General features: G+C 71.6%; 43 protein-coding genes and 4 pseudogenes (2 of these 47 cut by a window edge). 29 read left to right on the top strand and 18 right to left on the bottom strand.

Annotated elements, in window-relative coordinates:
• Both Phou_RS25365 and Phou_RS25360 read left to right on the top strand, forming a co-directional pair.
• A protein-coding gene (locus tag Phou_RS25365; protein ID WP_173059715.1) for a hypothetical protein crosses the window boundary here: on the top strand, positions 1–198 show its final stretch. It extends 291 nt beyond the left edge of the window; 198 of the gene's 489 nt are visible here — the last part of the coding sequence; its start codon lies off the left edge, out of view; the stop codon is at positions 196–198.
• Positions 93–1,388 (top strand): radical SAM protein, encoded by a 1,296-nt coding sequence (locus Phou_RS25360; RefSeq protein ID WP_173059712.1) that lies wholly within the window; start codon positions 93–95, stop codon positions 1,386–1,388. The genes Phou_RS25365 and Phou_RS25360 overlap by 106 nt, the downstream gene beginning before the upstream one ends.
• Here Phou_RS25360 and Phou_RS25355 read toward each other — a convergent pair.
• The 4 genes from Phou_RS25355 to Phou_RS25340 form a co-directional block, all read right to left on the bottom strand.
• Entirely contained in the window at positions 1,385–4,699 is a 3,315-nt protein-coding gene (locus Phou_RS25355) for a condensation domain-containing protein (protein ID WP_173059709.1), read from the bottom strand. The genes Phou_RS25360 and Phou_RS25355 overlap by 4 nt on opposite strands.
• On the bottom strand, positions 4,692–6,512 hold the full coding sequence (locus Phou_RS25350; RefSeq protein WP_173059706.1) for a non-ribosomal peptide synthetase: 1,821 nt from the start codon (positions 6,510–6,512) through the stop codon (positions 4,692–4,694). The genes Phou_RS25355 and Phou_RS25350 overlap by 8 nt, the downstream gene beginning before the upstream one ends.
• The gene (locus Phou_RS25345; RefSeq protein ID WP_173059703.1) at positions 6,509–6,733 is read right to left on the bottom strand and encodes an MbtH family protein; all 225 of its coding nucleotides are present in this window, start codon (positions 6,731–6,733) and stop codon (positions 6,509–6,511) included. Before Phou_RS25345 ends, Phou_RS25350 begins: the two co-directional genes overlap by 4 nt.
• A 79-nt stretch (positions 6,734–6,812) precedes the next feature.
• The gene (locus tag Phou_RS25340; RefSeq protein ID WP_173059700.1) at positions 6,813–7,496 is read right to left on the bottom strand and encodes an HAD family hydrolase; all 684 of its coding nucleotides are present in this window, start codon (positions 7,494–7,496) and stop codon (positions 6,813–6,815) included.
• Between the two features lie 155 nt (positions 7,497–7,651).
• Between Phou_RS25340 and Phou_RS25335 the strand changes: the two genes are divergently transcribed.
• The 9 genes from Phou_RS25335 to Phou_RS25295 all read left to right on the top strand — a co-directional run bounded on the left by Phou_RS25335 (position 7,652) and on the right by Phou_RS25295 (position 17,343).
• Entirely contained in the window at positions 7,652–8,902 is a 1,251-nt protein-coding gene (locus tag Phou_RS25335; protein WP_173059697.1) for a DegT/DnrJ/EryC1/StrS aminotransferase family protein, read from the top strand.
• A gap of 35 nt (positions 8,903–8,937) precedes the next feature.
• On the top strand, positions 8,938–10,023 hold the full coding sequence (locus tag Phou_RS25330; RefSeq protein WP_173059694.1) for an ATP-grasp domain-containing protein: 1,086 nt from the start codon (positions 8,938–8,940) through the stop codon (positions 10,021–10,023).
• Positions 10,020–10,865 (top strand): orotidine-5'-phosphate decarboxylase, encoded by an 846-nt coding sequence (pyrF, locus tag Phou_RS25325; protein WP_173059691.1) that lies wholly within the window; start codon positions 10,020–10,022, stop codon positions 10,863–10,865. The genes Phou_RS25330 and pyrF overlap by 4 nt, the downstream gene beginning before the upstream one ends.
• On the top strand, positions 10,862–11,590 hold the full coding sequence (locus Phou_RS25320) for a dienelactone hydrolase family protein (RefSeq protein WP_173059688.1): 729 nt from the start codon (positions 10,862–10,864) through the stop codon (positions 11,588–11,590). Before pyrF ends, Phou_RS25320 begins: the two co-directional genes overlap by 4 nt.
• Positions 11,587–12,369 carry a thioesterase domain-containing protein gene (locus Phou_RS25315; RefSeq protein ID WP_173059685.1) on the top strand — a complete coding sequence of 261 codons (783 nt, stop codon included), beginning with the start codon at positions 11,587–11,589 and terminating at the stop codon, positions 12,367–12,369. The genes Phou_RS25320 and Phou_RS25315 overlap by 4 nt, the downstream gene beginning before the upstream one ends.
• On the top strand, positions 12,366–14,135 hold the full coding sequence (locus tag Phou_RS25310; protein ID WP_173059682.1) for a non-ribosomal peptide synthetase: 1,770 nt from the start codon (positions 12,366–12,368) through the stop codon (positions 14,133–14,135). Before Phou_RS25315 ends, Phou_RS25310 begins: the two co-directional genes overlap by 4 nt.
• Positions 14,132–15,397 carry a cytochrome P450 gene (locus Phou_RS25305; protein ID WP_173059679.1) on the top strand — a complete coding sequence of 422 codons (1,266 nt, stop codon included), beginning with the start codon at positions 14,132–14,134 and terminating at the stop codon, positions 15,395–15,397. The genes Phou_RS25310 and Phou_RS25305 overlap by 4 nt, the downstream gene beginning before the upstream one ends.
• Positions 15,372–16,622 carry a cytochrome P450 gene (locus tag Phou_RS25300; protein ID WP_173059676.1) on the top strand — a complete coding sequence of 417 codons (1,251 nt, stop codon included), beginning with the start codon at positions 15,372–15,374 and terminating at the stop codon, positions 16,620–16,622. Before Phou_RS25305 ends, Phou_RS25300 begins: the two co-directional genes overlap by 26 nt.
• Positions 16,623–16,788: 166 nt before the next feature.
• A complete protein-coding gene (locus Phou_RS25295) occupies positions 16,789–17,343 on the top strand; it encodes a thioesterase II family protein (RefSeq protein WP_218579195.1) in 555 nt (184 codons plus the stop codon).
• A gap of 9 nt (positions 17,344–17,352) precedes the next feature.
• On the opposite strand, the gene Phou_RS25290 is transcribed toward Phou_RS25295, so the two are convergent.
• Complete coding sequence (locus tag Phou_RS25290; RefSeq protein ID WP_173059673.1) at positions 17,353–17,739, bottom strand: DUF5655 domain-containing protein; 387 nt, start codon at positions 17,737–17,739, stop codon at positions 17,353–17,355.
• Between the two features lie 40 nt (positions 17,740–17,779).
• On the opposite strand from Phou_RS25290, the gene Phou_RS25285 reads away from it, so the two are divergent.
• Both Phou_RS25285 and Phou_RS52990 read left to right on the top strand, forming a co-directional pair.
• The gene (locus Phou_RS25285; RefSeq protein ID WP_173059670.1) at positions 17,780–18,397 is read left to right on the top strand and encodes a methyltransferase domain-containing protein; all 618 of its coding nucleotides are present in this window, start codon (positions 17,780–17,782) and stop codon (positions 18,395–18,397) included.
• 3,463 nt (positions 18,398–21,860) lie between these two features.
• A pseudogene (locus tag Phou_RS52990) lies at positions 21,861–22,916 on the top strand (Hsp70 family protein); the annotation flags it as partial.
• Between the two features lie 469 nt (positions 22,917–23,385).
• Here the strand turns inward: Phou_RS52990 and Phou_RS25275 are convergent.
• Together Phou_RS25275 and Phou_RS25270 are read right to left on the bottom strand one after the other, a co-directional pair.
• Positions 23,386–23,832: a hypothetical protein gene (locus tag Phou_RS25275; protein ID WP_173059664.1), complete on the bottom strand. Its 447-nt coding sequence runs from the start codon at positions 23,830–23,832 to the stop codon at positions 23,386–23,388.
• Between the two features lie 31 nt (positions 23,833–23,863).
• Positions 23,864–25,489 carry a DUF885 domain-containing protein gene (locus tag Phou_RS25270; RefSeq protein WP_173059661.1) on the bottom strand — a complete coding sequence of 542 codons (1,626 nt, stop codon included), beginning with the start codon at positions 25,487–25,489 and terminating at the stop codon, positions 23,864–23,866.
• A gap of 178 nt (positions 25,490–25,667) precedes the next feature.
• Between Phou_RS25270 and Phou_RS25265 the strand changes: the two genes are divergently transcribed.
• From Phou_RS25265 to Phou_RS25245, 6 genes and pseudogenes are all read left to right on the top strand, one after another.
• Complete coding sequence (locus tag Phou_RS25265; RefSeq protein WP_173059658.1) at positions 25,668–27,146, top strand: S8 family peptidase; 1,479 nt, start codon at positions 25,668–25,670, stop codon at positions 27,144–27,146.
• A 202-nt stretch (positions 27,147–27,348) separates the two neighbouring features.
• Positions 27,349–27,747 (top strand): annotated as a pseudogene (locus Phou_RS56195) (molybdopterin-dependent oxidoreductase); the annotation flags it as partial.
• A gap of 95 nt (positions 27,748–27,842) precedes the next feature.
• Positions 27,843–29,441, top strand: coding sequence for a molybdopterin oxidoreductase family protein (locus Phou_RS25260; RefSeq protein ID WP_503827008.1), 1,599 nt, complete (start codon positions 27,843–27,845; stop codon positions 29,439–29,441).
• Position 29,442: 1 nt separating this feature from the next.
• On the top strand, positions 29,443–29,790 hold the full coding sequence (locus Phou_RS25255) for a molybdopterin oxidoreductase (RefSeq protein ID WP_173059655.1): 348 nt from the start codon (positions 29,443–29,445) through the stop codon (positions 29,788–29,790).
• The gene (gene nirB / locus Phou_RS25250; RefSeq protein WP_246273857.1) at positions 29,791–32,262 is read left to right on the top strand and encodes a nitrite reductase large subunit NirB; all 2,472 of its coding nucleotides are present in this window, start codon (positions 29,791–29,793) and stop codon (positions 32,260–32,262) included.
• Positions 32,259–32,582: a Rieske (2Fe-2S) protein gene (locus tag Phou_RS25245; protein ID WP_173059652.1), complete on the top strand. Its 324-nt coding sequence runs from the start codon at positions 32,259–32,261 to the stop codon at positions 32,580–32,582. Before nirB ends, Phou_RS25245 begins: the two co-directional genes overlap by 4 nt.
• 27 nt (positions 32,583–32,609) lie before the next feature.
• Here the strand turns inward: Phou_RS25245 and Phou_RS25240 are convergent, their stop codons facing one another.
• Together Phou_RS25240 and Phou_RS25235 are read right to left on the bottom strand one after the other, a co-directional pair.
• Complete coding sequence (locus tag Phou_RS25240) at positions 32,610–33,716, bottom strand: SGNH/GDSL hydrolase family protein (protein ID WP_173059649.1); 1,107 nt, start codon at positions 33,714–33,716, stop codon at positions 32,610–32,612.
• 16 nt (positions 33,717–33,732) lie between these two features.
• Positions 33,733–34,662: an NADP-dependent oxidoreductase gene (locus Phou_RS25235; RefSeq protein ID WP_218579358.1), complete on the bottom strand. Its 930-nt coding sequence runs from the start codon at positions 34,660–34,662 to the stop codon at positions 33,733–33,735.
• 190 nt (positions 34,663–34,852) lie between these two features.
• On the opposite strand from Phou_RS25235, the pseudogene Phou_RS52985 reads away from it, so the two are divergent.
• Positions 34,853–35,029, top strand: a pseudogene (locus Phou_RS52985) (MarR family winged helix-turn-helix transcriptional regulator); the annotation flags it as partial.
• Positions 35,030–35,302: 273 nt separating this feature from the next.
• Here Phou_RS52985 and Phou_RS25225 read toward each other — a convergent pair.
• The gene (locus tag Phou_RS25225) at positions 35,303–39,841 is read right to left on the bottom strand and encodes a serine protease (protein WP_173059643.1); all 4,539 of its coding nucleotides are present in this window, start codon (positions 39,839–39,841) and stop codon (positions 35,303–35,305) included.
• A 119-nt stretch (positions 39,842–39,960) separates the two neighbouring features.
• On the opposite strand from Phou_RS25225, the gene Phou_RS25220 reads away from it, so the two are divergent.
• Both Phou_RS25220 and Phou_RS25215 read left to right on the top strand, forming a co-directional pair.
• Positions 39,961–40,275: a CU044_2847 family protein gene (locus tag Phou_RS25220; RefSeq protein WP_173059641.1), complete on the top strand. Its 315-nt coding sequence runs from the start codon at positions 39,961–39,963 to the stop codon at positions 40,273–40,275.
• Positions 40,276–40,547: 272 nt separating this feature from the next.
• Entirely contained in the window at positions 40,548–41,918 is a 1,371-nt protein-coding gene (locus tag Phou_RS25215) for a glycoside hydrolase family 10 protein (RefSeq protein ID WP_173059638.1), read from the top strand.
• A 111-nt stretch (positions 41,919–42,029) separates the two neighbouring features.
• Here the strand turns inward: Phou_RS25215 and Phou_RS25210 are convergent, their stop codons facing one another.
• The 6 genes from Phou_RS25210 to Phou_RS25190 form a co-directional block, all read right to left on the bottom strand.
• A complete protein-coding gene (locus Phou_RS25210; protein WP_173059635.1) occupies positions 42,030–42,788 on the bottom strand; it encodes a winged helix-turn-helix transcriptional regulator in 759 nt (252 codons plus the stop codon).
• 104 nt (positions 42,789–42,892) lie between these two features.
• Positions 42,893–43,972: an ABC transporter permease gene (locus tag Phou_RS25205; protein ID WP_173059632.1), complete on the bottom strand. Its 1,080-nt coding sequence runs from the start codon at positions 43,970–43,972 to the stop codon at positions 42,893–42,895.
• On the bottom strand, positions 43,969–44,862 hold the full coding sequence (locus Phou_RS25200; RefSeq protein ID WP_173059629.1) for an ABC transporter ATP-binding protein: 894 nt from the start codon (positions 44,860–44,862) through the stop codon (positions 43,969–43,971). Before Phou_RS25200 ends, Phou_RS25205 begins: the two co-directional genes overlap by 4 nt.
• A gap of 81 nt (positions 44,863–44,943) precedes the next feature.
• The gene (locus Phou_RS50650; RefSeq protein WP_178134979.1) at positions 44,944–45,600 is read right to left on the bottom strand and encodes a response regulator; all 657 of its coding nucleotides are present in this window, start codon (positions 45,598–45,600) and stop codon (positions 44,944–44,946) included.
• Entirely contained in the window at positions 45,597–46,865 is a 1,269-nt protein-coding gene (locus Phou_RS50645) for a sensor histidine kinase (protein WP_178134991.1), read from the bottom strand. The genes Phou_RS50650 and Phou_RS50645 overlap by 4 nt, the downstream gene beginning before the upstream one ends.
• Before the next feature lie 58 nt (positions 46,866–46,923).
• A complete protein-coding gene (locus Phou_RS25190) occupies positions 46,924–48,471 on the bottom strand; it encodes a sensor histidine kinase (RefSeq protein ID WP_218579194.1) in 1,548 nt (515 codons plus the stop codon).
• A 109-nt stretch (positions 48,472–48,580) separates the two neighbouring features.
• On the opposite strand from Phou_RS25190, the gene Phou_RS25185 reads away from it, so the two are divergent.
• Positions 48,581–51,076: an ABC transporter permease gene (locus tag Phou_RS25185; RefSeq protein WP_173059626.1), complete on the top strand. Its 2,496-nt coding sequence runs from the start codon at positions 48,581–48,583 to the stop codon at positions 51,074–51,076.
• Between the two features lie 3 nt (positions 51,077–51,079).
• Here Phou_RS25185 and Phou_RS25180 read toward each other — a convergent pair.
• Positions 51,080–51,732: pseudogene (locus Phou_RS25180) on the bottom strand (response regulator).
• A gap of 310 nt (positions 51,733–52,042) precedes the next feature.
• On the opposite strand from Phou_RS25180, the gene Phou_RS25175 reads away from it, so the two are divergent.
• The 4 genes from Phou_RS25175 to Phou_RS25160 all read left to right on the top strand — a co-directional run bounded on the left by Phou_RS25175 (position 52,043) and on the right by Phou_RS25160 (position 54,503).
• Positions 52,043–52,423: a hypothetical protein gene (locus tag Phou_RS25175; RefSeq protein WP_173059622.1), complete on the top strand. Its 381-nt coding sequence runs from the start codon at positions 52,043–52,045 to the stop codon at positions 52,421–52,423.
• A 279-nt stretch (positions 52,424–52,702) separates the two neighbouring features.
• A complete protein-coding gene (locus Phou_RS25170; RefSeq protein WP_173059619.1) occupies positions 52,703–53,227 on the top strand; it encodes a DUF8581 family protein in 525 nt (174 codons plus the stop codon).
• Between the two features lie 80 nt (positions 53,228–53,307).
• Positions 53,308–53,880 carry a hypothetical protein gene (locus Phou_RS25165; RefSeq protein ID WP_173059617.1) on the top strand — a complete coding sequence of 191 codons (573 nt, stop codon included), beginning with the start codon at positions 53,308–53,310 and terminating at the stop codon, positions 53,878–53,880.
• Positions 53,881–53,942: 62 nt separating this feature from the next.
• Complete coding sequence (locus Phou_RS25160) at positions 53,943–54,503, top strand: carboxymuconolactone decarboxylase family protein (RefSeq protein ID WP_173059614.1); 561 nt, start codon at positions 53,943–53,945, stop codon at positions 54,501–54,503.
• Between the two features lie 60 nt (positions 54,504–54,563).
• Here Phou_RS25160 and Phou_RS25155 read toward each other — a convergent pair whose 3' ends face one another.
• Entirely contained in the window at positions 54,564–56,072 is a 1,509-nt protein-coding gene (locus Phou_RS25155; protein WP_173059611.1) for a COG1361 family protein, read from the bottom strand.
• A gap of 192 nt (positions 56,073–56,264) precedes the next feature.
• On the opposite strand from Phou_RS25155, the gene Phou_RS25150 reads away from it, so the two are divergent.
• Both Phou_RS25150 and Phou_RS25145 read left to right on the top strand, forming a co-directional pair.
• Positions 56,265–56,627: an effector-associated constant component EACC1 gene (locus Phou_RS25150; protein WP_173059608.1), complete on the top strand. Its 363-nt coding sequence runs from the start codon at positions 56,265–56,267 to the stop codon at positions 56,625–56,627.
• On the top strand, positions 56,620–57,671 hold the start of the coding sequence (locus Phou_RS25145; RefSeq protein WP_173059605.1) for a caspase, EACC1-associated type. It continues 3,070 nt past the right edge of the window; 1,052 of the gene's 4,122 nt are visible here — the first part of the coding sequence; the start codon lies at positions 56,620–56,622; its stop codon lies beyond the right edge, outside the window. The genes Phou_RS25150 and Phou_RS25145 overlap by 8 nt, the downstream gene beginning before the upstream one ends.

The following is a 57,671-nucleotide window of genomic DNA, read 5'->3' as shown; positions in this document are numbered from 1 at the left end:
GTGAGCCTGTTCCGGCCGGAGCGGGCGCGGCTGGAGGAGCTTCTGGAGCGGCGCCGCCCCGGGTCGTCGCGGTCACCACGACGTTCTATCTCATGCCGTGGCCGGTCCAGGAGATCTGCCAGTTCGTGCGCGAGCGCAGCCCGGACACGCACATCGTGGTCGGCGGCCCGCTTGTCGACAATCTCACCGTGGACCTGACCGCCGAGGTGCTGTTCGACATCTTCGCGTGGGTCGGCGCCGACTCCTACGTCAAGGAGTCGCAGGGCGAGGCGACCCTCGAACGGCTCGTCGGCGCGCTGCGCGAAGGCAAGGACGTCGCGCGGGTGCCCAACCTGTACCTGCCCTCCGCGGACGGCTTCCAGTTCACCGGCGCCCGGCCGGAGGCGAACAGCCTGGACGAGTGCGCCATCGACTGGAGCCTCTACGACGGAGGGCTGCTGGGACCGACCGTCCAGACCCGGACGGCCCGCAGCTGCGCGTTCAAATGCAGCTTCTGCGACTTTCCGATCCGCGCCGGCGCGCTGAGCGTGGCCAGCGTCGAGGCGGTCGAACGGGAGCTGCGCCAGCTGCACGCGCACGGCGTGCGCAACCTGGTGTTCGTCGATGACACGTTCAACGTCCCGATCGGCCGGTTCAAAGAGCTGTGCCGCATGATGATCCGCAACGACTTCGACTTCGAGTGGTACTCCTTCTTCCGCTGTTCCGCCGCCCGAGACGTGGAGATCTACGACCTGATGCGCGACAGCGGCTGCCGTGCGGTCTTCCTCGGCATCGAAAGCGGCGACGATGTGGTGCTGCGAAACATGGTGAAGTCCAGTCACGGCGACCAGTACCGCTTCGGCATCGAGCAGATGCACGCGCGGGGCATCGCCACGTTCGCCTCGTTCATCTGTGGCTTCCCGGGCGAGACCGAGCAGTCGGTACGAAACACTGTCCGGTTCATCAACGAGGTGCAGCCGACGTTCTACCGCGCGGAGCTATGGTTCTACAACCACCGCTCGCCGGTACACGCACAGGCGCAGACGTACCGCCTCACCGGCCGCGGCTACGAGTGGGCCCACGCGACGATGAACTCCCACCAGGCGGCGCAGGCGGCGGACGAGCTCTTCCGCGACGTCACCGGGTCGGTCTGGATGCCCGGCTACAACTACGACTTCTGGGCAGTGCCGTACCTGATCGGCAAGGGACTGACGATGGCGCAGGTCGTCGAGTTCCACCAGATCATCAGCGATCTGATCCCCTTCAACGCGGCCGCGCCCGCGACACCGGCCGACGCGGCACTGCGGGACAGACGCGTCGCGGCCCTGGCGGACTGGTTCGGTGGGGTGCGGCTGGCACCGCCGGCGTACCAGATGCCGCTCGACGACGGCGTGCCGGCGCGTTCCTAAGCCGTCCGGGCCGCGCCGGTGAGCAGCTGCACCAGCTCGTCGAGGCGGGCGTCGACGGTGTCCCGGTCCCACAGGTCCGTCGCGTACTCCAGGTCCAGGACGAGCTCGCGGTCCCCCTCGGTCACGAAGAGGGTCAACTCGTACCGGCTGACGTCCGCCGTCACCCGCCACGGCTCGGTCGCGCAGCCGGCCAGCTCCAGCGCCTGCTGCGTGGGATGCACCCACTGGACCGTCGTCTGGAAGACCGGCATGCGGGTGTAGCTGCGCCGGGCTCGGGACACCCGCACGATGTCGCTGAAGGGCAGGTGCTGGTGCTCGTACGCGCCCAGCAGCACGTCGCGCACGTGCCGGACGAGCTCGGGGAAGGTCCCGCCGTCGCCGGCGTCGATCCGCAGCGGCACGAAGTTGGCGAAGCATCCGATCGTGGCCCGCAGCGCCTCGGAAGGGCGGTTGTCCACGAGCGTGCCGAGCACGACGTCCCGCTGCCCGCTCCACCGGCCGAGCACCCGCGACCAGGCGGCCGTGACCGTCATGAACGTCGTCGCGCGGCAGTCGCGGGACAGCTCGACCAGGCCCCGGGTGACCTCGGCCGGCACCGACCGGCGGCAGGAGGCCACCGCGAGGTTCGCCCGGTCCGCGCCCTTCGTGGGCGGCACGCGCAGCTCCGCCATGCCGTCCAGCCGCCGCCGCCAGTACTCACGGGCGGCACCGGCCGCGGCGCTGTCCAGCCACTCGCGCTCCCACGACACGTACTCCGCGTACAGCCCTCCGGCCGGCTCGGCTGTCGGGTGCCGGCCGGCGACGGCCGCCGCGTACCGCGCGCTCAGCTCGCGGTGGAACACGCCCATCGAGACGCCGTCGGTGACGAGGTGGTGCAGGGTGTACGCCAGCACGTGGTCGTCGGCCCCGATGCGGATGAGCAGTGCTCGCAGCAGCGGCGGGGTCGCGATGTCGAAGCGCCGGGCCGCCGCCTCGCGGGCCAGTCGCAGGGCCTCGGCGGGACGGCGCGGCGGCGGGACGTGGTCGAGCGCGACGAGCGGCAGCTCCACCTCCGCCTCGGCGGCCACCCGCTGCTCGGGAAGGTCGTCCACCACCTCGAATCCGGTGCGCAGGCTGGGGTGCCGGGCGACGGTGTCACGCAGGGCCGTGTGCAGCGCGGCGACGTCGAGCGGTCCCCGCACGCGGTGGGCGAACGCGCTGTTGAAGTCGTCGGCCGCGCCCAGGGTCCACTGCTCGTTGAGCCAGATCTGCAGCTGTGCCATGGATGCCGGTGCCCGCTCGGCCGACGGGATCGCGGCCGGGACCTCGCGGGCCGACCGGACGGTCGGTGACGCGGCGGCGAGCGTCGCGGCCAGGTCGCGCACGGTCGGGTTGACGAAGATGTCCCGGACGCCCACGGCCACGCCGAGCTGTTCGCTCAGCTGCTGGGCGGCGTGTGCCGCGACCATCGACCGGCCGCCGATGGCGAAGAAGTCGTCATCCGCGGCGATGCCGGGGCGGGACAGCAGCTTTTCCCATACGCCGGCGATCAATCGCTCCAGTGTGGACAGCGGCGGCGGTACCGGACGGGCCCCGTCGAGCGGCGCGGCGGTGGCGATCGCGGGGATCTGCGCGCGGGGCAGGCGGGACTCCAGGAACGAGCGCACGCCGGCCGCGCTCGCCGGCCGCGCCGGGTCCTCGGGCGTCACGTACAGCACGGGCCGACCCCCGCCGAGGTCGACCGTCGCCTCCCGGACCGCGGGATGCTCCCGGGCGAGGGCTTCGAGCTCTTCCAGCTGGGTGTCGAGCTGGCCCAGCCGGATCCGGCGGCTCAGCAGCCCGAGGTCTTCGACGCCGCCGCCGGCGCACCGGCGAGCCGCGCGGCCTGTGGCGACCGGGACGCCGCCCGGCACCCGCTCGTGCAGCTCGCCTACGGCACCGACCGGCGTCACGTTGCCGTCGCGGTCCAGCACCAGCCGGCTCGCGTCGCGGACGGCGTCCACTTCGGACCGCTCCAGCATCCGCAGGGAGGCGACCGTCGCGCCGGGATCAGCGGCGGCCTCCCGGACCAGGCGCGCGTAGTGGCGCATCATCCGGTCGACGGTGGCGGGCTCGAACAGGCCGGTGTCGTACTCGGCCCACATGGTCCATCCGTCGCCGTCGAAGACGTGCTCGACCATCAGGTCGAAGCGCGCGCGGGTGCGCGGGATCTCGATGACGGTGGCCTCCACGTCACCGAAGTCGACCCGCGCGTAGTCGCGGTCCCACACGGTGCAGACGAGCTGGACCAGCGGAGGGTGGCTGGGGTCACGGCTGGGCGCGGCGACCTCGACGACCTTCTCGAAGGGTACGAAGGCGTGGTCGAGCGCGTCGAAGACGGCGTCGCAGGCGCCGTCCAGCAGCGCGCGCACGGTGAGCGCGCCGCCGGTCCGCAGCCGCAGCGGCACCAGGTTGGCGAAGAGCCCGACCGTTTCGCTGTGCCGGACCGGCCGCGGGTCGGTGCCGGTGCCGACGAGCACGTCGGTGCGGCCGGCGTACCGGTACACCAGGGCGGCGAACAGGGAGGTCAGTACGGCGAGCCGGCTGCCGCCGGCCGAGGCGGTCAGCGTGGCCAGCGCGCCGCGTGTGCGGTCGTCGACCCGGTGCTCGTCCCGCCGTCCGGCGTGGCCGCGTCGCGGCGGCCGGGGGTGGTCGGGCGGCAACTCGGCCACGGTTGGCGCACCGGCGAGGTTTTCGCGCCAGTAGGCCAGCTCCGCGTCCCACGCGTCGGCCTGCTCGGTGGCGCGCTGGGCGCGGGCGAAGTCGAGATAGCGGGCCGGGAGCGCGCGTTCGGTGGTCGGCCCCTCGCTGTAGCTTTCGGCCAGGTGGCGCAGGACCAGTCGCAGCGACGGGCCGTCGCAGACGATGTGGTGCATGGCCAGCAGCAGCACGTGGTCGTCCGGGCCGAGCCGGAGCAGCCAGAAGCGGGTCAGGGGCCCGTCCGCCACGTCGAACGGCGCCTCCGCGCGCCGCTTCGCCAGTGCTGACAGCTCGCTGTGCCGGGCAGGCTCCGGCAGGTGGGACAGGTCGATCAGGTCGCTGGCGAGGGATATCCGGTACGGGTTGGAGACCGCCTGAACGGGCTCGCCGTCGCGCAGGGGGAAGGTGGTCCGCAACGCGTCGTTGCGCTCGACCACCGCCTCCAGAGCCCGCTCGAGGCGCGCGATCACCAGCGGGCCGCGCATGCGCAGCGCGCACACCTCGTTGTACAGCCCGGTGCCTGCCGCGCCTTGCTCGGCCAGCCAGATCTGCCGCTGCTGGAACGAAAGGGGTCCTTGCCGCTCGCTAGGCATTCGCCGGCTGGGCGTCGATCGCCGTGGCGATACCGGCGATGGTCGGGTTTTCGAAGAACTCCTGCGGGGTCAGCACGACGCCGAAGGAGGAACGAACCCGCGACAGCACGCGCAGCACCTGCAGGCTGTTTCCGCCCAGCGCGAACAGGTCTTCGTCGACCCGCGCTCCCGCGACGCCCAGGATCTCCTCGACGATCTCCGCGACGGCTTGCTGCGTCGGTGTGCGGTCGCCGGCGGCCGCGGGCGGCGCGCTCGGGGCGGGAGCGACCGCGGCGGTCAGCGCCACGATGTCGACCTTGCCGCTGGCCGTGGTGGGGATGGCCGGCACCAGGACGATCTCGCTCGGCACCATGTACGCCGGCAGCCAGGCCGCGGTGAAGCTGCGGACGTCGTCGGGTGTCGCGCCGTTGTCGGCCACGATGTAGCCGGTCAGTCGCGCGTCACCCGTGCCGTCGGGTGTGCACACCGCCACCGCTCGCGACACGTCGGGGTGCCGGGCGATGACCTGCTCGACCTCGCCGAGCTCGACGCGCATGCCGCGGACCTTGACCTGGCGGTCCACCCGCCCGACGTAGCGCAGGTCGCCGGATTCGAGCCACTGCACCAGGTCGCCCGTGCGGTACAGGCGGTCGCCGGGGGTGCGGCCCATCGGGTCGGGCAGGAAAAGGCTCGCGGTGAGCGCTGGCTGGGCCAGGTAGCCACGGGCCACGCCGGGACCGCCCACGTACAGCTCGCCGGTCACGCCGACGGGTACCGGCCGCATCCGCTCGTCCAGTGCGTACGCGCGGTGGTTGGCCAGCGGCAGCCCGATCGGCGGGGACGTTTCCCACTGTCCGGTGCAGACCTTCGCCACAACCTCCACCGTGGCCTCGGCCGGCCCGTACCCGTTGATGAAACGCCGGCCCGGCGACCACCTGTTGGTCAGCTCGCCGGAGAAGGGCTCGCCGCCGATGGACATCACGCGCAGGTCCGGCAGCGCGTCCGGGTCCAGCACCTCCAGCAGGCTCGGCGTGGTCATGATGGTCGTCACGCCGTTTTCCCGCATGAGGTGTTGCAGCGCCCCCGGCGTCATCTTCGTCTGGTCGCCGGCGATGTGGACGCTGGCGCCGACGAGCAGCGCCCCGAAGACCTCGAAGACCGATACGTCGAACCACAGGGCGGCGGCGTGCAAGATGCGGTCCTGCTCCGACAGCTCGAAGAACTCGCGGACCATCTCGACGAAGTGGACCAGCGAGCCGTGCTCGACCAGCACGCCCTTGGGGGTGCCGGTGCTCCCCGAGGTGTAGATGACGTACGCCAGGTGCCGCGGGGACAGGCGCACCTCGGGCAGCCGCACCGGCTCCCCGGCGCCGGCAAGCTCGTCCAGCGCGACCGTGTGCCGGCCCTCGCCGGGCAGACCGGCGACCAGGTGCGAGCTTGTCAGCACCACGTCGACGCCGGCGTCGTCCAGTACGACGGCCATCCGCTTCACCGGAAGGCTCGGGTCGACGCACACGTAGGCACCGCCGGCCTTCAGCGTGCCGAGCATGGCGACGACCACGTCGATGGAGCGCTCGTGCACGACGGCGCACCGGTCTTCCGGGCGCACCCCGAGAGCGAGCAGGTGCGCGGCGATCGCGTCGCTGCGCCGGTCCAGGTCGGCGTAGGTCAGCGTGCGGCCCTGGTCGTCAGCGACCGCGAGCCGGTCGGGGTGCCGTCTGGCCTGCTCGCCGAACACCTCCGGCACGGTGCGAGCGGCGATCGGACGGACCGGGCCGTCGCTGGGCAGGTCACCGGCGATTCTCGTGTTCTGCTCGGTGCTGTGCATCATCATGCCGTCCCGTGGTCGGGGTGCTCGTCCATCCAACGCCGAAGGCTGAGCGGGCGCATGTCGGTCCACACCTCGTCGATGTACGAGAGGCACTCCTCACGGCTGCCCGCCTTGCCGGCCGCGCGCCAGCCCGCCGGCAGATCGCGGTCGGACCACCAGATCGAGTACTGCTCCTCGTCGTTGCACACCACGAGCCATTCCTCGGTGGATGTCACATCGGACATGAAGCACCCCCACAGGTCGGTGTGAGTCTGCGGAATCGCAAAGACCATCGTCGTTGCGTGACCTGGGTTGGTCAATGCGTCACGAAGTGACGACGCCACCGAGGACGAGCGCCTCGCGCAGGGTCCCGGCCACCAGCGGCCACGCGGCGGCCAGGTCGGCGCGATGGTGGGTGCCGCCGTCGTAAAGGACGCAGGCGGCGCCGACGGCACGGGCCGCGGCGAGGTCGTCGAGCGCGTCGCCGATCACCAGCACGTGGGCCGACGCGACGCCGAGCGAACGGAGGTGCGCGGCGAGAAACCCCGCCTTCGGACCGCCGCCGGGGCGGACTCGTCCCTCCACCTTGGATAGATACGGCTCGAGGTCATGCCGGCGGACCGCGCCGAGCAGGAGGTCGTGCCGCCACATGGACAGGATCGACTGGGTCAGACCCGCTTCACGTGCCAGCCGCAGCGCCTCGACGCCGTCGCGGGCCAAGCCGATGTCGTCAAGCTGCGCATTGTAGCGCTCGTGGTAACAGGCTTCCAGCGTGTGCCACTCCGCCTCGGTGAGCGGGCGGCCAACCAGCCGTTCATAGAAGACCTTCCATGGCCGCGTGTAGTGGTCGCGGAACGTCGCGGCCCGCACCGGGGTCAGCCCGAGCTGTGCCAGCGCGGCGTTTACCGAAGCCAGGACCGCCGCGGCGTCGTCCCAGAGTGTGCTATTCCAGTCCCACACGAGATGGCGTATCCTCGCGTGGTTTCCGCGTGCCGAACGCCCGGCCATGCCGCGAATTGTATGGGCTCCGGGCCGTGCCGCGGCTCCTCAGTTGACGCATTGACCGGCGCAAGTGCGACTTCTATAGTCCGCTCACATACGCCTTCGCGGCAGGATTCCCGCGCAGGCGCCACATCGCCGCGAGCCTGTGGAGGAGGCGCAAAATGACCCTGCCTGTCACGCGCCTCGCGGCGGCGGACGGTCCGCACTTGCACCATCCGCCGGAGTGGCCGGTGTACCAGGACGCCACCATCGCGGCGGTCGGCCGGCTGCTGCGGCAGGGCCGCTCGTTCGACTACGGGTACGGTGACGAGCTCGCCGCGCTCGAGTCGGAGTTCGCCCGCTACCACGGCCGTGCGCACGCGCTGGCGCTCAACTCCGGCACCGCGGCGTTGCTGGCGGCCTACTTCGCGCTCGGCGTCGAGGAAGGCGACGAGGTCGTCGGCCCGGTGTTCACGTTCTTCGCCACGGTGACCCCGCTGTTCCTGCTCGGCGCGGTGCCGGTGCTCGTGGACTCGGCGCCCGGCACCGGAAACGTCGACGTCGAGCAACTCTTCGCCGCGCGCACCGAGCGCACCAAGGCCCTCGTGGTGACCCACCTCTGGGGAAACCCCTGCCCGATGGACGACATCGTGGCCCGCGCCCGCGCGCACGGGCTCCCGCTCGTGGAGGACTGCTCGCACGCGCACGGCGCGACGTACCAGGGGCGCAAGGTCGGCTCGCACGCGGACATCGCGGTCTTCAGCATCGGCGGCCACAAGGCCATTTCCGGCGGCCTCGGCGGCGTACTGCTCACCGACGACGCCGACCTCTACGCGCGCGCCTGCCTGTTCGCCAACTTCCGGCACCGGACCGATCTCACCATCGCCGACCCGGCCTACGCGCCGTTTCTCGACACCGGCCTGGGCGGCAACTTCCGGATCAGCCCGATCGCCGCGCTCCTCGCGCTGGAGCACCTTCGCGGCCTGGACACCATGGTGGCCAGGCGCCAGGCCAACATGGGCGCGCTGATCGGCGCGATCGCCGCGCTGCCGGGAGTGCGCGCGGTGCCGGTGGCGGCGGGCTCCAGCACCGGAGCGTGGTACGACGGCGTGGTCGAGATCGGCGAGGAGGCAGCCGTCGACCGCGACCGGCTCGTCCGCCTGCTGCGCGAGCGCGGCCTGAACGTGCGCGCACCCGCGACCCGCCCGCTGCACCACTACCCGCCCTTCCGCGGCGCGGCACCGGACTGGGCGCCGCGGTTGGCGCGCGCCGCACGCCGGGCGGCGCAGGTCAACAGCCGCGCCTTTCCGAGGGCACAGCACCTGTTCGAGCACTGGATGCGACTACCGGTCAACTTTCTTTACGAGGAGGGCAGCACGTTGCCGGAGCGGTACGCCGACGCGTTCGTCGACGCACTCGGCGGCCCGCGGTAGACCACCACAAGGCCGACACGGAAGGGCACCGGCCCATGACGGACGCCGTCGACGAGCGCGCGCTGCACGTGGTGTCGCCCGCCTCGCTGCGGACCTGGTTCCGCTTCTTCGTCCACGACCCGGGCGGCCTGGACCGCATCCAGCACGTCGGCGACGATCCGCGGCTGTCCCCGGACCGCCTGCTGCGCCGCCTGGAGACGACCGGAGCGCGGGTCGCGGTCTTCCACTCCAGCCACGAGACGCTGCTGCGCGACCGCGCGCTGGCCGACCGGCTGCGCGACCGCGGGTACCCGGCGTTCGCGCAGTCGCCCGAGGCGGCTCGGCTCGGCGTCGACAAGTTCGTGATGCGACGGTTCTTCCAGGAGTACGGGCTCAGTGCCCTGCCCTGGTGGCGACCGGATTCGCCGGAGGGGACGGCGGACAACCCGCTGGTGGTCGTCAAGGCCCGCTCCGGCACCCAGAGCCTCGGCACGCGTCTGGCCCGGCTGCGCGGCGCCGCGCTGGCCGGCGACGAGTTCTGCGAGCTGTACGCCGACGGCACCGAGTACTCGGTTCTGGTGTACCGCGACGCCGCCGGCGATGCCGTGCTCCCGCCGGTCTGGAAGGGTCCGACCAGCCCGGATCTCGTGCCGCCCTGGCGGCGCCTGCGCCTGTGCCCGAACCCGCTCGGCGGGGCGGAGCTGGACCGGCGGCTGCGCGAGTGGGGCCTGCGCACGGCCGTCGCCGCCCGGGTGTGCGGCTGGGTCGAGGTCGAGCTGCTGGTGACCGGCGACGGCACGGTACACGTGTTGGAGATCAACCCGCGCGTGTCCGGGACGATGCGCATCGCCGCGCTCGCGACCGGGATACCGCCGTTCAGCCTGCACCGCGAGCCGGCGCTGCGGGGAGACCTGGCGGCCGTCCGGCGCGCGGCCGAGGTGCCCTACAGCGGGCCGCCGATCGCCGATCCGGCACGGGCGACGTTCGGCACGTCCCGCCTGACAGTCGCCGCGGACAGCTACGCGGAGCTGGTCCGGATGCTCGGCGCCGCGGCCGAAGGGCAGGCCGGCGTGGTGCTGGCGTCGCTGGTGTCCACAGAGGAGAGCGGTCGGTCCGTGGCGGTGGCGGGTGGGCGGCGGTGAAGCACACGTTCGCCACCTGGCACGAGCTGGCCGCGGAGCGCACCGGCTTGGCGGTCGGCGTGGCACCTTCGCCCAAGTGGCTGTCGGCGTGGGGACTGCCCGACACGGTGGGCGGCGCCGGGACGTTCTGCGACATCGTGCTGGCGTCCCTCGCCGGTGTCGCCGCCGTCAAGGTGCAGACCCCGTTCTTCGAACGCTTCGGCGCGGAAGGGCTCGCGCTGCTGTCGTCGTTCTTCGCGGGCTGCGCCCAGCGCGGGACACTCACCGTCGCGGACGCGAAGCGGTGCGACACCGAGGACACGATGGCCTCGTACGCGGATCTCTACCTGGGTGAGCAGAGCGTGCTCGGGGCCGACGCGGTGACCGTCGCGCCGTACATCGGAGTCGACGCCACCGCACCGCTGTTCGAGGTCGCCCGGCAGCGGGGCTGCGCGGTCTTCGTGCTCGTCCGGACCAGCAACCACGAGTCGGCCGTCCAGCTCTCCCGCGACGAGGGCGGGCGCACCGTCAGCGAACAGGTCGCCGACCGGATCGCCGCGCACAACCGCACGCTCGCCACCGGCGGGCGGGCCGGCCCGGTCGCCGCGGTGGTGGGCGCGCCGCCGGAGGCCGCCGCCGCACTGCTGCGCCGAATGCCGGACACGGTGGTGTCGCTGCCCGGCCTCGGGCGGCCGGGCCGCACCGTCGACCAGTTCCGCACGGTGGTCGGCGACGAAGGCGGCCGGGTCGTGCTGCCCATCTCGTCCGGCGTGCTCGAAGCGGGACCGCACGGCCTCGCCGACCGCATCCGCCAGTGGCAGACCGTGCTGCGTCCCATGTGCCCACCGGGGAGAAGCCGATGAACGGTTCCGCCGTCCCGTTCGCCGGCACCGGGTACCACCCGTCCGGCCGCTTCCTGGCAGCCGGCGCACCACTGTGGACATTTGCGCCGTCGGTGGCGCCCCGCGGCACCGTGCTGGTGCTGCACCACCGGACCGGCCTGGACGGCTTCATGGCCGACGTGGTCGACCGCCTGACCGCCGGCGGCTTCGTCGCCGCCGTGCCCGACCTCTTCGCCGGCCAGCCCGCCGGCCTGGCACCGGAGGAGCGAAAGCGGCTGCTGCGCGACGACGCCGTTCTCGCGGTGCTGGCCGAGAGTGTCCGGCTGGCGGCGGTGGACGGCCTCCCCGTGGCGGCGCTCGGGTTCTGCATGGGCGGGCGGCTCGCCTTCCTCGCCGGCTCCGCCGGGATCGGCGTCGACCGGGCGTGCTGCTTCTACCCGGGCGAGATCGACCAGGCGTGGCACGCCGGCGTCACCCCGCTGGAACGCGTCGGCGCTGCTGCGGCCGCCACACAGCTGCACCGCGGCGCGCGGGACAGCAACGCGACGGCGGCCCAGTTCGACGCCGCGGTGACCGCGTTCGACAAGGCCGGCGCGTACCTGGAGGCGTGCACGTACGCCGGCGCCCGGCACGCCTTCGCCAACCCGTACGCGCCCGAGCGGCACCATCCCGTCGCCGCGTCGCGGGCCTGGGCGGGTGCGATGGCTTTCCTGCACGCGGGCGCGCCGGTGGTGATCGGGGCATGAGCGTACGAGAGCCGACACTGGTGCTCGTCAGCATCCTGGGCGCCGGCTTCAGCTACGGCCCCTGGCTCGCCGCGATCGGCCAGCGGTACCCGCGCCTGCTGCTCGATGTGGACGGTGTGCGCGGTCGCACCCTCGGCGACCTCGCGATCGAGCAGGTGGAGCTGCTGCGCGCCACCCGCGCGGGCGCGCCGCTCGTCTTCGCCGGCTGGTCCGCGGGCGGGGTGCTGGCGCACGAGATGGCGCGCGCCTGGTACGAGCGGCTCGGCGCCCTGCCGCCGGTGCTGATGATCGACTCAACCGCGCTGACGCCCCCGGACCCGGTGCCCGCCCACGAGCTGCTCAACGACTTCCTGCGCGATCTGGCCCTCAGCACCGGAATCCAGGCACCGGTCCTTGCCCCGGACGACGCCCGCGGCGCCCCGCGCGAGGTGTTCGCCGACGTGGTGGCCCGGCTGCGCCAGCAGGGCCGCGGGTACCAGCTCGACCTCGCCGACCTGATGGCGCGGTACGAGGCGTTCGACGAGGTCACCCGGCTGGTCCGCGAGCACGACCCGACCCCGTACCCCGGCCAGGTCTGCCTCGTCCAAGCCGCGCAGACCGACACCGAGGCGGCCGACTGGACGCCGCTGTGCGGCTCGCTGCGGGTGAGCGTCCTACCGGGAAACCACTACACAGTGCTTCGCGCGCAGCCTGAGCGGCTCGTCCTCCTCGGAGCCCGCCTCCTGGACGCGAGCGCGGCGGCGGCGAGGCCAACGCCCAGGGATGAGGTGGTGAGGTGACCGAGCAGTGCATCCACGACCGGGTACGCCAATGGGCGGCGCGGCGGCCGGACGCGGTCGCCCTTGTCGCCCATGACTACGAGCTGACGTACGGGCAGCTGGACGCGGCGGCCGACGCGCTGGCCGCCCAGCTTCGGCGGCACGGCGCCGGGCCGGAGCGTGCGGTCGGGCTGTCCGTGCCGCGCTCGCCGGGCTTCGTCGTCGCGGCGCTCGCCGTGCTGAAGACAGGCGGCTACCTCGTCCCGGTCGATCCGGCCTACCCCGAACACCGCCAGGACCTGATCGCGGCGGACGCGGCCGTACGGCTGATGGTGTGCGCACCGCAGTCGACGCTGCGCTGGCAGGAGGCCGGACTGCGGACGGTCGCGCTGCCGGAGGCGCACGAGCCGCAGCCGTCTCATGGGCCGGTCGGCGTCGCGCATCCGGACAGCCTGGCGTACGTCGTCTACACGTCCGGCTCCACCGGCGCGCCGAAGGGCGTGGCCGTCAGCCACCGCAGCGTGCTCAATCTCGCCGACGCGGATTCGCGGCTCCGCATCGGGCCGGCGGACACCGTCGCGCAGCTCGCCCCGACGGCCTTCGACGCCTCGGTCTTCGAGATCTGGTGCGCGCTGGGCAACGGGGCGCGGGTCGCCCTCATCGCGTGCGACGAGGTCTCGGTCGCCGCCATCGAACGCGACCTCGACGCGCACCGCCCCGACTGGCTGTTTCTCACCACCGGGCTGTTTCACACGCTGATGGAGCGCCGCCCGGCCGCGCTCGACAAGGTCGGTCACGTCATCACCGGCGGCGACGTGCTGTCACCCAAGCACATCCACGCCGCGGCGGACCGCTCGGCCGGCGACGTCTACGCGGCGTACGGCCCCACCGAGGCGACCGTGTTCAGCTCGCTGCACCACATCGAACGCCTCGCGCCCGAGGAGCGGGTGCCGCTCGGCACCTCCCTCAGTGGACGGACGATGACCGTGGTCGGCGAAGACCTGCGTCCGGTCCCGGCCGGAGAGACCGGCGAGATCTGCCTGGGTGGCGCCGGGCTCGCCCGCGGTTACCTCGGCCGGCCAGGCGCGTCCGCCGAACGCTTCGTGCCCGACCCGCTGTCGCCGGTACCCGGCCAGCGCCTCTACCGCACCGGCGACCTGGGGCGGTGCCGGCCGGACGGGACGTTCGAGTTCCTCGGGCGGATGGACCGCCAGGTGAAGATCCGGGGGTTCCGGGTGGAGCCCGGGGAGGTCGAGGCCTTCCTGGAGACGTGCGAGGGCGTGGCAACCGCGCTGGTGACGCCGGTGGAGATCCCGGGGGCGGACAAGCGCCTGGTGGCGTACGTGGTGCCGAGCCCCGAGACGGCCATCGGCGTCGCGGACCTGCGCGCGATGGCGGGCGAGCACCTGCCGGCCTACGCGCTGCCGTCGTACTACGTCATCGTCGAGGCACTCCCCCTCGACCCGAACGGCAAGGTCGACCGGCGGTCGCTGCCCAGCCCGTGGCGCTCGCGCGAACTGTTGGGGCTGGCAGCGTACGAAGCGCCGGCCAGCGGCGTCGAGGAGGCGGTCGCCACGGTGGTCGCGGAGTCGCTCGGGCTGGACCGGGTGGGGCGCGACGACGACTTCTTCGCGCTCGGCGGCACCTCGCTGCAGAGCGTGCAGGTGCTGGAGCGGCTGCGCGCCGTCCGGTACCCGGTGACCTCCCGCGAGTTCTTCGCGAACCCCACCGTCGCGAGCCTCGCCGGCCTCATCGCCGGCAAGCTGGCGAAGGCGTCGCGACCATGAAGATCACCTCGCCCGCACCCGACACGCCGGTGGACCTCGCCACCGTCGACCTGTTCGACCCCGACCGCTACCGGGACGGCTGCCAGCACGCCGTCTGGCGGTCGCTGCGCCGGCAGGCCCCGGTGTGGCGGCAACGCGCCGCGAACGGGTCCGACTTCTGGTCGGTCACCCGCCATGCGGACTGTGTACGGGTGCTGCGCGACACGGAGACGTTCAGCTCCGAGGACGGCACGATCCTGGCCTCGGTGGGCATCGGCGACAGCGCGGGCGGGCTCACCATCACGCTGATGGACCCGCCGCGGCACACGGACGTGCGCCGGCCCGCCATGCGCCTGCTCGGCAGGTCCGGCGTGCAGCGGCGGATGCAGCTGGTGAGCGACCGCGTGGCGCAGCTCGTGGCGCCCTTCGTCGCCGACGCCGGCGGCGACTTCGCGCTCATGGCCCGGCGCCTGCCCATGGCGATGTTCGGCGACCTGATGGGCGTGCCGGAAGAGCTGTGGGACGGCATCGCCTACTGGTCGACGGTGAGCATCGCGCCGGAAGACGCCGAGTACCGCGCGGGCCGCAGCGTCGAGGAGACCATGCGCAGCGCCCACCACGAGCTGTTCACGCTGCTGACCGAGGCGCTGCGCTACCGGCGCCGGCATCCCGGCGACGACCTGCTCACTGTGCTGCCGAGGCTGCGCCTGGACGGCCGGCCGATGAGTGACCGGCAGGTGATGCTGAACTGCTACAGCTACCTGCTCGGTGCCCACTCCACCTCGCCGCACGTCGCCGGGCACACCCTGATGGTTCTCATGCGACGGCCCGACCTGTGGGCCGCGGTGGCCGCCGACCCGGAGCTGATCGGTCCGCTCGTCGAGGAAGGCGTGCGGTGGGCCTCGCCGACACATCACCTGGTCCGCCGGGTCGCGCGGGACACTCAGCTCGGCGACGTGCCGATGGCCGAGGGCGACTGGGTGTGCGCGTGGGTCGCCTCGGCCAACCGCGACGAGGCGGTGTTCGACCGGCCGTACGAGTTTCTCCTCGACCGGCGCCCCAACCCGCATCTTGGTTTCGGCGCCGGGCCGCACTTCTGCATCGGTACCCCGCTCTCGCGCGTCGCGCTGACCCTCCTCTTCGGCCACCTGATCCGGCCCGGCGTCGAAGTCACCGCCGCGGGCGAGCCGGCACACCTCCGCTCCAACTGGATAAACGGCCTGACTCACATGCCGATCGCCTACCGAGAGCTGAACCATGCGAATCACACCGACTCTCGCTGACGACAGAGTCCCGCTGGACACCATCGACCTGTTCGACCCCGCCCGCTACGCCGCGGGCAGCCAGCACGCGGCGTGGCGCACCTTGCGCGAACAGGCGCCGGTGTGGCGGCAGGCTGGGCCGGACGGCCGTCCATTCTGGTCGGTGACCCGCTACGACGACGTGCTACGGGTCATCAAGGACCACCGGACCTTCAGCTCCGAGCACGGCACGATCCTCGCCGTGCTCGGCGGAGACCCGGCCGGCGGCCGCACGATCAACCTCATGGACCCGCCGCGGCACGGCGCGGTGCGGGTGCCGACGATGACCCTGCTCTCCACCGGCGCCATGCTTCGCCGCGAGCACGTCATCCGGGCACGCGTACGCGCGATGGTGCAGCCGCTCCTGGCCGGCGGCGAGCTCGACCTGGCCCGGCTGCTGCTGCCGCTGCCCCTGCTCGCCGTCGGCGACATCATCGGCATCCCGACCGAGTACTGGCAGGACATTCCACGGTGGACGATGGCGGGGGTGGCGCCCGCCGATCCGGCCTTCGCCGACGGCACGGTCGAGGAGACGCTGCAGTCGGCGCACCACGAGCTGTTCGCCATGTTTCACGCGCTCGTGCGGGAGCGGCGGGTGCGCCCGCAGCCCGATGTCATCACGAGCCTGCTCGGTGTCCAGATCGACGGCGCCCGGCTCCGCACCGAGGACGTCGTGCTCAACTGCTACAGCTTCGTGATGGGTGCCAACACGACCACGCCGCACGTGGCGAGCCAGCTGCTGCTCGCCTTCGCCGAGCGGCCTGACCTGTGGCGGGAGCTGCGGGCCGCGCCGGAGCTGGCGGACGACGCGGTCGAGGAAGGATTGCGCTGGAGCACACCGACCAACCATCTGGTCCGGCGGACGAACAAGGCGGTGACGATCGCCGGTACCGACATCGACGAGGGCGAGCTGATCTGCGCCTGGGTCGCGTCGGCCAACCGTGACGAGAGCCGCTTCGCCGACCCTTACCGCTTCGACCCGCGGCGTGCGCCGAACCCGCACCTGGCGCTGGGCAACGGCATCCACTTCTGCAACGGCGGCCCGGCCGCGCGCCTGGTGCTGCGCATCCTGCTGGAGGAGCTGCTGCCGCACGTCGCCGAGTTCGAGGTCAGCGGAGACGTCCGGCACCTGCGGTCGAACTTCATCAACGGGCTGACCAGCCTGCCGCTCCGCGTGCATCCGGACCGGACCGGGAGTGGACGATGAGCGGCTGGTTCATCCGGGCGTTGCCCGGCGGCGACGATCCGCTCCTGTTCGGGTTGCCGTACACGGGCATGGGTGCCTCGTCGTACCACGACTGGCCCGCGCAGGTCGGCGGCTTCCACCTGGTGCCGCTGCAACCGCCGGGGCGGGAAGGCCGGTTCCGGGAGGGGTGCACCAGTCGCACGCCGCGTTCGCCGAGGACCTCGTCGCGGCGATCGGGCCGTACACCGACCGGCGCTACGCCATCACGGCCCACTGTGGAGCGGTCCCCTACGCGCTGGAGACGGTCTGGCGCGTCCACTCGCTGGGTCTGGCACCGCCGGTGCGCCTGCTCGCCTCATCCTGGGGTGCACCGCAGCGCGGCCTCTACGGCAGGCTCAACCACATCGACCTGTCCACTCTGGACGGCATCGCCGAGGTGAAGGCGATGGGTGCGCGGCTGGGCCGGCCGGTGCCGGACGACCTGGCCGACCTGCTCGCCGACGTGCTGGAGGAGGAGCTGCGGATCCAGCGCGGCTACCACTACCGGGCCGAGAAACCGCTGCCATGCCCCGTCACGGTCGTCGGCTGGAGCGAAGACGACGTGGTGCCCGACCGCGAGGTGCACCAAGGGTGGGAGGAAGTCGCCAAGGTGCGGCACGAGACGCTCGACGGCCGGCACCGCGACTACCTGTCCTGTCCGCCCGCACTGCGCGAGGTGTTGCTGCGCGACCTGGAGGCCTGAGCGGTGCCGCTACGGCGTGCCGGGGCTGGTGATGTGCTCGCCCTGGCCCACCTTGTAAGACTCGGCCAGCCAGCCGCCGAACTCGTCGTCGAGCTCGTCGAGCGACACGACGCGGAAGCGGTTGACGAAAAGGCGCTTCGTATACGGCGTGGAGCGGCGGATCCGCGGATCCTGCACCTGCCGCTGCAGATCGATGTATCCGTCCAGCCACCTGGTGCCGGGGCTCGCGCCGGTAAACCCGCGCCGGCTGCCCTTCAGGGTGATCGCGGTCTTCGCCACGGCGTAGGTGAACGGCCCGCACGCCTCGGCAAGCTCGATGAATCGGTTGTACAGCGCGACAATCTCGGCGGGCTTGCCCTTCAGATGACGCTCCACAGTCCACTCATCGTCGTCCATGCGGCGATGGTACCGACCACTCTCGGCGAGAGGAATGGCTATGGACGGCGGATCCGACCACGCGTACGCCGCGAGCACCTGCGTCTGGGGAACGGCGCCTGAACCGCTGCTGGAGGAGATCGCGGGCGGGGAAAGCGTCGACGCGTGGCGGGTGCTGGACGCCGGCGCCGGCGAGGGGCGCAACACTGCCTATCTGGCTCGTCACGGCGCCACCGTAGACGCCATCGAGGTGTCCCGGCTGGCGGTCGAGAACGCCCGCACCACCTGGGGCGAGCTGCCCGGCGTCACCTGGAGTGTCGGCGACCTGCGCGAGGTCGCGCTGCCCGCCGCACACTACGACCTCGTCGTCCTCGACAGCGTGCTGCACTGGCTCGCCGACGCCACCGACGCCGACCGCGTCCTCGACCGGTTGCGCGCGGCGACCCGGCCGGGCGGCCGGCACCTGATGTGCGCCTTCGACGATCGGCACCAGGAGCTGGACGGCCATCCGGTGCCACCGCGCTTCATACCGGCACACGCCTGGTACGTGTCCCGCTACGACGGCTGGCACATCGAGATGGTCCGCACCGAGGAGATCGTCTCCGCACACCCGGGCGCGCCGCACCCCCACGCCCACTCGGTGACGAAACTTGTCGCGCGCCGACCAGCCTTGGATTGAACGGACCGGGCCGCGCTTCCCTGTCACGAATCCGACAGCCCATAGAGATCAGCCGCTATTGTGAGCGACCCCTACTGTGGTCATTCCGCTTTAGCATTGCCGCGGGCACAAACGGCCGATTCGGATTCGAAGATCCACAGGGGAATGTAGGGAGCACGGTGATAGGCAAGGCCCGCTGTTGAGCGATGGACAGCAGCGCCGCGCGCTGTGTATCGGCGTGGCCAAGTTCGGTCCGCCGAAGCGTGCGGAAGAGGGACCGACCACCGGGTGGTCGCCGCTGCCGTTCGCCCAGGCGCGCACTCGTGAGCTCGCGAAGACCCTCACCGCCCTCGGCTACCGCTGCACGTTGATCGACGGGAGTGTGCAGGCGGAAACGTTGGGCCGAACGGTCCAGGAGGCGATCCGCGAAAGCGGCGACACGGGTGTCCTGATCGTCCACATCCTCAGCCACGGCCACGTGACGCCGAGCGGTGCGCTGCAGGTCATCGGCGCCGACGGCGTAGGTCATCCGTTGACGGAGGTCGAGCGCTGGCTCCGCGACGTCGTGGACTATCGAGATCGCGCGCCGGTGACGCTCTTCCTGCTCGACATCTGTCATGCCGGCACGGCGGCACGCCACGGCTGGCAGATCGACAGAGTCGGCTCCACCGACCGGGCCTGGGTCATCGCCGCATGCGAGCCCGACTCGAGCGCCTACGGCGGCTATTTCACGAGCGCCACCGCGAACGTGCTGAGCGATCTGCTCCAAGGCGCTCTCGACATCGACTCCTCGTACCGCCATGCCCCACTGGCGACCGTCGCCCAACACATCCGCCGGGAGGTGACGCAGCTTTCCAACGCCGAACACGCTCTCCCGCAGGAAGTCATCGCCAGCCTCGTCGACATCAGTCGCGACCCGCCGGATCTCGCCTTCTTCCCCAACCCGCGGTTCGTGGAAAATCCGCGGCGGAAGGTGAGGGCGAAGATCGATCCCGGCATCACGCCGTTTCTCGACGACCTGGACGAAGCGCTGGACCCGGCGCACTTCGTGTGGCGTGCCTCTGGCCAGGCCGCGGGCGCGGAGGAGATGATCGGGTTCTTCAGCGGTCGCAGTCGTGAGCTGAAGATCCTCAGCCCGTGGGTCAACCTGCAGGACGAGGTGGGCCTGCGCGTCGTCACCGGTAGCCCCGGCGTGGGCAAGTCAGCGCTCATCGGCGTGCTTGTGTGCGCGGCGCACCCGCTGCTGCGCGAGCCGACCCAGGTCATCTGGGATCACGTCGAGCAGGCGCCGTACCGCAGCAGGCACATCGCGGCAGTGCACGCCCGCGAACGCGGACTTGAGCAGGTGGTGCGCTCGATCGCCCGCCAGCTGGGTCTCGCCGGGATCGCGGACGCGACGCCGTCCGCCGAAGGGCTCGTGGCGATGGTCGCCCGGATGCCCGAGCCTCCGGTCATCGTTGTCGACGCCCTCGACGAAGCGATAAACGGTACGGCGATCATGACGCAGCTGCTCCTGCCGATCAGCCGGATCGCACGCGCGGACGGCGAGCCGGTGCGCCTGCTCGTCGGGATGCGACCGTGGCGCGAGTTCGAAGAGCTGCGCCGGGCCGCCGAGGAGGGGAAGGGTCTGCTCGACCTGGACAGCGTGCCGGTCGTACGCCTGCGCCGCGACGTCCAGCAGTACGTCTCGCGGCTTCTGCTGCACGACCCGCGGTGGGACAACCTGGACGCCGAAGGGGCGGCGCACACTCTCGCCCGCGCGATAGCCGAAGCGCTGACCAGTGGCGAATCCGACCAGCAGTGGGGCGCGTTTCTCGTCGCCGGGCTGTTCACCCATCACGTGCTCAAGGCGTACCCGAACGCGCTGCACAGCCCCGATGAAGCCCGCAGCCTCGGCAACTCCATTCCACGGACCCTGCCGGAGGTGCTCGACCTCGACCTCCGGGTGCGCGGATCAAACCCCTGGCTGCGGCCGGTGCTTGCCGCACTCGCTCACGCGCGCGGCGACGGGATGCCGGCACAGCTCATCCGGCATGTCGCCACGGTCTTCAGCGAGGGAAAGCCGATCGCGGATGTGCAGGTCATCCTCCAGGCACTCGACGCGGCACGGTTCTATCTGCGGCACAGCGCGGAAGTGGACGGCACGGCGCGGTACCGGCTTTTCCATCAAGGCATGGCCGACCATCTGCGCCGTCCGGAGGATGCGAGCGGCGTCTTCGACATGCTGCTCACCTCGGTCCCGTCGACGCCGGTAGTGGCGGACCAGGGCGCGGCGGCGGTCCACCGGCACTGGCATCTGGCCGAGCCTTACGTCATGCGCCACATCGCCGAGCACGCCATCGATTCACATCGGGTCGACGACCTTCTCTGCGATGCCGTGTTTCTTTTGGAGGCGGAGCCGGCCACCGTCGTCGGCCTGGCCGGGTCCGCCTCCGGCGTGTCCGCGCGGCTCGCCGCGGCGGCGTATGTGAACGCGACACGGATCGGTGTGCCGGACGACCGGCAGGACCGCCGTCAGATGCTCGCGCTCGCCGCGGCGCGTACCGGTGCCAGCCGGCTCGCCTCAGACCTCGCCGTGCTCCCCGGGCGACCACCGCTGACGTGGAGGTTCCTCTGGGTGCACGAGGCCGGGCCCGGCGAGGCTCCGGTAACCGTGATCGCCGCCTTCACCAGCGGTAGCCGGCGCCTGCTGGCGAAGGGGTACGGCGACGGCGGCATCGAGGTCGTCCGGGCCGGCAACGGGCAGCGGGTCGCGAGAATGGCCTCGGCGGACGGGAAAGCGATCACCGCCATCGCCGGCGGCACCATCTGGGGCCGGCCCGTGATCGCGTCCGCGACCTATGACTCCACCGTCCGGGTCCGGTCGCTGGAAACGGGTGACACGATCGGCAGTCCCATCGTCGTGCACGCGACCATCCGTGCGCTTTCCTTCGCCGACCTGGGTGGACGGGCGGCCATCCTGATCGTGCCCGACTCCGGCTGGTCGACCTTGTGGGATGTGCAGACCTCCACCCGCCTGGCGGTGCTCGAACAGGGCGTGGCCGGGTCGGCGTCGGTTCGCGTTGGCGGCCACCTTGTCGAGTTGCACGACTTCGGAGAGGGAGGCGACCACCCGTGTGTCGTGGTCGACGGCGACCAGATACCGCTGACGTCCAGGACGGTGCGGTTGGTCACGGCCGTCGGTGCGGTTGACGGCGGCCCTTTCGTCATCGCGGGCGACCCCGGCGGAGTTCTAGGCGCCTGGCTGCCGCTCAGCCGGAGGTATGTCGACGCGGTCAACCTGCCGGACGAGATCGTGCAGTTGCAGGCGACCGACCGCGGCGGCGGGGTGTTCGCGTTGAGCGGGCACGCCGTTTACGCGCTGCGTTTGAATCCCCACCTCGGCACGCCGGCGAGTACGGGGCAGTCGATCGACATCGGCTCGGTCAGCCTTGCCGCCGAACGTTTCGCCGGACCGGCGGCCGCCCGGGCGTCGCGCCGTGTCGTGGGGATCCACCTCGGCGACACGAACTGCGTCGTAAGCGTGCTCGAGGGTGGCGAGCCCACCGTCATCGCGAACGCCGAGGGATCGCGCACTACGCCGTCGATCGTCGCGTTCGCCCGTAATGGTGAGGTGCTCGTTGGTGAGGTTGCCAAGCGGCAGGCGGTGACGAACCCGGACCGGACGATTCGTTCGGTCAAGCGGGAGATGGGTTCGAACTGGACCATCGACATCGACGGTAAGAAGTACACGCCGCAGGAGATTTCGGCGCGGGTGTTGATGAAGCTCAAGCGGGATGCTGAGTCGTACCTGGGTGAGCGGATCACCGATGCGGTGATCACGGTTCCGGCGTACTTCAACGACGCGCAGCGCACCGCGACGAAGGAGGCCGGCGAGATCGCCGGGTTCAACGTGCTGCGGATTGTCAACGAGCCGACCGCGGCGGCGTTGGCGTACGGGTTGGACAAGGGCACCAAGGAGCAGACGGTTCTGGTCTTCGACCTCGGTGGTGGCACGTTCGACGTGTCGTTGCTGGAGTTGGGTGAGGGTGTCATCGAGGTCAAGTCGACCAGTGGTGACAACCACCTCGGTGGTGACGACTGGGACGAGCGGGTGATCGATCACCTGGTCAAGACGTTCCGTGGCCAGCACGGTGTGGACCTCTCGCAGGACAAGATGGCCATGCAGCGGCTCAAGGAAGCTGCCGAGAAGGCCAAGATCGAGCTGTCCGCGGCGACCACGACCAGTATCAACCTGCCGTACATCACGGCGGGTCCGGCCGGTTCGGACGGCAGCCCGTCGGCGCCGCTGCACCTGGATGTGAACTTGAGCCGGTCGGAGTTCCAGCGGATGACGCAGGATCTGCTGGACCGCTGCAAGGGCCCGTTCGAGCAGGCGATCAAGGACGCCGGGGTCAAGGTCGCCGACGTCGACCACGTGATCCTGGTCGGCGGCTCCACCCGGATGCCCGCCGTCTCCGACCTGGTCAAGCAGCTCACCGGCCGGGAAGCCAACAAGGGCGTCAACCCCGACGAAGTCGTGGCCGTCGGCGGCGCGGTCGCGGGCCGCGGCGGAACCACCGAGGTCGGTCTCAGCGAGCGGGAGGTCCTCAGCGAGGCCGCCGACTTCGAGCGAACAATGTCGAGGTACCTCGCGGCACGCGGCTTCGATCCAGGCACGCTCAGAAACAGAGTCGACAAGGCCCTGACGGAGCTCCGCTCCGCCCTGACAAGCCGCGACGTCGACCGGGTCCGCGCGGCGCGGACGGCCTTCGAGACTCCTGTCGCCTGGGACGACCCGACAGACGATCCGGAACCCGACGAGCCCGCCGCGATGCCGGTCTCACTGGCGGACACCATCCGACTGAACGGGCGAAACGTCGACGTGCACGTCGTGGACGGGCGCCCCCGCTACCACCTGGAGCTGTGCAGGCATCTGCTGTCCCGCGAGGGTGAAGCGCTGCCGATCGGCGAGGCGATCGAGCTGGGCTTCACCCCGTGCGGCCTCTGCCGGCCACCCTGGGCGATACTCACCCTCCGTGGGGCGCGGTGACGGCGCGTGAGGCGCGCAGGAGCTGGTACGCCAGGTAGAGCGTGACGAGGCTGAGGACGACGTTCACGACGCCGCTGAAGATCAGGACTGCGGTGGGCACGTCCGGGCTGGGCGCGCCGAACGCCTCGCCGCTGCCGCCGACGATGATCATTAGCGAGAGGATGACGATCGCTATCGTGCCCGCGGTGCCGATCCTGCCTGGCCGGGCGGCGGCGAGCGTCGCCAGCGCCAAGGCGACGGTCAGGACGACCGGTGCGCCGATCGCGGTGCCGCGCAGCCACATCTCGCCGGCCACGTTGTCCGGGTCACCCGCACCGCCGAACTGCGCGGGCCAGCGCGCCGCCACGCAGATCACCGTGGTGACGACGTGGAAGACGATCACCGCGATGTTGAGCTGGACGAAGCGCCTTCGGAGCTGATCCATCGCCGACTCTCCCTCGGTGGGGCACGCCAGCCTACACCGGGGTGGAGACCAGCTCCTCCAGCGTGTCCAGCGGCAGCGGCCCGTGGGCGAGCACCTCGTGGTGGAACGCGCGTATGTCGAACGCCGGCCCGAGTACCGCCTGTGCGCGATCGCGGAGCTGCCGGATGCGCAGCCGCCCGATCATGTACGCCAGCGCCTGCCCCGGCATCGCGATGTACCGGTCGACCTCGTTGGCGATGTTGGTCTCGGACAGCGCCGTGTTGCCGCGCATGTACGCGATGGCCCGCTCGCGGGACCAGCCGAGGTGGTGCATGCCGGTGTCGACCACGAGGCGGCACGCCCGCCACGCGTCGAAGGACACCATGCCGAGCCGGCTCAGGTCGCTTGTGTACAGCCCCATCTCGTCGCTCAGCCGCTCCGTGTACAGCCCCCAGCCCTCGCCGTGCGCGTCGAAGAACGCGAAGCGCCGGAACCGCGGCAGGTCGTCGCGCGACTGGGCGACCGCGACCTGCAGGTGATGCCCGGGGACGCTCTCGTGGAAAGCCAGCACCTCGTACTCGAACCGGGCCCGCAGGTCCGGCCGGTAGGTGTTCACCACGTGCGTGCCCGGCCGCGAGCCGTCCGCGGCGGGTGCGACGTAGTAGCCGAGCACCGAGTTTTCCGCCTCGGCCGGATCCATCTCGCGCACCACGCACGGAGCGATGTCGTAGGTGTCGAACCAGTCCGGCGCGGCCTCCTCGGCCCGCCGCAGGGCGCCGGTGACGGTGTCCACGATCTCCTGGGCGGCGCCGAACCGAAGGCCGGGATCCTCGCGCAGCCGCCCGAGAACCTCGTCGACGTCGCTGATCCCCAGCGTCCGGCCGCCACGCTCGGCGAACTCCGCCCGCAGCTCCGCCACAAGATCGAGGCCGATCTGGTGAATCTCCTCCGGTCCGAGCTCGGTGGTGGTGTAGGCACCGACCAAAGTGCGGTAGGCCTCGGCACCGCCGGGCACGTGGCACAGCCCGACCCGCTCGCCGTCCCGCCCGACGGGCAGCAGGTGCTCGGCGAGCGCAGTCCGGAAACGCGTCAGCGCCGGGCGTACCCCCGAATTGATGATCTCGGTGGCGCGGGCGTCCTGTCCGTCCGGTCGCAGCAGGGGGTCGCGCGTGATGGGCGTGGCGAGGTAAGCGTCGATTTGGGCGACCGCCTGGCGCACGCCGAGCTCGGTCGGGAAGCGGCCGTCGGCCGCGGCCTGCCGGTACCGCTCGACGTGCCGGTCGAAGAAGCCGCCCAGCTTCTCCAGCCGGGCCAGGTACGCCTCGTTCGAACCGGTCGCCGCCGGCACGCTCGCCACCACCTGCGCGAACGGCCCGGCGATGCTCGCGGTGACGGCGACCTCGGTGGCTCCGTCGCGCAGCCGCTGCTGCTGGTCGCGCAGCAGCCGGCTCAGGATCGCGTGACTGATCCGGTCCTCAGGGGCGAGGGCGTCGCGGTCGACGGTGGCAAGCTCCGCCGCGACCCGGGCCAGCTCGCCGGCCAGCCGCGCGGCGGCGGCACGACTCGGGTCGGGCACCTCGGCGTCATAGCCGGGCACGCCGAACACGCCGGCTTCGAACGGGTCGGCGGCGAAATGCAGGCGAAAGTACTCGTCGCCCAGCCGGGCCAAGGTGTCCATCGGTGTGCGGCTCCCATCGTCACGCCCACCCTAAACGCTTTCAGGAACCGGATCTCCCGCCCCGCGGGGCGGTGAGAGCCCTGCCTGTAACAGCCGGGAGCTGTCCAGCGCCTTTCACGCTGTGGCCCCGGTCGCACCCGGCCGGTGCCGTGCTGTCCCTTACCCGATGGGAGTACCTGTGAGATCCATCCGTCGAAAGGCGCTTGCCGCCGCGTCCGCAGCGGTGCTGGGCGCTACGGCCGTCGCCGCGGCCACCGCCGTACCCGCGGCTGGCGCCGCTGGAGCGGACGCCAGCTTCCTCGTCCTCGCGCCGGACGGCGGCTCGACCGCCGCGGCCGCCGCCGCGGTGGCCGCCGCCGGTGGCACGGTCGTGGCCGCCTACGACCAGATCGGCGTTCTTGTCGCCCGCTCCGCCAACCCCGACTTCGCCCGCGACGCGGCCGTTCCCGGCGTCGAGGCGGTCGCCGCCACCACCGGGCTCGGCACGGCGCTGGACGAGGGGCAGACGCTGGCCGAGGTCGGCTCGGCGGTCCAGGCCGCGACCGGCGACCCCACCGGGGAGCCGCTGTTCGGCCAGCAGTGGGACATGCCGCAGATCGAGGTGCCGCAGGCGCACGCGGTCACCACCGGCGACCCGAACGTTGTCGTCGGCGTGCTGGACAGCGGCATCTCCAGCAGCCACCCCGACCTGGCCAGCCAGATCGCCAAGGACAAGAGCGCGTCCTGCCTCGGCGGCGTGGCCGACACCAGCGAGGCCGCGTGGAACCCCACCACCTCCGACCACGGCACCCACGTCGCCGGCACCATCGCCGCCGCGATCAACGGGGTCGGTGTCGCCGGTGTGGCACCGGGCGTCAAGGTCGCCGCGGTCAAGGTCGTCAACGACGCCGGCTTCATCTACCCGGAGGCGGCGGTCTGCGGCTTCATGTGGGCGGCCGAGCACGGCATGCAGGTGACCAACAACAGCTACTACATCGACCCGTGGGAGTTCAACTGCCGTAACGACGCCCGGCAGCGGCCGGTGTGGCAGGCCGTGCAGCGGGCCATCCGGTACTCGCAGAGCCAGGGCGTGCTGAACGTCGCGTCGGCCGGCAACTCCAACATCGACCTCGCGCACACCGCCGTGGACAGCGGCAGCCCGAACGACGGCAGCGGCCCGGTGGAGGACCGTACCGTCACCGCCGCCTGCCTGGACCTGCCGGCCGAGGCGCCCGGCGTGCTGACCGTCTCGGCGGTCGGGCCGACCGAGCAGAAGAGCTACTACTCCTCGTACGGTCTCGGCGTGGTCGACGTGACCGCACCCGGCGGCGACACCCGCTTCCGCACCCAGGGCGCGCGCTCCACGCTGACCGACGCGATCCTGTCGACGACGTTCAACACCACGACGAAGACCAACGGCTGGGGGTACAAGCAGGGCACCTCGATGTCCGGCCCGCACGCCGCGGGCGTGGCCGCGCTGGCCCTGTCGGCCCACCCGGGCCTGCGGCCGGGACAGCTCGCGGCGCTGCTGGAGCGCACCGCCAACCCGCTGACCTGCCCGGCGGGCGTCTACAACCCGGTACCGCTGCTGGACGGGTACGAGGCCACGTGCAGCGGCGGCCAGCGCACCAGCTTCTACGGCGCGGGCAACGTGAACGCGTACGACGTCGTCCGGTAACCGACCACAAGACGGCGCCCCTGCCCTCGGGCGGGGGCGCCGTCTTGTGCGCGGGCAATGGCGGTTCATTAACGCTTAGCATTTGGCGACTGCGGCGTAACGGTGACGGTACACACGGGTAACGTACTGTCGCGATGGTCACGGCGTGGGCGCGGCGGTGGAGACCCATTGCCCGTACTGCTCGCTCCAATGCGGCGTGGGCATGCGGGTCGATCCGCCGCGAGCGCCGATCATCGAGCCGATCGAGTTTCCGACCAACCTCGGCGGTCTTTGCGCCAAGGGCTGGAGCGCCGCTGAGCTGCTGACCCACGCCGACCGGCTGACCACCCCGCTGGTACGCGACGTCCCGGGCGATCGTTCGAGCCCTTTGCGGCCTGCTGGTTGGGACGAGGCGCTCGACCTGATCACTGCCGAGATCCAGCGGGCACAGAGAACGTACGGTGCGGCCGGCGTCGGATGCTTCGGCGGTGGCGGGCTGACCAACGAGAAGGCGTACCAGCTGGGCAAGTTCGCGCGGGTGGCGTTGCGGACGCCGCACATCGACTACAACGGCCGGTTCTGCATGTCCTCCGCGGCGACCGCCGCCAACCGGGCGTTCGGGGTCGACCGAGGGCTGCCGTTTCCGGTCAACGACATCGCCGACGCGCAGGTGGTCCTGCTGGGGGCAGCAATCCGGCCGACACGATGCCGCCGGCGATGCAGTTCTTCGACGCGGGCCGGGCGGCGGGTGCGGTGCACATCGTGGTGGACCCGCGGAAGACCGCCACCGCCCGGGGCGCCGCCCTGCATCTGCAGCCGACCCCCGGCACCGACCTCGCACTGGCGAACGGGTTGCTGCACATCGCGATCCGCGAAGGGTACGTCGACAAGGCGTACGTGGACGGCCGCACGACAGGGTTCGACGCGGTCCGGGCGGCGGTGGCCGCGTGGTGGCCCGACCGGGTGGAGCGGATAACCGGGGTGGGCGAGGCGCTGCTGCGCCGGACCGTGCGGCTGCTGGGGACCGCACGGTCCGCGATGATCCTCACCGCCCGCGGCGCGGAACAGCACAGCAACGGCACCGACACCGCCCAGGCGTACATCAACCTGGCGCTCGCGCTCGGCCTTCCAGGACGGGCGGCCTCCGGCTACGGGACGATCACCGGCCAGGGCAACGGCCAGGGCGGCCGGGAGCACGGGCAGAAGGCCGACCAGCTGCCGGGCTACCGCCGGATCGACGACCCCGACGCCCGGGCGCACGTCGCCGGCGTCTGGGGTGTGGATCCGGGCGACCTGCCCGGGCCCGGAGTGTCGGCGGTAGAGATGATCGACAGGTTTGGCACGCCCGGCGGGGTGCATGCCCTGCTCGTGTTCGCCTCCAACATCATCGTCTCCGCCCCGGACCGCAACCGGGTCCGCGAACGCCTGGCCGCGCTGGACTTCCTGGCCGTGTCCGACATCTTCCTCTCCGACACCGCCGCGCTGGCCGACGTCGTACTCCCCACCGCGCAGTGGGCGGAAGAGGAGGGCACGATGACCAACCTGGAGGGTCGGGTGATCCGGCGGCGGCGGGCGAAGCCTCCTCCCGACGGCGTCCTCGACGACCTGTCGACGCTGGCCGCGCTCGCCGGCCGGCTCGGCAACGCGAGCTTCTCGGCCGATCCGCGCACCGTCTTCGACGAGCTGCGCCGGGCCAGCGCCGGCGGGATCGCCGACTACGCCGGCATCTCGTACGAGCGGATCGACGCCGAACAAGGCGTCTTCTGGCCGTGCCCGGCGGCCGAGCACCCGGGGACGCCGCGGCTGTTCGCCGAGCGGTTCCCGACGCCAGATGGGCGTGCCCGCTTCCTCAAGGTGGACCACCGCGAGCCGGCCGAGCCGCCCGACCAGGACTACCCGTACCTGCTGACCACCGGCCGGATCATGCAGCAGTACCAGAGCGGCAACCAGACCCGCCGTTCCCGCTCACTGCGGCTGAGCGCCGACGACCCGAAGGTGGAGCTCCATCCGGACCTGGCCCGCCGGCTGGGCATCGAGGCCGCCGATCTGGTCGAGCTGCACACCCGCCGGGGTACCGCCGTCTTCCGCGCCTCCCTCACCGACACCATCCGGCCGGACACCGTGTTCGCCCCCTTTCACTGGGGCGGCCTGGCCAGCGCCAACGCGCTGACCGACCCGACGCTCGACCGGCACTCCAAGATGCCCGCGTTCAAGGTCTGCGCCGTCGCCCTCCGCCGGGTGGGCGGCCCCGACGACCGCTCCCCCGCCACACCGCCGCCGGTGCACTTGCCTGCACCGTCCAGAAGGGACAGTTGACGTGGAGTCCACATCGAGGTTTCTGCAAGGCGTCTATCCCTTCGAGGGCAAGGGGCTCGAGTCGCCCTTCCCCATCGCGGACGCGCTCTCGTACACGGTCCCGGACGGCGTGGTCACCCAGCCGGTCTACTTCCGCGGCGGCAACTCGACCGGCGAGCTGATCTACGTGGTGCTGATGCGCGACGGAACGCCGATGCGGTACTTCCCGATCGGCGCGAAGGGCGACGTGCACGTGCCGCTGCGGGTGGTCGAAGACCTCGACAGCGGCACGGTGATCGAGCTGCACCTCGCCGCGCCGGAAGGTGTCGGCGGCGCCGTCGTGGTCGACCTCGGGCTCGTGGAGGTTTGAGTGGAACGTCTGGTGGTCATCGGCAACGGTATGGCCGGCGCCCGCACCGTGGAGGAGATCCTGGATCGGGGCGGCCGGGAGCGCTTCGCCATCACGATGTTCGGCGAAGAGCCGTACGGCAACTACAACCGCATCCTGCTGTCCAATGTGCTCTCGGGCGTCGAGGACGAGGCCGACATCTTCCTCAACAGCCTGCCCTGGTACGAGGAGAACGGCATCACACTGCGGGCCGGCGTGCGAGTGGAGCGGATCGACCGGTTCGCACGCGTGGTACGCGCGGCCGACGGCACCGTGACGCCGTACGACAAGCTCATCATCGCGACAGGCAGTCGTCCCTATGTCCCGCCGATCGACGGGATGCATCATCCACGGCGCGGCTACCACCAGGGCGTGTTCACGTTCCGCACCATCGACGACACCCGGGCGATGATCCGCTACGCGCGCGACCACGAGCGGGCCGTCGTCATCGGCGGCGGCCTGCTGGGCCTGGAGGCGGCCCGCGGCCTTCAGCAGCACGGCGTCCAGGTCACACTCCTGCACTCGGCGGCCACGCTGATGAACGCCCAGCTCGATGCTCAGGCCGGCGCGATCCTCCGGCGCAACGTGGAGAGCCTGGGTATCACTGTCGAGGTCTCGGCGCGCACCGTCGCCGTCGTGGGCCGGGACCGGGTCGAGGGGGTACGCCTGGCCGACGGCCGCACCATCCCCAGCGACATGGTCGTCGTCGCCGCCGGCATCCGCGCCAACGTGGAGGTGGCCGCGCTGAGCGGCCTGCCGGTGGAACGCGCGATCCTTGTCGACGACCACATGCGCGTGCTCGACGAGACGGACATCTACGCGGTGGGCGAGTGTGTGCAGCACCGCGGCCAGACGTACGGTCTCGTGGCACCGCTATGGGAGCAGGCCAGGGTACTCGCCGACCAGATCACCGGCCGCGACCGCACCGCCGCCTACCACGGCTCCCGCACCGCCACCAAGCTCAAGGTCGCCGGTGTCGACGTGGCCGCCATGGGCATCACCACACCCGAGCGCGACGACGACGAGTTCGTGGTGTACTCCGAGCCGCGGCGCGGCGTCTACAAGAGCGTCATCGTCCGCGACGACCGGCTCATCGGTGCGACGCTGCTCGGCGACGTCAGCAAGGTGGGCTTCCTCATGCAGGCGTTCGATCGGGGCCTGCCGTTGCCGGAGGAGCGGGTGCGCCTGCTGTTCGACCTCGGCGGGCCGCCGGCCGAGGAGTCCGCCGCCGAGCTCGACGACGGCGCCCAGGTGTGCAACTGCAACGGCGTCAGCAAGGGCGACCTCGTGACCACCGTCCACAGTGGTGTCAAGACGGTCGGCGGCGTGATGGACGCGACCCGCGCCGGCAAGGGCTGCGGCTCCTGCAAGTCGCTCGTCGCGCAGATCGTGGAGTGGGCCGCCGGCGGCACGGTCGAGGAGGACCCCACCGCCACCTGGTACGTCCCAGGCGTACCCATGGACAAGCCGGCCTTGATGGCGGCGATCCGCGCGCAGGGCCTCAAAAGCGTCTCGGCGGTCTTCGACGCGTTGGCCGGCGGCCGTGAAGACGCGAAGAGCAAGATGGGGCTGGTCTCGCTGCTGCGCATGATGTGGGGCGAGGAGTACCAGGACGAGCGCGGCGCCCGGTTCATCAACGACCGCGTGCACGCCAACATCCAGCGTGACGGCACGTTCTCGGTCGTACCGCAGATGAAGGGCGGGGTCACCACTCCCGACCAGCTGCGCCGGATCGCCGACGTGGCCGACAAGTACCAGGTGCCGATGGTGAAGGTCACCGGCGGGCAGCGCATCGATCTCCTCGGCATACGCAAGGAGGACCTGCCGCGGGTCTGGGCCGACCTCGACATGCCGTCCGGGTACGCCTACGCCAAGAGCATGCGTACGGTGAAGACCTGCGTGGGCAGCGAGTTCTGCCGCTTCGGCGTCGGCGACTCCACCACGCTCGGCATCGCCATCGAGTCCCGCTTCCAAGGGCTGGAGAGCCCGGCCAAGATGAAGCTCGCCGTGACGGGCTGCCCGCGCAACTGCGCCGAGGCGTACGTCAAGGACCTCGGCGTCGTCGCCATCGACGGCGGGCGGTGGGAAATCTACGTCGGCGGCGCGGCCGGCGCGCACGTGCGCAAGGGCGACCTGCTGGCCACAGTGGACAGCCCGGACGAGGTGATCACGCTCACCGGCCGGTTCCTGCAGTACTACCGCGAAAACGCCAACTGGCTGGAACGCACGTACGCGTTCGTCCCCCGGATCGGGATCGAGACGATCCGGTCGCTCATCGTCGATGACAGCGACGGCCTCGCCGCCGGTCTCGACGAACGGATGGCGGCAGCGGTGGCCGCCTACACGGACCCGTGGAAGGAGGGCGCGGCACCGGCGACGGCGGGCCAGTTCCGCACCGCCCTCCCGCTGCTGCCACTGCCCGTGGTGCCGGTCCGGGAGCGGGACCCCGCATGACCGCCCACCTCGTCGAGTTTCGGGTCGGGCCGGCGGCGGACCTGCCGGTCGGCGAGGGCCGCGCCTACGCGGCCGGTGCCACGATGGTGGCCGTCTTCCGGCTGCGGGACGGTTCGCTGCGCGCCGTCTCGGCCGTCTGCCCGCACGCCGGCGGTCCGATCGCGGATGGCATCGCCGACTCCGCGGTGGTCATCTGCCCTATGCATCAGCACGTCTTCGACCTGGCGACCGGCTGCTCGAAGACCGGGCAGCCGCCGCTGGCGGTCTACCCCGTGCGCGTCGACGACGAGGGCGAACTGGTCGTCGGCCTGCCCGACTAGCTCTTGACGAGGAGGCCGCGGGCCGGATCAGCGCCGGTCGATGGTGGTCAGGTCGACGGCGCCGGCCATCGCGCGGGCGCCGTCGTCGTTGAGGTGCATGCCGTCGCCGGTGTCCAGGGCGGGGTGGATGTAGTCGGGGGCTTGCGGGTTTTCGACGGCCCGGGCCACGTCGAAGACGGCGTCGAACGTGTCGGTGGTGCGGATCCAGTCGTTGACCTCGCGGCGGACGGCCAGCCCCGCCGGGGTACTGACCCCGGGATAGATGGCGCCGGCGAACGGGCCGATGGTGGCGGCGAGGATCGTCAGCCCGGCCTTGTGGGCGCGGTCGGCGAGGGTCGTGAAGCCCGCGATGAGCGCGTCCGCGGTGGCCGGAGGTTCGCCGGCCATGCCGGGCAGGCCGAGGTCGTTGATTCCGAAGTGGACGAGCACGTGGGTCACGCCGGGCACCGAGAGCACGTCGCGCTCGAACCGGGCCAGTGCGTGCTCACCGACCTCGTCGCGCAGGAGTCGGTTTCCGGCGATGCCCTGGTTGACCACCCATCCCCGGGTGAGCCGGCGGTTGAGGTAGTCCACGGAGCGGTTGTTGGCGCCGGTCGTCGAGCCGACCCCCTCGAACCAGGAGTCGCCGAAAGCCACGGCAACCGGGCTCTCGGCCGGGGTGAACACGTCGACGCCCGAAACGTAGAACCTGGCTTCGACCTCTTCGGCCTCGGGCAGTCCGGCGGACGTGACGTGGTTTCCGCCGGCCACGTACGCGACCTGCATGGGCATGTGGGAGTAGGTGGCCAGGCCGGTGCGCTCGGGCAGGTAGAGCGTGAGGACAAGGTCGGCGCCGCCGGCGACGGCCACCTCCACCGGGTCGCTGACGGCCTCCTGCCCCGCCGGGATGGTGAGCTTCTCGGCGCCGTCGAAGAGGACGGCGGCCTGCTCGCGCCCGGTGGCGACGGCCGCGGCCCCGATGGTCAAGGGCGCGCGACCGTACCGGTTGGTCAGGTGGACGCGGACGCGTTCGCCGCCGCCGGCCATGTGGAGCACCTGGCGCACCGTCTGGTCGGCGAAGCCCCGCGGCTCGCTGAGCTGGATCTGCTCGTAGGGACTGATCACTGCGCTGCGGAAGCCGGCGGTCCAGCTCATGTCCGCTCCAATCGTCCTAAAGGGAAGTCGTGAGAATTGTCTTGCCGGGCAGCTGCCCGGCGACGGCCTCGTCGTGGACGGCGGCCAGGTCGGTCAGCGGCCGCCGCTCGGCCACGTCGATCTTCAGGTCTCCGGCGTCGACGCGGGCGACAAGCTCGGCGAGCTGTGCCGCGTCGCCGCGCACGAAGACGCGCACGGTCCGTACCCCGCGTCCCGGGTCCGCCGGCCCGGGCGTGGTGGTGCTGACGAAGACGCCGCCGTCGGCGACCAGGTCCACCAGCCGCGCGGTCTGCTCCGGGCTGGTGGTCGCCAGGTTCAGCACCGCGTCGAACCGCTGCCCGGCCACCGCCTCCAGGATCGGGGTGGCGGTGTAGTCGACGATCCGGTCCGCGCCGTACGAGCGGATCCGCTCGCGGCTGCGCGCGCTCGCGGTCGCGGTCACGGCGGCACCGGCCCGCGCGGCGAGCTGGACGGCATACCCGCCCACTCCGCCGCCCGCGCCGTTGATCAGGACGTGCTGCCCCGCCGTCACGGCGGCGTGCTCGAACACCGCCTGCCAGGCCGTCAGCCCGCCCACGGGTAGCGCCGCGGCGTCGGCCAGCTGTCCCGTGCGCGGAGCCGCGGCCAGCACGTCGACCGGCACGGCGACGTACTCGGCGGCTGCGCCGGGCACGGTGGCCGGCAGGATCGCGATCACCGTGTCCCCGGCGCGCCAGCCGCTGACGCCCTCCCCGACCTCGGTGATGACGCCCGCGACGTCGATGTTCGGCACGTGCGGGAAGGCGACCGGAAACACCTCCCGCAGCAGGCCCGCGCGCACGGCGGCGTCCAGGAGGTTGAACGAGGTGCCGGCCACCCGCACCACCACCTGTCCCGGGCCGGCCACCGGATCGTCCGCATCCTCGTAGACCAGCACGTCGCTGCTGCCGTACGAGTGGTAACGCATCGCTTTCACGAGCCCTCCCCAATGTCGATTGCTTCGAAGTCGAAGCTAATCCGCTTCGACTTCGAAGCAAAGAGAAGAGGGCAGTGACGCCCGGCACAATGCTTCAGATTCGAAGCTGTACCGTGAAACGGATGACGGACGGCGACCCCCAAGCGCTCGACCCCCAGCAGCTGGGGCCTACTTCGCGCTCATGGAAGCCGTCAGCCTGCTCCAGCACCAGGTGGAGCAGCACCTGCGCGCCGAGGCGGACATCTCCACGGTCCAGTTTCAACTGCTGGCGCGCCTCGCCGCCGACAACGGTCAACTGACCATGACGCAACTGGCCGACGGCGTCGTCTACAGCCGCAGCGGCCTGACCTACCAGGCGGGGCTGCTGGAGAAGGCCGGCCTCATCACCCGCACGTCGAGCCCCGACGACGAGCGCGCCACCCTGGTGACCATCACCGAGAAGGGTCTGGCCCTCTTCGGCCAGATCCTGCCCGGTCACGTCCAGGTCGTCCGCCGCCTGCTGCTCGACCCGCTCACCGAGGACGACCTGCACCACCTCGGCGACATCATGACCCGGGTACGCGACAACATGCGCGCCCAGCCGCCCCGCTCCGCCGCCCCCGCAAGCGCCGGTGATCAGCAGACAGCGAGCTCAGGGAAGGCCGGCCGAGGCGAAGACGGAAGCGAGCGACCTGACCGCCGCCCACAGGTCGCTGGGGCTCAGTGCGAGTACCCACCAGGCGGTGGCCGCGAGGAGCACGGCCCGGACGGCCGTGCGGAGAGCGGTGGGTCGGCGGGCCGCGCTGGTCGCGAAGTGCAGGTTGAGGGCGGCGATGGCGGTGACGATGCCGGCGACGGTGACGGCCAGCGCGAGATCCTTGGACGCCAGCGGCAGGTGGTCCACCACGAACGCGTCAAGCCGGCGCAGCCCGTCCTCGATGCCCGGCCACGCGGGGACGCGCAGCGGCGTGCCGGCCTCGGGCCTGGCCATGAAGGCGGCCAGCCCACCGGCGGCCAGCAGCACAAGGCGGGTGCGGTGCTCGGCGGCGAGCGAGCGGGCCGGTCGGACGAGCAGGCAGCCCAGCACGACGAGGACCGGCAGCGCGAGCTGGGCCTGTACCTCGGCGACGCGCGCGACGAGCGCGACGGTGAGCAGGCCGTCACCGAGCAGGGCCGCGGCCGCGCCGGCGAAGGTGGTGGCATAGGCGGCGAGCACGGCCAGCGTGATGCGCGTGGCGTCACGCCGCAGGGTCTGCCTCGCCGCGCGCCAGGCCGGCAGCGAAGGGAGTCGGACCGGCCGGCGGCGACCGGCCACGTACGCCTCGGCCTCGCGGCGCAGCGCGACGCCCAGGGCCAGCCGGGCGGCCCGCTGCGGGCCCGTGACGTCCACCATCTCGGCGAGAAGGCGGGCGTACCACGGGCATCGGAGGGCGGTGCGGGCCCGGGCCAGCCGGCGGTCGTGCCGCGCGGCGGCGGCGGGATCGGTGACCACCTCGACCAGGGCGGCGTCCGCGCGGTCCGCCGCGTCGTCCCCGATGCTGGCCGCGAGGGAGCGGTCGGCCCAGTCGTCGTTGAGCATCCCGGCCGCCAGGACGATCCGGAGGCTTTCGGCGCGGGCGCTCATCGCGCGCCGCGCCGACGCCAGGTCCCCTTCATCGGGTGCCGCCGGCACCGGCGCTGGATCGTCCTTTTCGGACAGTGCGGTCCTCAGGGCCTCGGCCACCTCGCGGGAAGACGCGGCCGCGACCGCCCGCGCGAGGGCGTCGGTGCTCTCGCCGCTGTGGCGCAGCCAGCCTCGCAGCAGCGCCCGGCGTACCGGCTGCTCCGGGTCGGAGTGGCGGGCTATCCACGCGAGCGAAGGATGGCGCCAGCCGAGCGGCGGGCCGCCGCTGAGGTACACGGTGAGCTCGTCGAGGTCGAGCGCGACACCCCCGAGCCGCGCGGCGAGGCGTTGCCAGCGGGACAGGCGCCGGTCGCCGGCGTGGGTGCGGAGCAGGTCGTTGGCGAGGTCGTAGTGGCCCCGGTGACGGGCAAGCTCGAGCGTGGCTTCGATTTTGTGGATGATCGGGACGGCCGGGTCGGTGTGCCACGCCATCTGCAACCATTCGGCGGTCTGCCGCTCCGCGCGGTACGACGCGAGGGCGACGGCCGCCTCCAGCCGCTCCTCGGCGGCGACGGCGCGGTCGACCGCCCGGACCGCGTGCTCCCACGCCGGCGGCCGGTTGCCGATCAGGGTTTCCGCCTCCGGCACGATCGCCGTGGCGGTGGCGTGGTGACCGCTCCTGGTCAGGCGCTCCTCGACGACCGCCAGGACGGCGTCGCTGAGGCCGCCCTCGGCGCGCGCGGCGACGAGGATGCGTTCGGCCGCGGCAGGATCGTGGTCGGCGAGCCGTGCGGCGCCCTCCGCGAGCCCGCTGGCGTCGTCGGCGTCGATCGTTTCCGTCTCCGCCCGCTGGCCGGTGGCCGCCAGCCGGCCGGCCCTGGTCAGGTTGGCCGCCCGAAACTGCTGCCACACGTCGGCCAGCCGTTCGACGACCGGTGCGCCGCCGCTCGCCGGCCCGGCCAGGCGCAGCGTCTCGACCGCTTCCACCCGCATGGACCGTGGCAGGCTCGGGCTCACCGCTCGGACGAGCAGCCGCTGGTCGGCGATCGCGCCGTGACCCAGCTCGGCGAGAAAGAGCGTGGCCCGGACCCGGCTTTCCGGGTCGCCTTCGGCCACGGCGTCCCGGGCGAGGCGGCCGATCGCGCGTCGCCGCGCATCCGCGTCGCCGACCAGAGCGAGGGTGTACGTCGCCCACAGCCCACCGGTGTCCCCGGGCGGCGTGTTCGTGACGATGCCGTGGAGCGCGTCGACGGCCGCCCGCCGATCGTCCCGCGCGCCGGTCATGATCAATGCCCGCGCCGCCGCCACGCGCTTGATCGGCGCGACCCGCCGGTCGCGGGCCAGCTGGACGAGCCTCGCCGGGCCCGCGGACCGGGCGTTCAGGCACCGCAGGACGTACGTCAGCGCGGGCAGCGCGCTCTCGTCCACCACGCGCAGCCGCCGCACCGCGGTGAACCCTGCGGCGACGAGCCCGTCGACCGACTGCTCGGGCAGTGGCAGGCCGTCCCGCAGGATCGTGCCGAAGTCCAGCAGCTGGGGGCGGCGCACGAACGGCGGCCGGGCGTGCGGCCGCACGCGCAGCAGGCGCCGCAGCACAGGCGCCGCGTCGTTGCCCGCGTCGGCCCACCGGGCCAGCCGGAACATGTCGAGGTTGGTGATGCCGTCCCGGCGCACCCGGCGCAGCCACTCCCGCTCGTTCCAGTCGTGGCGGACGCTGTACCCGGCGGCGAGGTACTCGGCGAAGCCCCGGTGGATGAACCGCACGTCCTCACCGGACACGGTCAGCAGGCCGGTGCCCAGCAGCATGGCGCGCAGGTGCCGGGCCAGCTCCGGTACCTCCGGCGCGCCGCCGGGCTGCCGGTCGAGCCACCGCTGGGCGAGCGCGGTGGTCGTGGTCTCCTCGCCGGAGGCCAGCCGGTGGTGGGCCACCTCCTCCAGCCACTCCTGGGTCCGGTCGAAGAGCAGGTCCACGACCCTTGTCGCGCCCGGCGCGTAGACGGCCAGCTGGTCGGTCAGCGCCTGGCGAAGGTCCTGGCGGCGCTGCCGGGTATACACGAGGTTGGCCACGAAGCGCTCGTAGAGCCCGGTGCGGCTCATCGGCAGCGGCCCGTCCGGGTGGCCCTCGAACACCACGGCGGCGATCGTCGCGAGCAACGGCACCCGTACCAACGGATCGAGCCGCCGGTGGTCGACCTCCTCGAGGAAGGTCGTCGCGTTGTTCTCGGCGCGCTCCGGCGTACGCACCGTGAACCACGCCCTGGCGAAGCGCCGCAGCCCGGGCGGGTCGAACTGGCGCAGCTCGTAGTCGCCGAACCTCGGCTCGGCGGCCGGGTCGGGCAGATGCGCGCCAAGGCCGGCCAGCTCCGCCCCGAACAGCGGCCGGCTGGTCACGAGAAACCGCCACGCCGAGCCGTACTCCGCCACCCGGTGCCCGAGCGCGTCGATGAGCCGCTGCCGCTGGTCGCGGTCGTACACCTCGTCCAGGCCGTCCACCAGCAGCAGCCACTCGATGCCGGGCGTCGCCGCGGGGTCGAGGGTCTGCGGGTCGACGCCCCGGTCGAGATAGTCGGACAGGTCCCGCTCCACGGCCCCGGCGAGCAGCTCCAGCCACGGGCGCCGGCCCAACATCGCGGTGGCCGGCACCCGCAGGGTGAGCGCCGGGCCGTACGGCGCAGCCGCCTCGCCGCCGCCGTCCAGCCACCATCCGGCGGTCTCCGCGACGATGTGCTGTACCAGTGCCGACTTGCCGGCACCCGGCCCGCCGACCACGAGCGTGTGCCGGTGCCGCCGCAGCACCTCGGACACCGAGCGGACCGGCACGTCCGAGCGCGGGCCGGCGTAGCGTGGCGCCGCGCGCTGCCGCACGTAGATCGTGGACAGTGGTGGGGCGGGGCCGTCGACGAGCCGGTACGGCAGCCGCTCGGCCGCGCGGCGCTGGGCCACGAGCAGGTCGTGCAGGGCACTGCCGGGTGCCGGCCGCAGCCGCGGATGGGTCGGATCGGCCGGCGGCCCGAGGACGGCCGCGTGGCTGCTGCGCACGAGCGCGACGTCCGTCGCCTGCACGATCCACCCGCCGCGCGGACCGCCGTAGTCGCGCGAGGCCTTGACCAGGCCGTACACGAGGCCGGTACGCGGATCGAGCGCCGGCGACCCGCTCATGCCGTCGACGATCTCGTCGTCCTTGAGCCGCAGGAACTGCCCGCTGCGGCCGACGACCGTCAGCCGCAGCGTGTCCGGCGCGACCCCGGCGTCCGGCGTGGCGGCGCTGAACCCGTACGCCAGCAGCTCCGGCGGAACGCTGACGTCGCTGGCCAACCGCGCGACAGGATGGTCCGGCGCGGCGGCGACCCGCACGAACGCGACATCCGGGTGGGCGTAGTAGTCTCCACCGCCGTGTTCGGGCGGGTGGCGCACCACCACGTCGCCGTCGAGCAGGTGCTCGCGCCACCGCACGGCGATGCGGTCGGGGCGCCGCCACACGACGTGCGCGCAGGTCACCACCAGATGAGGCTCCACAAAGAACCCGCTGCCCAGGAACTGCTCGCCGTCCCACAACGACACGGACGACGCGCGTACCACGTCGGCCATTGAGGACACCTGCAGAGCCATCGACCGGATTCCCCCCTTGTACGAGCCACATCTTCTCCGACCGCGCGGGGGCGTGCGATAGTCCAGGCAGCCATCGGACCGAAGCGAAGTAGGGGCACATGCCGGAGTTCACCAGGATTGTCCCTATCGAGCTTCCGGACGGCTCCACCATCCGCGCCGAGGTCACGACCCCTTCGGCCGGCGGCGACGCGGGCAGCCGGCGGCTCAGCCTGGAGGACGTCCGCGGCGACATCGTGCGGATCAGCCAGTTCATGTCCGAGACGCTGAAGAACGCCCTGCCGGACCCGCCGCGCCGCTACGGCGTCGAGTTTGGACTCAAGCTGGCGGTCGAGACCAGCGGCTTGACGAGCATCCTGGCCAAAGCCACCGGTGAGGCATCCGTCCTGGTCCGCCTGGAGTGGGAGCGCCCGTAGCCTCACCCGGCGGCGACCTGCCGCCCAAGGGCTGGAGCGGCATCCGCGCCACCAGGCTCCCGCGCACACCTGTCCGGTCCACTTCTCGGGCCGGTTCCCGCTGCCGTTTCCGCTCCTGACCTGCGGCTTGCCACGGTCGAGCCGATTCATGAGCACATCAGCAGCCTTGAATTTAACGCAACTTTTCCGTAACCTGCGCCGTGCGGGCTGGGCAGAGCGATGGTTCCGCCTGACCGCCCGATTCCCCACGCCCACGAAGGAAGGAAATACCGATGCGCGAAGCCGTTAGCGTTAACGCGCCAGCCAGAACATGGCGCCGAACAGCGGCACTGCTGGCAGCCGCGATGGGCCTGCTCGTCGGGGCCGCCGTGATGGTCACGTCATCGGCGCAGGCGGCCACCACGCTGGGCGCGTCCGCCGCCGAGCGGAGCGGACGCTACTTCGGCACTGCTGTCGCCGCGAGCAGGCTCAGCGACTCGGCGTACACGACGATCTTGAACCGTGAGTTCAACCAGGTCACGCCGGAAAACGAAATGAAGATCGACGCCACCGAGCCGCAGCAGGGGCAGTTCAGCTACGGAAACGCCGACCGGATCGTGCAGCACGCCCGCTCCCGCAACATGCAGGTGCGCGGGCACACGCTGGCCTGGCACTCCCAGCAGCCCGGCTGGATGCAGAACATGTCCGGCAGCACCCTGCGCAACGCGATGCTCAACCACGTCACCCAGGTCGCCACCCACTTCCGCGGCCAGATCGCCTGGTGGGACGTCGTCAACGAGGCCTTCGCCGACGGCAGCAGCGGCGCCCGGCGCGACTCCAACCTGCAGCGCACGGGCAACGACTGGATCGAGGCCGCCTTCCGCGCCGCGGATGCCGCCGACCCCAACGCCCAGCTCTGCTACAACGACTACAACATCGACAACTGGAACGACGCGAAGACCCAAGCCGTCTACCGCATGGTCCAGGACTTCCGGAGCCGCGGCGTGCCGATCGACTGCGTCGGCCTGCAGTCCCACTTCACCGGCGGCTCCAACTACCCCAGCAACTACCGCACCACGCTGTCCAGCTTCGCCGCGCTCGGCGTCGACGTGCACATCACTGAGCTGGACATCCGCAACGCGCCGTCGGACGCGTACCGCAACGTGACAAACGACTGCCTCGCGGTCGCCCGCTGCAAGGGCATCACGGTGTGGGGCATCCGCGACTCGGACTCGTGGCGTTCCGGTGAGAGCCCGCTGCTGTTCAACGGCAGTGGCCAGAAGAAGGCGGCTTACGACGCGGTGCTCGCCGCGCTGAACAACGGCACCACCCCGACCAACCCGGTCACCACCCCGCCGCCGACCGGCAACCCCACCACCCCGCCGCCCAGCGGCAACTGCACCGCGACGATCACGCCCGGCACCGTATGGGGCGACCGGTACAACACCTCCGTGACCGTCAGCGGCGCCAGCACGTGGTCCGTGGTCGTGGCCATCACCGCGCCGCAGAAGGTCTCCACCACTTGGAGCGGCAGCTTCAGCTGGGACAGCAGCGGCAACGTCATGACCGTCCGCTCCAACGGCAGCAACACCTTCGGCTTCACCACGATGATGAACGGCAACTCCAGCGCCCGCCCGCAGATCAGGTCCTGCACCGCGGGCTAGGTGCCCTGAGCCTGGCTATCCGCCGTCGGCCGTGCGTGGCGAACCCGTTCACCGCGCACGGCCTGCGCCATGAGTGCGCAACGATGGCCTCAGAGTGGGGCGGCATCGCCGTCAACCCATAGTCGCGCCATCGACGTGCGTCGCCATCTGCCAGGCGGCTTCCAGGTCGTCGATGACTGCCTGTGCGTCGGCCGACGGTGGGAGCACCAGCTTGTACCCGACCTGGCGCACCGTACCGATCATCGACTCGTACTCGGTGCCGAGCTTCGCGCGCAGCCGCCGCACGTGCACGTCGACCGTGCGGTGGCCGCCGAAGTAGTCGTAGCCCCACACCTCGCGCAGCAACTGGTCTCGGGTGAACACCCGACCCGGATGCTGCGCGAGAAACTTCAACAGCTCGAACTCTTTGTATGTCAGGTCGAGCGGCCGCCCCTTGAGCTTCGCGGCGTAGGTCTCGGGATTGATGGCGAGGTCACCGCTGCTGATGAGCCCGTGGGCGGTGGCGTCCGGCCGGCCCGTCGCCCGGTCTACGAGCAGCCGCAGCCGCGCCTCGACCTCGGCCGGGCCGGCGGTGGAAAGCACCACGTCGTCGATTCCCCAGTCCGCGGAGACGGCGGCCAGGCCGGCCTCCTGCACCACGGCGAGCAGCGGCACCCGCACGCGGGTGGCCCGGAGCACCCGGCAGGCGTCGCGCGCATCGGCCAGCGACCGCCGCGCGTCGACCAGCACGACATGCGGATAGGGGCCGGCGTCCAGCGCCGATGCGTCGTGACCGGCGTAGCGCACCGAGTGCGGCAGCAGTTCGAGTGCGGGGAGCACCCGGCTCGCCTGCTCACCGCCGGTCTCGGCGGTCAGTACCAGGATCTCCACGTGGTCCCACCTCTCGGCTGTCAGCGTCCGTCTAACAGACAGCCTCCCGGGCAAATGTTTCGGTTCTGGTAGTCCGCACGTATCTCTACGCTCCAAAGAAGCGGTCAGCCGGCCAGCCGGGCCGCCTCGCGGTCCCGCCAGGCGGCCGCCATCTTGGTGCGACCGTTGGTGCGCAGCAGCGAGCCCTCGTAGATCCGGGCGCCGACGACCACCATCGCCGCCGAGGTCAGAGCCAGGATCGCGAGGGACAGCAGCGGCTCCCACCCCGCGGCCTGCCCGTCGAACAGCCGGGAGGGCATCGCCGTCGGTGAGGACACCGGCAGGTACGACAGAATTTTGATCGCCACCGGGTTGTCCTGCAGGACGATCACCGCGAAGAACGGCAGCATCATCGCTATCTGGATGGGCATCGACGCTCCGGCGATGTCCTCCTGGCGGTTGACCAGCGCGCCGACGGCCGCCCACAGGGCCGCCAGCATCACGAAGCCGACGACGAAGAACGGGATGAACCACGCGATCGCCGGGCCGAGCAGCGACAGTACGTCGCCCGGCGCGCCGCCCAGCCAGGCGCCGACGACGCCCACCACCGTGATCAGCGCGATCTGCCCGAAAGCGAGCACCGCGCCGCCGACGACCTTGCCGGCCAGCAGCGCGCGCACCGGGATCGTCGCGACCAGGATCTCCACCACACGGGTCTGCTTCTCCTCGGTGACGCTCTGGGCGATCTGCAGCCCGAAGGTCAGTGAGGTGATGAAGAAGACGAACGCGAACGCGTACGGGACCAGGAACGCGACCGTCTCGTTGACGGTGCTCGGCTCGAGCAACTGGACGGGTGGCTGCGCGCTGAGCGCCTCCACGACGTCGGAGGGCGCGTCCTCCATGGCCAGCACGCGCGGGCCGGCGACCACGGCCGCGTCGACGTCGCCCTCGCGGACGAGCCGCTCGGCCGAGGCGTCGTCGGCGACGGTACGGACGTCGAGGCCGGCGCTGGCCAACGCGGTGGCGGCCGGGCCGGGGGTGGCGGCCACCGACGAGGGGCCGCCCTCTCCGAAGAACCCGGGCAGCACCGTCGAGGCGACCACGACGAGCAGGAAGATGGCAGTGCTCACGAGGAACGTCTTGTCACGCAGCTTGACCCGGATCTCCCGGGCGGCGACAAGGCGGACGATGTCGAACGTGGTCATCGTGCGACCTCCCGGAAGATCTCGGCCAGCGACGGCGCGACGGGGGCGAACGCGCGCACCGCTCCACGCGCGAGCGCCGCCTTCAACACGGACTGGTCCTCGACCCCGGCGGCAAGGTCGAACACCGCGTACGGCCCGTCGAGGTCGACCATGGTCACGCCGGGCTGGTCGCGCAGCCAACCGGCGTCGCCGTCGACCCGGATCTCGTACCTGGGCAGGGCGTACGCGGCGCGGATCTCGTCACGGCGGCCGGCGGCGATGATGGCGCCGTCGCCGATGATGACGAGGTCGTCGCAGAGCCGCTCGACCACGTCCAGCTGGTGGCTGGAGAACAGCACCGGCACACCGCGGGCGGTCTGCTCGCGCAGCACGGTCACGACGGTGTCCACGGCGATCGGGTCCAGGCCGGAGAACGGCTCGTCGAGTACCAGCAGTTCCGGCTCGTGCACCAGAGCGGCCGCGATCTGGGCCCGCTGCTGGTTGCCCAGCGACAGCTTCTCCAGTTGCTCGTCGGCCCGCTCGCCGATCCCGAGCCGGTCGAGCAGGCCGGCCATGTTCCGCGCGACCGCGCCGGCGGCGAGGCCGTGCAGCCGGCCGAGGTACGTCAGCTGCTCCCGGACGGTCATCTTGGGGTAGAGGCCGCGCTCCTCCGGCATGTAGCCGAAGTGCCGCCGGTCGGCCTTGGTGAGCGGGGCGCCGCCCCAGGTCACCGTGCCGGAATCGGCGGCGAGCACCCCGAGGACGATCCGCATGGTGGTGGTCTTGCCAGCGCCGTTGGCGCCGACAAATCCGGTCAGCCGTCCCGGCGCCACGTCGAACGTGACGTCTTTGAGGGCCTGCCGCTCGCCGAAGGCCCGGTTCAGCCCGTCGAGACGCAGCAACTGTGTCATGCCTCGACGCTATGCAGGCCCGCGGGCCGGCGCGTCCGACGCTGGATCGATCGTCGGGGTCCCCCGCGCGACGGACCCGGGTCAGCCGCGCGGCGTAACCACCCCGTGCTCGTACGCGAACACGACGGCCTGGGTGCGGTCTCGCAGGCTCAGCTTGGTGAGCACCCGGCTGACGTGGGTCTTGACGGTGGACTCGCCGAGCTGGAGCGCGGCGGCGATCTCGGCGTTGGACGCGCCGCCGGCCAGCAGTACCAGCACCTCGTGCTCGCGCGGGGTCAGCTCGGACAGCCGCCTACCGTCGGTCCGGGCGGCCATGCCCGGCCTGGTGAACGTCGCGATGACCCGGCGGGTGATCTCGGGCGCCAGCAGCGCGTCGCCGCGCGCGACCACGCGCACGGCGTCGATGAGGGCCTCCGGAGTGCCGTTCTTCAGCAGGAAGCCGCTGGCCCCGGCCTCCAGCGCGGCGAAGAGGTAGTCGTCGCGGTCGAACGTGGTGAGGATCAGCACCGCGGGGCCGGTGTCGGCGGCGACGATACGGCGAGTCGCTTCGAGCCCGTCGATGCCCGGCATCTCCACATCCATCAGCACCACGTCGGGACGGGCGCTGGTGGCGAGGTCGACGGCCCGTACCCCGTCGGATGCCTCACCGATCACCTCGATGTCCTCCTCGGTCTCGAGGATGACCCGGAAGCCTGTCCGCACGAGGTGGTGGTCGTCGGCCACCAGCACCCGGATCACACCGCCACCGCCTGGGACTCGGCGAGCGGAAAGCGGACCCGCACCCGGTAGCCGCCGCTGGAGCGGGAGTGGGTCTCCAGCGTGCCGTCGTGTGCGGCGACCCGCTCCCGCATACCGATCAGGCCGAGGCCGAGCCCGGCGGGTGCGCCGGGCGGGGCGCCGCGGCCGTCGTCGGTGACGTCGATCTCCAGCTCGGCCGCGTGGTACCGGACGCGCACGTCGATCGCGGACGCGTTCGCGTGCTTGAGCGTGTTCGTGACCGCCTCCTGCACGATCCGGTACGCCGCCTGTGACAGCGAGTCGGGAAGCGGTACCGGGTCGCCGTAGACGCCCAGCGTCGCGGTGAGCCCGGCGTCGCGGGCGTTGCCGACCAGGTCGTCGAGGCGGTCGACGCCGGATCCGTCCGGCCGCTCGTCGGCGCCGGTCGACCGCAGCAGGTTGAGCATGCGGCGCAGCTCGTCAACGGCGGTGCGGGCGCTCTGCTCGACCGCGGCGAGCGCGGTGCGCGCCTTGGCCGGGTCGCGGTCCATCACCCGGCGCGTGGCCGAGGCTTGCACGCCCATCACCGACACATGGTGGGCGACGACGTCGTGCAGCTCGCGCGCGATGCGCACCCGCTCCCCCATCACCGCCCGCTCGCCGGCCTCCGCCGCCAACCGGCGCAGCTCCTGCCCCTGTACCTCCACCTGGTGCCGGCGGCGGGCCGAGGTCCAGGCGGTCTCGCCGAAGAAGTAGGCGAACCCGAAGAACAGCGCGTTCAGCAGGACCCCGCTGGCGACGGCCGCGAGCAGCGGCTCAAGGGGACCGGCGGCGTCGGGGAACGCGTCGGCGGGCACATCGGGCACGGAGAGGCCGACCGCGATCCCCAGCCAGGCGAACATCGCGACGATTATCGCGATCCGTACCCACCGGGCGCGCAGCCGATCCCGGCTCCAAGCGCCGAGCGTGTAGATCGCGGCGGAGAGGGCACCCTGGGTGACCTGCTGCTCCGGGGAGCGGCGGATCTGAGCCGCGATGAAAGCGACCGAGATCACGATCGCCACCGCGGCCGGCCACCGCCGGCGCACCGCCAGCGGCAGCGTGATCACCAGCGTCCACGCGATCTGCTCCGGCCGGCTCGGCGGGTCGCCCAGGGGCAGCAGGCCGGCGCTCGTCGCCAGCATCAGGTTGAGCTGTGCCAGCGCCGCCACCGCCACCCCGACGAGCACGTCGTTGCGACGCTGCTTCGCCGTCGGCCCGGGCCGACGCCATGCCGCCGCTTCCACGCTCATGCCCGCGACGATGACACATGTACCGGCCAGCCGCGAAATCCCTGGATCCGGGTCAGTCGACGAGGTACACGGTGTCCTTGTGGGTCAGGTGGCCGGCGGTGAAGCAGAGCCGGTACGCGGGTGTCGGCGCCTCGGGGTGGGTGCGGTAGAAGCGGCACTCGTCGGTGCCCGGCGGGTCGGCCGGCGTGCTGTCCGGGCGGCCCTTGCCGTTGACCTGGTATTCCGGGAGGTGTTGCTCCACCGAGGTCTGCGGGTCTCCGATCCGCAGCTGCCGGTACAGGTCCTCGTTCAGCACCGACCGGGATTTGCTGTCCACATTGAACACGATCGCGAGCAGGAGGACCGCCGTCGCGGCCATCGGCACCCAGATGGCGTCGATGACCGTGCGGCGGACCTCGCGGCGGGCGAGGGCGAGCTCCCGCTGCGAGGTGCCCGCGTGCCGGGGTGGCGTCGTGGCCGGGCCGGTCGTCACGGGTATCCGGGCGGTGACCGCGAAGCCGCCGCCGAGCGGCTCGGTGTGCAGCGTGCCGCCGGCGAGCCTGACCCGCTCGTGCAGCCCCACCAGCCCGTGACCATTCGACCCGGCGGAGGCGGGACCGGCCGGGGCCGCCTCGTTGACGACGGCCACCACCGCGTCGGTGCCCTCCTGGCGCAGCGCCACCGTCACCTTCGCGCCCGGGGCGTGCTTGGCCGCGTTGGTCAGCGCCTCCTGCACGACCCGGTACACCGCCCGATCCGCCATCGGCGTCAGCGGCGTCGAGCCCGGCGGGGACAGCTCGTCGGTGAACGCCACCGGCAGCCCGGCGGCCGCGGCCCGGCTGACCAGCGACGGCACCGTGTCGTCGGCCGGCTCAAGCGGCGCGCTCTCGCCTTCTTCACGCAGCACGCCCACGACGTCGCGCAGCCTTCGGGTGGCCGCCGCGGCCGCGACCCGCAGCTCCCCCGCGGCCTGGCGCCCCTGCGGTCCGACGTCGGGCGCCACCTGGAGGGCGGCGGCCCGTAACGCGATCATGCTCAGCTCGTGGCCGAGCGAGTCGTGCATGTCGGTGGCGATCCGCGAACGCTCGAGCAGCCGCACCCGGTCGCCGACCAGGTGCTGCTCCCGCTCGAGCCGATCGGCCAGCTCCCAGCCGGTGCGGACGAGCTCGGCGTGCTGGCGGGTGTATCGCCCGGCCAGCCAGGGCAGCACGAACGTGAGCAGGCCGTTTGCGAGCAGCTCGAGCCAGTCCGACAGCGCGGCGGTCGGCATGACCGGCACGAGCAGCAGCGTGATCGCGCACACCGCCGCGAAGAGCAGCAGGGGCGCGCGCCGCCGTGCCGAGCGCCGGCCCAGAAGGTACGCCAGCAGAACCTGGGCGAGCAGGAAGCTGGCGCTGTCGAGCTCGATCGACGCCATCAGCCCGAGCGTCATCGGCACCGCGGCCGCCACGAGCGGCGCGCGGCGGGAGATGATCACGGTGACCCCCAGCAGCGGCACCGCCGCAACCAGCAACCACCGGGGTGCTCCGCTGTCGGGGACGAGCAGCGGGGCGGTGATCACCAGCCACAGCAGCAGGTCAGCCGCCCATCTGCTGGTCACGAGCTGGTTGAGCCGTCGCACGGCACCACGCTACGGGCCGGGGGCGGCCGGGACACCTGACGAACGTTAATAGGGGCTGCTAACGATCGGGTGCAGTGCTCACCCGGCTCCGTTCCTAGAGTTCTCCCTCGTGTGGAAAGCCGTCCTGCGCGAGGTTCGCGCCCACAAGGCCAGGCTCGCGATGACGATGCTCGCGGTCCTCCTCGGCACGGCGTTCGTCTCCGGCACCCTGGTCTTCACCGACACGATCTCGGCGGCCTACCGCGGGAGTGCTGAGCAGAGCTTCACCGGCGTCGACGTGCAGCTGCGGGCGGCCCGGAGCCAGGCCGGCCACGACACCGCCCGGCTGATCGACGAGCGGCTGCTTACGCAGGCCCGGGCCCTGCCCGGCGTCGCGTCCGCGTCCGGGCTCGTCGCCGGCTTCGCCGCGCTGGCGGGCAAGGACGGCGAGATGGTCGGCGACGGCTGGGCCACGCGCGGCACCAACTCGGACGGCCGGCACCCGTTTGCCGAGGGTCGAGCGCCCCAGGCCGCGGGCGAGATCGCCATCGACGCGCGGACCGCCGAGCGCACCGGGTATGCGGTGGGTGACACGGTCCGGCTCTCGGTCAGCGGGCCCGTGCTCGATCAGCGGGTCACCGGCATCTTCCGCACCGACGACGGCAACGTGGCGGCGGGCGGCACGCTCACCCTTTTCGACACCGCGACGGCGCAAGCGCTGTTCGCCGAGCCGGCCCGCTACAACCAGATCGAGCTGACCGCAAGGCCTGGCGTGTCCGCCGAGGAGCTGCGCCGGCAGGCTCAGACCATCGCTCCGCCCGGCATCGAGGCGGTGACCGCCGCGCAGCTCGCCACCGAGCAGGCCGACGGCAACGCGCAGAGTGTCAAGACGCTGGCCCCCGTGCTGCTCGCCTGTGCCGGCATCGCGCTGTTCGTCGGCGGATTCCTCATCGTCAACACGTTCACGATGCTTGTCGCCTCGCGCACCAGGCAGCTGGCGCTGCTGCGCGCGGTCGGCGCGAGCCGCGGTCAGGTGACCCGCTCGGTGCTGGCCGAGGCCGCGGTGGTCGGGTTTGTCGCGACGGCGGCCGGGCTCGCGACCGGCGTTCTCGTCGGTGCCGGTGTGCCCGCGCTGCTGGCCGCCACCGGCGACACGGTGCCGGAGGGTGCGATCGTCGTCAGCCCCGCCACGGTGCTGATCGTGATGGCCCTGGGGGTCGGCGTCACGCTCTGCGCCGCCTGGCTGCCGGCCCGCCGCGCCGCGACAGTCCCGCCGGTGGCCGCGATGAGCGCGGTGCACGCGCCGGCCACCGCCCGGTCCCTGGTGGTGCGCAACATCGCCGGCGGCTTCCTCGCCGCCGCCGGCGCCGCGCTCGTGGTCGCCGCGACCGCCGTCGACAGCGAAGGGCTGCTGGCCCTTGGCGGTTTCCTGCTGGCGATCGGCGTCATCGTGCTGACCCCGCTGCTGTCCCGGGTGCTGATCGCGGCGGCCCGGCCGGTGCTGCGCCGGTTCGGCGTCGTGGGCCTGCTGGCCGGGCAAAACGCCGTGCGCAACCCGCGCCGCACCGCCGCCACCGCATCCGCGCTGACCATCGGGCTCACTCTGATCACCGCGCTGACCGTGACAGCCGCCAGCGCCGACAAGGCAATCGACAAGCTGGCCGGCGAGGGCTTCGTCCGCGCCGACTACTACGTCTCGATGGCCAACGCCGGCCCGCTCGCGGCACAGACCGAGAAGACACTGTCCGATCTGGACGGTGTCGTCGCCGTGTCCCCACGGCGCGAGATCCCGGCCCGGGTCGCCGGCGGCGAGCAGATCGTGGTCGGCTTCCGTACCGCACAGCTCGACAAGCTGCTCGACATCGACTTCACGCAGGGTGGCTTCGCGCCGGGCCAGACGGTCATCGTCGACCAGGAGACCGCCGACGCCCGCGGCTGGCGGCTCGGTGACACCGTCGACGTCACCTGGCCCGACGGCGCCGGTGGCGAGCTCACGCTCAGCGGCTTCTACACCAGCGCGTTCGACGACGGTTTCAAGACCGACCTGTCCGTGATGGACCCTCACCTCGACCGCCCGACCGCGCCGGAGATCCTGGTGGCGACGCGGGGCGGCGCGAGCGAGGCGACCGAAGTCGCGCTGCGGGCCGCGCTGGGCAACAGCCCCGCGATCCGGGTGCAGGACCGGCAGGAGGTCGCCGACGGCATCACGGGATCGGTCGGACTCGTGCTGAACCTGCTTTACGGGATGCTCGCGCTCGCCGTCGTCGTCGCGGTCCTCGGCGTGGTCAACACGCTCGCCATGTCGGTGCACGAGCGGGCGAAGGAGATCGCCCTGCTCCGCGCCGTCGGCCTCGACCGCCGCCGGGTCAAGCGGATGGTGCGGCTGGAGTCGCTGGTGATCGCCCTGTTCGGCGGGGTGCTCGGCGTGGGGCTCGGCACCTTTCTCGGCTGGGGCATCGGTGAGCTGGTCGCCTCCATCGGCATCGACACCTGGACCCTGGTGCTGCCCTGGGGCCGGCTGGCCCTCTTCCTCGCCACGGCCGGGCTCGTCGGGGTGCTCGCCGCGCTCTGGCCCGCCCGGCGCGCCGCACGCACCGACATGTTGGCCGCCATCAACGCCGAGTAGGCGCTACTCCTCGACGAGTCCCGCCTGGTAGGCGAGCACCGCCGCCTGCACGCGGTTTTTGAGCCCGAGCCGGCTCAGCATGGTGCTGACGTAGACCTTGACCGTGCCTTCGACAAGAAACAGCCGCTCGCCAATCTCCGCATTGGACAGTCCGGTGCCCACCAGCGCGAGCACCTCCCGCTCTCGCGCCGTCAGGGCTGCGATCCGCTCCCGGGCGGCGGCTTGGCGGGTCATCACACCGCCGTTCAACAGGCTGATCACCCGGCGGGCGGCTTCCGGCGACAGGAACGCGGCGCCCCGTGCACCGCGCGCACGGCCGCCATCAGCTCGTACGGGTCGCCGGACTTCAACAGGAAGCCGCTCGCGCCGCTGTCCAACGCCGCCGCGATGTACTCGTCCTCGGCGAACGTCGTGAGCATCACGACCGCGACGTCCGGCGCCGCCCGGCGAAACTCGGCGGCCGCGGCCAGCCCGTCCAGCACCGGCATCCGGACGTCGAGCAGGGCGACGTCGGGACGGTGCACGCGGGCCAACTCCAGCGCCTCGTGCCCGTCACCGGCCTCGGCCACCACCTCGATGTCCGGCGTGGCGGCCAGGATCGCCTTCACACCGGCCCGGACGATCACCTCGTCGTCGGCGAGCAGTACCCGGATCACCTCCAGACCGTATCTCCCGCCGCGGGATTGTGGTGCCCGGCGCGCTCGCGGCCGGCGGAATGCCACATCGACCGCCCGCGAGGTCGCGCGTCTGTCCGATGTGGAGTCCTATATGGAGCACCAACACACCTTTTGCCGATCATGCCCCCTACCGGCCCGTTCCACGATAAAATGGCCATTGTCGCTGCGCCGCACCGGCGCCGGGAAGTGCTGTTTGCGTGAGTCGGCAACCAGTCAGAACATCGCCTTGACCATCTTGAGCGACAAAGAGGATCCTCATACCCGACCGCCGCTTCGAGAGGAGCCCCTCATGACAGGCGAGCCAGTCTCCTCGAAAGATGACATCAAGCCCGAGGGTGACGGGATCCGGGAAACCCTTGCGCGCATCTTCAAAGAGCTGACCGAGATACGCGTCGTGACCGCGGTCGGCGACGTCGAAATCGCCCTTCGCCGCTCGGAGGACGGCGCCACCATCAAGACCGACGTGCAGACGACGGGGAAAAACGCGAAGGCGCTGGTGACCATCTTCGATCTGATCGACGGAGACGTGACCAACATGATTTCGCCCGATCTGCTCGGTGACGAGTCGTTGCGCGCATTCCATTCCGCACAGGTCGAAAAGAGCATCAAGGTGATTCCTGAGCACATCCGCGCCCTCATCGAGGTCGGTCAGAAGATCTCTCAGATGTGACTTGGAGATCACGGTGGCGACCAAGGCGGCACGGCAGATCTTCGATGACCTTCTCAATATCGAGGTAAACGTCATCTCCACGGCGGGCATGACCGGCCGCAAGATGCCGGACGCGCATCAGGCTCTGCTCGACATCATCACCCACTACAACACGTTCCTGTGCCGGGTGGGGCCGGAGATCGACGGCCACTGGTTGCGCCAAGGCAGGCCGGAGGTGCTCGTCCACACCAACGTCAACGCCAACGAGCCAAACGCCTCCCGGAGGACGAATGCCGGGGCATGCTGGCGGTGGAGCTGCGCACCGATCCGGTTCCGCTGGTCGTCAGCGTGGCGACGTTCGACGAGCTGCGTGAGCGCGCGCGCGAAGCGGAGGCCGTCCACCGGCATCTGCGCAAAAGCATGCCGCAGCTGGACGACGGCAACGCGGTCATCCTGCGGCGGATCTTCCGCAACTGCGACCAGATCAAAAACATCCTCAGGAGGGACGCGGTCGCCCGCGCGGTCGAGGGCGGCGTCGAGCGCGATGCGTCGCCCGAGTTTTCGCTCCCGCTCACCGCGGACGAGTTGATTACCGTCCGCAAGGTGTGGGAGGTGGGCATCGAACAGATTCTCATGCAGACCGTGGCGCAACTCGACGGCGACATCGTGACCCGCGTCGACATGGCCCACGCGGTCGCGTCGAGGGATCAGGTGCAGCATCTGCACCAAGGCACTCTGCAGATCGCTCTGGCCCACTGGCAGTTCATGTTTCAGACGCTCGCGCAAATGACCAGCAGTGCCTTCCGGAGTTTTTTAGCACGTTGACCGCCACTGTGCGCTGGCGGTCGCTCCCTACCTCGCCCCTCTGGCGTCCGAAACGGCTCCAGGAGCTACGTGCCGCCTGCGTGCAGCTCAAGACCCACTTCCTCGATCTGGGCGGTACGACGGTCAGCACACCTGGCTTGCGGACCGTCATCCAGGCCGACGGCGACGTGCTCTGCTTCTTCGACGAGGAGCGCACCCGCGATGACGACGCTCTCTGGCGGCAGCACATCGCGGCTGTCAAGGAGTGCACCGGCGGGCTTGCCGCGGCCATCACCTCCGTCGAGGCACTGCTGCGCGGCGCTACCGTGGTCGGGGCGCTGGCCGCGTCCGTGCTGTTCTGCCTTTTCTGGCAACGGCCGTGGGCAGTGTTGATCGGCCTTGCCGCCGCCTGTGCCGGTCTCGGGGCGGCGTGGGCCGGGCGGGTTACGCGGCAGGCGCTGGCGGCGCGGAATCAGCGCCACGCCTCGGTCATCGGGCGAGTGGCGTCCTTGGTCACCCTCGCGCTCGTTGCCACCGCCGCCACCGTGCTGGGCATCGACGTGCTCGCCTTGCGGGACCTGATCATCGCCGCCGCCGCGCTCGTACCGGCGATCCTTGGCAGCTGGCTCTTCCAGTGGCTCGCCCGCCGCGGGTTGGGCATCATCGGGATGTGACCCGTGCGGTCGCCCCAAGAGCCAAAGACCCCGTCCACCAACCGGATCAGCGAGGAGTGCGCATGCCACACATCACGCTCAACACCAACGAACCCGGGATCCGCGGCCTGTTCCGGTTCAGGCCGGAGACGGCACTGCCGCTCAACGGGCTTGTCGAGGCACTGCTGTGTGGGCCAGGTACGTTGACCCGTGGCGAACGCGAGCTCATCGCGGCCTATGTGTCCGGCCTCAACGAATGCCGGTACTGTTACTCCGCCCACGCGGCGTACGCGGCCGAGCAGCTCCCCGAGGGCATGGCCCTGGTCGATCAGGTGCATGACAATCTCGACGGCGCACCGGTTTCGGCCAAGATGCGCGCGCTGCTCGACATCGGCGGCGCGGTGCAACGCGGCGGCAAGCAGGTCACCGAGGATCTGGTGGCCGCCGCCCGGTCCGCGGGTGCCACCGATGTGGAGATCCACGACACGGTGCTGATCGCGGCCGCGTTCTGCATGTTCAACCGGTACGTCGACGGGTTGGCCACCGTCCTGCCGGAAGACCCCGACTTCTACACCAACCGCGCGAAGCACATCGCCGCCCACGGCTACCTCGGTGTCCTGCAGCAGGAGACCATCCACAAGTGAGCCGTTGGCGGACCCCCGCCGGGCAAGCCCGGCGGGGGTCGGCGTCGTGCGGTGAAACGGCTACTCGACGACCGTGACGATCCGGCGGCGGCGCAGGAGCACCACGGCCGCCGCGCCGGCGGCGACGAGCAGGGCGCCGATCCCGGCGACGAGCCCGGCCCGGGCACCGGTGACCGGCAGGCCGCCGCCACCACCGCCGGTACCGATCGTGATTTCGGCCGTGTTGTTGGCGGTGTTCGGGTCCTGTACGCCGCCGTCGACCACGATCGAGCCGGCCTCGGCGGCAGTGTCCACAATCTCCACGCGGAACGGGAAGTCGGAGCTCTTACCCGCTTCGAGGCTGTCCGACGGCCAGCAGAGGTAGATGAGGCCGTCGACCTTTCCGGCGTCCTCCCACCGCGGCTCGCCGTCGACGATCGGCCAGCAGCGGTCGCTGACCGTCAACGCCTTGACCCCGGCCGGGAGCGTCACCAGGGCGGAGGACGCCCACTCCTCGCCAGGGCTGATCACGTTGTGCGGGCCGTCGTTGCGCATGCCCACCTTGAGGTCCACCGCGTCGCCCACGGCACCGTTGACGGCGCCGCCGATCGCGACGGTGTCGGCCGCGGTCTTGGGCACCTTGACCGCAAACTGGGTGAAGTTGTCGTAGTCGTTCAGGTCCGGCACCGGCCCCACCTCGGCGAGCCGGAGCTGCGCACCGGCGGACCGCTTGGTGGCTGCCCGGGCGGCCAGCTCCTCGACCTGCTCTTCCCCGAGCGGCGCAACCCGCGCGTAGACGCCCTGGGTGCTGGGTCCGGCGGCCTTGTCATCGACCGCGACGAGCAACGGCGTGTCCTCGGCGATCGTGAAGACCTCGCCGGGAGCGACGTCGCCGAGCACCCAGCAGGTGAGCTCCAGGAAGTCCGCGTTGTACTCGCAGTTCTCGTACTGCCGGGGGAACGTGAGGTCGAGGCTGGTGCTCAGCACGATCTCGACACCGGACGCGGCGACCGTGCCGGTGTTGGCCGCGCGGATCGGCACCTCGGTGCTCTGCCCCGGCCCGAGCTCGACGTCGTCCATCTTGTCGATGACGAGGTCGACCCCCGGCCACGCGAGCTGAACGTACCCCTCGGCGTACTGGTCCTCGGGCATGTTGCTCGCGGACGTGGTGACCTTGATCTGGCCCTGGTACTCCAGCACGTCCAGGTCGCCCGGCAGCGCGGCGATCGTGTACGTGTGCGTGGAGTCGCCGGCCAGCTCGGCAAGCGTGCAGGTGGCCACCTTGGCCGCGACCGCGCAGCCCTGTGCCGCGCCGGGCAGGTCGAGATCGAAGGCGTCCGAGACCGCGGATGCGTCTATCGTCACGGTCACGTCGACGGCGGCCGTGGGCACGCTGTTGATGACGTCGACCTTGATGGGCTTGGGCGTGGTCGCGTCCATCGCGATGTTGACCACGTACTCGATATTTGGCTGGGCCCAGCCGAACTCGACGGGCTCAGCGGCGCGCGCCGGCGCCGCGGCGGCCAGAGCGGCCACGCTCGCCGCAGCGCAAGCCAGGCCGAAGCGGCCGAGGGGCGTCTTGTTACGCATGGTGCCTTTCCCCAACGGAAGTCTCGTGAGAGAGCTGAAATCGTAAAGAGGGCTTACAAGATCAGCGCACGGTAGCGATCGACACCGGTTGGTCGCAACCCCGCGAGTCGAATAAGCGACAACAGCCTGTCGACCATGTGGCCCGGTCGCGTATCGGTTAGCTCCGTCGCGCCGTGCTTGGAGGTCGTGTTGGTGGACGTTGGTGTGGTCGTCAGCCCTTCCGCGGACGGCGTTCGCGAGCTCGCGCGATGGTTGGGCGAGGAGGACGAGCTTCGGGGGCGGGTGCGTCTACGCGAGGGCGAGGCCGTTTCCGGCACGCTCGGAGCGATCACCGACGGCTTGGTGGCGGTGTTGGGGCCGGCCGGGGTCGGTGCGTTCGCGGCCGGAGTCGTGCAGTGGTTGCGCACCCGGCGCACCGACGTCGAGGTCGAGGTCAGCAGGGCGGATGGCGCCACCATGAAAGTGTCGGCGAAGTACGTCCAGGGGCTGACCGCGGCGGCCGTCCGCGACCTTGTCGATGACCTGGCCACGTTCGCCAGATCTGGCGATGAGTAACCGGAGCCGCCGCGCGCTTGCCACGGACGGGCTCGCGCTCCTCATCGGCGCCGGCACCTACACCGGCGCCCTGACCGATGTTCCCGCCGTCGCGTCGACGCTCGCCGACCTGGAGCGGCTGCTGATCAGCCGGTGCGGCATGCGCCCCTCGGCGGTGCGGCGCCACCTGGACCTGGCGAGCCCGCTGGAGATGGGCGATGTGATCGCCGCGGGCGCCGAGGATGCCGCGGGCGGTCCCTTGCTTGTGTACTACGTCGGGCACGGCCTGGTGAGCTCGGGTAACGGCCTCTACCTGGCCACGGCCGCCACCGACCGGCGGCCGAGTCGTGTGGAGCACACCGCGCTGAGCTACCAGACGGTCCGGCGGTACCTGTGGGACTGCGCGGCCCGGCCGCTGATTGTCGTGCTCGACTGTTGCTTCGCCGGGAAGGCGACGGCGGGTCTTGGCGGCACCGGCGACGAGATGGCGGACCTCGCCGGCATCGACGGCGCGTTCGTGCTGACATCCGCCGGCGCCGATGAGCTCGCACTCGCGCCGGAAGGCGCGCGACACACCGCGTTCACCGGTGAGTTGATCCGCTTGCTGACCGACGGCTGGCAGGACGGCCCGCAGTACCTCACGCTCCAGGACCTGTACCGGGAACTGGCCAGGACGCTGCCCGCCGCCGGCGGCCCGCGCCCGCGGATCCGCACCACGGGCAACGCTGGGCACCTCATCCTCACCGACAATCCCGCTTACCGGATCCGTGCCCCGCTGCGCGGTCCAGCGGTCGCGGCCGACCCGTTGGCGACCGGCGAATGCCCGTACCGCGGCCTGGCCGCCTTCGAGAGCGACGACGCCCAATGGTTTTACGGGCGGGAGGCGCTCACCGAGTCTCTCGTGCGCCGGGTGGCTGAACGGTTCGACCAGCCCGCGCCGCTGTTCGTGACGGGCGCCTCGGGCGCCGGCAAGTCCTCGCTGCTGCGCGCTGGCCTGCTGCCGGCGGTCGCTCGCGGTGACCTCGACATCTCCGGCTCGGTGGCTTGGCCACGGTTGCTGTTTAC

Origin of the sequence: Phytohabitans houttuyneae (genome assembly GCF_011764425.1) — a bacterium.
Lineage (GTDB): Bacteria > Actinomycetota > Actinomycetes > Mycobacteriales > Micromonosporaceae > Phytohabitans > Phytohabitans houttuyneae.
The sequence above is the reverse complement of the archived record's forward strand: the minus strand, read 5'-3'. Positions and strand labels throughout refer to the sequence as shown.

Excerpts from the sequence above, each read along its gene's own strand:
- Phou_RS25320 (WP_173059688.1), top strand. The coding sequence starts at position 10,862 with ATGAACGGTTCCGCCGTCCCGTTCGCCGGCACCGGGTACCACCCGTCC.
- Phou_RS25155 (WP_173059611.1), bottom strand. The coding sequence starts at position 56,072 with ATGCGTAACAAGACGCCCCTCGGCCGCTTCGGCCTGGCTTGCGCTGCG.
- Phou_RS25170 (WP_173059619.1), top strand. The coding sequence starts at position 52,703 with ATGCTGGCGGTGGAGCTGCGCACCGATCCGGTTCCGCTGGTCGTCAGC.
- Phou_RS25275 (WP_173059664.1), bottom strand. The coding sequence starts at position 23,832 with ATGGATCAGCTCCGAAGGCGCTTCGTCCAGCTCAACATCGCGGTGATC.
- Phou_RS25245 (WP_173059652.1), top strand. The coding sequence starts at position 32,259 with ATGACCGCCCACCTCGTCGAGTTTCGGGTCGGGCCGGCGGCGGACCTG.
- Phou_RS25235 (WP_218579358.1), bottom strand. The coding sequence starts at position 34,662 with ATGCGTTACCACTCGTACGGCAGCAGCGACGTGCTGGTCTACGAGGAT.
- Phou_RS25290 (WP_173059673.1), bottom strand. The coding sequence starts at position 17,739 with ATGGACGACGATGAGTGGACTGTGGAGCGTCATCTGAAGGGCAAGCCC.
- Phou_RS25340 (WP_173059700.1), bottom strand. The coding sequence starts at position 7,496 with ATGGCCGGGCGTTCGGCACGCGGAAACCACGCGAGGATACGCCATCTC.
- Phou_RS25360 (WP_173059712.1), top strand. The coding sequence starts at position 93 with ATGCCGTGGCCGGTCCAGGAGATCTGCCAGTTCGTGCGCGAGCGCAGC.
- Phou_RS25225 (WP_173059643.1), bottom strand. The coding sequence starts at position 39,841 with ATGGCCGACGTGGTACGCGCGTCGTCCGTGTCGTTGTGGGACGGCGAG.
- Phou_RS25220 (WP_173059641.1), top strand. The coding sequence starts at position 39,961 with ATGCCGGAGTTCACCAGGATTGTCCCTATCGAGCTTCCGGACGGCTCC.
- Phou_RS25240 (WP_173059649.1), bottom strand. The coding sequence starts at position 33,716 with ATGAGCTGGACCGCCGGCTTCCGCAGCGCAGTGATCAGTCCCTACGAG.
- Phou_RS25355 (WP_173059709.1), bottom strand. The coding sequence starts at position 4,699 with ATGCCTAGCGAGCGGCAAGGACCCCTTTCGTTCCAGCAGCGGCAGATC.
- Phou_RS25335 (WP_173059697.1), top strand. The coding sequence starts at position 7,652 with ATGACCCTGCCTGTCACGCGCCTCGCGGCGGCGGACGGTCCGCACTTG.
- Phou_RS25300 (WP_173059676.1), top strand. The coding sequence starts at position 15,372 with ATGCGAATCACACCGACTCTCGCTGACGACAGAGTCCCGCTGGACACC.
- Phou_RS25285 (WP_173059670.1), top strand. The coding sequence starts at position 17,780 with ATGGACGGCGGATCCGACCACGCGTACGCCGCGAGCACCTGCGTCTGG.
- Phou_RS25175 (WP_173059622.1), top strand. The coding sequence starts at position 52,043 with ATGACAGGCGAGCCAGTCTCCTCGAAAGATGACATCAAGCCCGAGGGT.
- Phou_RS25305 (WP_173059679.1), top strand. The coding sequence starts at position 14,132 with ATGAAGATCACCTCGCCCGCACCCGACACGCCGGTGGACCTCGCCACC.
- Phou_RS25260 (WP_503827008.1), top strand. The coding sequence starts at position 27,843 with ATGCAGTTCTTCGACGCGGGCCGGGCGGCGGGTGCGGTGCACATCGTG.
- Phou_RS25200 (WP_173059629.1), bottom strand. The coding sequence starts at position 44,862 with ATGACACAGTTGCTGCGTCTCGACGGGCTGAACCGGGCCTTCGGCGAG.
- Phou_RS25315 (WP_173059685.1), top strand. The coding sequence starts at position 11,587 with ATGAGCGTACGAGAGCCGACACTGGTGCTCGTCAGCATCCTGGGCGCC.
- Phou_RS25330 (WP_173059694.1), top strand. The coding sequence starts at position 8,938 with ATGACGGACGCCGTCGACGAGCGCGCGCTGCACGTGGTGTCGCCCGCC.
- Phou_RS25345 (WP_173059703.1), bottom strand. The coding sequence starts at position 6,733 with ATGTCCGATGTGACATCCACCGAGGAATGGCTCGTGGTGTGCAACGAC.
- Phou_RS25270 (WP_173059661.1), bottom strand. The coding sequence starts at position 25,489 with ATGGACACCTTGGCCCGGCTGGGCGACGAGTACTTTCGCCTGCATTTC.
- Phou_RS25350 (WP_173059706.1), bottom strand. The coding sequence starts at position 6,512 with ATGATGATGCACAGCACCGAGCAGAACACGAGAATCGCCGGTGACCTG.
- Phou_RS25215 (WP_173059638.1), top strand. The coding sequence starts at position 40,548 with ATGCGCGAAGCCGTTAGCGTTAACGCGCCAGCCAGAACATGGCGCCGA.
- Phou_RS25160 (WP_173059614.1), top strand. The coding sequence starts at position 53,943 with ATGCCACACATCACGCTCAACACCAACGAACCCGGGATCCGCGGCCTG.
- Phou_RS25205 (WP_173059632.1), bottom strand. The coding sequence starts at position 43,972 with ATGACCACGTTCGACATCGTCCGCCTTGTCGCCGCCCGGGAGATCCGG.